The sequence below is a fragment of the Streptomyces sp. genome, assembly GCF_019510245.1.
Classification (GTDB): domain Bacteria; phylum Actinomycetota; class Actinomycetes; order Streptomycetales; family Streptomycetaceae; genus Streptomyces.
Genome location: NZ_JAEKKT010000162.1, coordinates 1 through 48,861 on the forward strand (window position 1 = coordinate 1; position 48,861 = coordinate 48,861).

The 48,861-nt window shown below is 71.4% G+C and carries 48 protein-coding genes and 1 pseudogene; 28 read left to right on the top strand and 21 right to left on the bottom strand.

The window, feature by feature from the left end; translation table 11 throughout:
• Together JF597_RS30930 and JF597_RS30935 are read left to right on the top strand one after the other, a co-directional pair.
• Positions 1-396 (top strand): ethanolamine ammonia-lyase light chain EutC (locus tag JF597_RS30930; RefSeq protein ID WP_294002904.1); only part of this gene is annotated, 396 nt, incomplete at its 5' end.
• Positions 397-431: 35 nt separating this feature from the next.
• Positions 432-1,043, top strand: coding sequence for a Uma2 family endonuclease (locus JF597_RS30935; RefSeq protein ID WP_294002906.1), 612 nt, complete (start codon positions 432-434; stop codon positions 1,041-1,043).
• Here JF597_RS30935 and JF597_RS30940 read toward each other — a convergent pair.
• Entirely contained in the window at positions 1,021-1,866 is an 846-nt protein-coding gene (locus JF597_RS30940) for a diacylglycerol kinase family protein (protein ID WP_294002908.1), read from the bottom strand. The two genes, JF597_RS30935 and JF597_RS30940, sit on opposite strands and share 23 nt — an antisense overlap.
• Before the next feature lie 197 nt (positions 1,867-2,063).
• Here JF597_RS30940 and JF597_RS30945 point away from each other — a divergent pair, with 197 nt between their 5' ends.
• Together JF597_RS30945 and JF597_RS30950 are read left to right on the top strand one after the other, a co-directional pair.
• Positions 2,064-3,347: an adenylosuccinate synthase gene (locus JF597_RS30945; RefSeq protein ID WP_294002910.1), complete on the top strand. Its 1,284-nt coding sequence runs from the start codon at positions 2,064-2,066 to the stop codon at positions 3,345-3,347.
• Between the two features lie 162 nt (positions 3,348-3,509).
• Entirely contained in the window at positions 3,510-5,342 is a 1,833-nt protein-coding gene (locus tag JF597_RS30950) for a 5'-nucleotidase C-terminal domain-containing protein (RefSeq protein ID WP_294002912.1), read from the top strand.
• 142 nt (positions 5,343-5,484) lie between these two features.
• Here JF597_RS30950 and JF597_RS30955 read toward each other — a convergent pair whose 3' ends face one another.
• Positions 5,485-6,333, bottom strand: coding sequence for a LysR family transcriptional regulator (locus tag JF597_RS30955; protein WP_294002914.1), 849 nt, complete (start codon positions 6,331-6,333; stop codon positions 5,485-5,487).
• A gap of 101 nt (positions 6,334-6,434) precedes the next feature.
• On the opposite strand from JF597_RS30955, the gene JF597_RS30960 reads away from it, so the two are divergent.
• Positions 6,435-7,163: an SDR family oxidoreductase gene (locus JF597_RS30960; protein WP_294002916.1), complete on the top strand. Its 729-nt coding sequence runs from the start codon at positions 6,435-6,437 to the stop codon at positions 7,161-7,163.
• An 80-nt stretch (positions 7,164-7,243) separates the two neighbouring features.
• Positions 7,244-7,594 carry a hypothetical protein gene (locus tag JF597_RS30965; protein ID WP_294002918.1) on the top strand — a complete coding sequence of 117 codons (351 nt, stop codon included), beginning with the start codon at positions 7,244-7,246 and terminating at the stop codon, positions 7,592-7,594.
• Between the two features lie 167 nt (positions 7,595-7,761).
• Here the strand turns inward: JF597_RS30965 and JF597_RS30970 are convergent, their stop codons facing one another.
• Positions 7,762-8,004 (bottom strand): DUF397 domain-containing protein, encoded by a 243-nt coding sequence (locus JF597_RS30970; protein WP_294002920.1) that lies wholly within the window; start codon positions 8,002-8,004, stop codon positions 7,762-7,764.
• Positions 8,001-8,837, bottom strand: a complete 837-nt coding sequence (locus JF597_RS30975; RefSeq protein ID WP_294002922.1) for a helix-turn-helix transcriptional regulator — start codon at positions 8,835-8,837, stop codon at positions 8,001-8,003. The genes JF597_RS30970 and JF597_RS30975 overlap by 4 nt, the downstream gene beginning before the upstream one ends.
• Positions 8,838-9,208: 371 nt before the next feature.
• On the opposite strand from JF597_RS30975, the gene JF597_RS30980 reads away from it, so the two are divergent.
• Positions 9,209-9,472, top strand: coding sequence for a hypothetical protein (locus JF597_RS30980; protein ID WP_294002924.1), 264 nt, complete (start codon positions 9,209-9,211; stop codon positions 9,470-9,472).
• Between the two features lie 5 nt (positions 9,473-9,477).
• A complete protein-coding gene (locus JF597_RS30985; RefSeq protein WP_294002926.1) occupies positions 9,478-9,882 on the top strand; it encodes a hypothetical protein in 405 nt (134 codons plus the stop codon).
• Positions 9,883-9,990: 108 nt separating this feature from the next.
• Here the strand turns inward: JF597_RS30985 and JF597_RS30990 are convergent, their stop codons facing one another.
• The 5 genes from JF597_RS30990 to JF597_RS31010 all read right to left on the bottom strand — a co-directional run bounded on the left by JF597_RS30990 (position 9,991) and on the right by JF597_RS31010 (position 15,879).
• A complete protein-coding gene (locus JF597_RS30990; RefSeq protein WP_294002928.1) occupies positions 9,991-10,257 on the bottom strand; it encodes a hypothetical protein in 267 nt (88 codons plus the stop codon).
• A 180-nt stretch (positions 10,258-10,437) separates the two neighbouring features.
• A complete protein-coding gene (locus tag JF597_RS30995; RefSeq protein ID WP_294002930.1) occupies positions 10,438-11,088 on the bottom strand; it encodes a hypothetical protein in 651 nt (216 codons plus the stop codon).
• Positions 11,089-11,166: 78 nt separating this feature from the next.
• Positions 11,167-13,587 (bottom strand): dolichyl-phosphate beta-glucosyltransferase, encoded by a 2,421-nt coding sequence (locus JF597_RS31000; protein WP_294002932.1) that lies wholly within the window; start codon positions 13,585-13,587, stop codon positions 11,167-11,169.
• Positions 13,584-14,285 (bottom strand): GntR family transcriptional regulator, encoded by a 702-nt coding sequence (locus JF597_RS31005; RefSeq protein WP_294002934.1) that lies wholly within the window; start codon positions 14,283-14,285, stop codon positions 13,584-13,586. The genes JF597_RS31000 and JF597_RS31005 overlap by 4 nt, the downstream gene beginning before the upstream one ends.
• Positions 14,286-14,523: 238 nt before the next feature.
• Entirely contained in the window at positions 14,524-15,879 is a 1,356-nt protein-coding gene (locus JF597_RS31010) for an aspartate aminotransferase family protein (protein WP_294002936.1), read from the bottom strand.
• A gap of 209 nt (positions 15,880-16,088) precedes the next feature.
• On the opposite strand from JF597_RS31010, the gene JF597_RS31015 reads away from it, so the two are divergent.
• Entirely contained in the window at positions 16,089-17,897 is a 1,809-nt protein-coding gene (locus JF597_RS31015) for a serine/threonine-protein kinase (protein ID WP_294002938.1), read from the top strand.
• Between the two features lie 150 nt (positions 17,898-18,047).
• Here the strand turns inward: JF597_RS31015 and JF597_RS31020 are convergent, their stop codons facing one another.
• Both JF597_RS31020 and JF597_RS31025 read right to left on the bottom strand, forming a co-directional pair.
• Positions 18,048-19,202 carry a Gfo/Idh/MocA family oxidoreductase gene (locus JF597_RS31020; RefSeq protein ID WP_294002940.1) on the bottom strand — a complete coding sequence of 385 codons (1,155 nt, stop codon included), beginning with the start codon at positions 19,200-19,202 and terminating at the stop codon, positions 18,048-18,050.
• A 340-nt stretch (positions 19,203-19,542) separates the two neighbouring features.
• Positions 19,543-20,298, bottom strand: a complete 756-nt coding sequence (locus JF597_RS31025; RefSeq protein ID WP_294002942.1) for an SLATT domain-containing protein — start codon at positions 20,296-20,298, stop codon at positions 19,543-19,545.
• Between the two features lie 307 nt (positions 20,299-20,605).
• On the opposite strand from JF597_RS31025, the gene JF597_RS31030 reads away from it, so the two are divergent.
• From JF597_RS31030 to JF597_RS31040, 3 genes are all read left to right on the top strand, one after another.
• The gene (locus tag JF597_RS31030; RefSeq protein WP_294002990.1) at positions 20,606-20,950 is read left to right on the top strand and encodes a YbaB/EbfC family nucleoid-associated protein; all 345 of its coding nucleotides are present in this window, start codon (positions 20,606-20,608) and stop codon (positions 20,948-20,950) included.
• A 93-nt stretch (positions 20,951-21,043) separates the two neighbouring features.
• Positions 21,044-21,643 carry a recombination mediator RecR gene (recR, locus tag JF597_RS31035; protein WP_294002944.1) on the top strand — a complete coding sequence of 200 codons (600 nt, stop codon included), beginning with the start codon at positions 21,044-21,046 and terminating at the stop codon, positions 21,641-21,643.
• Complete coding sequence (locus JF597_RS31040; protein ID WP_294002946.1) at positions 21,636-22,298, top strand: DUF5063 domain-containing protein; 663 nt, start codon at positions 21,636-21,638, stop codon at positions 22,296-22,298. The genes recR and JF597_RS31040 overlap by 8 nt, the downstream gene beginning before the upstream one ends.
• Here JF597_RS31040 and JF597_RS31045 read toward each other — a convergent pair.
• From JF597_RS31045 to JF597_RS31055, 3 genes are read right to left on the bottom strand one after another with little or no spacing between them, the layout of a single operon-like run.
• Entirely contained in the window at positions 22,291-22,947 is a 657-nt protein-coding gene (locus JF597_RS31045; RefSeq protein WP_294002948.1) for a response regulator, read from the bottom strand. The genes JF597_RS31040 and JF597_RS31045 overlap by 8 nt on opposite strands.
• Positions 22,947-23,927 (bottom strand): hypothetical protein, encoded by a 981-nt coding sequence (locus JF597_RS31050; RefSeq protein WP_294002950.1) that lies wholly within the window; start codon positions 23,925-23,927, stop codon positions 22,947-22,949. The genes JF597_RS31045 and JF597_RS31050 overlap by 1 nt, the downstream gene beginning before the upstream one ends.
• A 1-nt stretch (position 23,928) precedes the next feature.
• Positions 23,929-24,528: a hypothetical protein gene (locus JF597_RS31055; protein WP_294002952.1), complete on the bottom strand. Its 600-nt coding sequence runs from the start codon at positions 24,526-24,528 to the stop codon at positions 23,929-23,931.
• A 279-nt stretch (positions 24,529-24,807) separates the two neighbouring features.
• On the opposite strand from JF597_RS31055, the pseudogene JF597_RS31060 reads away from it, so the two are divergent.
• Positions 24,808-25,077: pseudogene (locus tag JF597_RS31060) on the top strand (Uma2 family endonuclease); the annotation flags it as partial.
• 59 nt (positions 25,078-25,136) lie between these two features.
• On the opposite strand, the gene JF597_RS31065 reads toward JF597_RS31060, so the two are convergent.
• Positions 25,137-25,856 (bottom strand): sulfite exporter TauE/SafE family protein, encoded by a 720-nt coding sequence (locus tag JF597_RS31065; protein WP_294002954.1) that lies wholly within the window; start codon positions 25,854-25,856, stop codon positions 25,137-25,139.
• A gap of 112 nt (positions 25,857-25,968) precedes the next feature.
• On the opposite strand from JF597_RS31065, the gene JF597_RS31070 reads away from it, so the two are divergent.
• From JF597_RS31070 to JF597_RS31095, 6 genes are all read left to right on the top strand, one after another.
• Positions 25,969-26,136 (top strand): hypothetical protein, encoded by a 168-nt coding sequence (locus JF597_RS31070; protein ID WP_294002956.1) that lies wholly within the window; start codon positions 25,969-25,971, stop codon positions 26,134-26,136.
• A gap of 73 nt (positions 26,137-26,209) precedes the next feature.
• Positions 26,210-26,611 (top strand): SgcJ/EcaC family oxidoreductase, encoded by a 402-nt coding sequence (locus tag JF597_RS31075; protein ID WP_294002958.1) that lies wholly within the window; start codon positions 26,210-26,212, stop codon positions 26,609-26,611.
• Between the two features lie 392 nt (positions 26,612-27,003).
• Positions 27,004-28,275, top strand: a complete 1,272-nt coding sequence (locus JF597_RS31080; RefSeq protein WP_294002992.1) for an aspartate kinase — start codon at positions 27,004-27,006, stop codon at positions 28,273-28,275.
• A complete protein-coding gene (locus JF597_RS31085; protein ID WP_294002961.1) occupies positions 28,272-29,351 on the top strand; it encodes an aspartate-semialdehyde dehydrogenase in 1,080 nt (359 codons plus the stop codon). The genes JF597_RS31080 and JF597_RS31085 overlap by 4 nt, the downstream gene beginning before the upstream one ends.
• Before the next feature lie 659 nt (positions 29,352-30,010).
• Entirely contained in the window at positions 30,011-30,610 is a 600-nt protein-coding gene (locus JF597_RS31090) for a SigE family RNA polymerase sigma factor (protein WP_294002995.1), read from the top strand.
• A 119-nt stretch (positions 30,611-30,729) separates the two neighbouring features.
• Positions 30,730-31,869, top strand: a complete 1,140-nt coding sequence (locus JF597_RS31095) for a hypothetical protein (RefSeq protein ID WP_366916468.1) — start codon at positions 30,730-30,732, stop codon at positions 31,867-31,869.
• A gap of 48 nt (positions 31,870-31,917) precedes the next feature.
• On the opposite strand, the gene JF597_RS31100 is transcribed toward JF597_RS31095, so the two are convergent.
• Positions 31,918-32,712, bottom strand: coding sequence for an SURF1 family protein (locus JF597_RS31100; RefSeq protein ID WP_294002965.1), 795 nt, complete (start codon positions 32,710-32,712; stop codon positions 31,918-31,920).
• Between the two features lie 160 nt (positions 32,713-32,872).
• Here JF597_RS31100 and JF597_RS31105 point away from each other — a divergent pair, with 160 nt between their 5' ends.
• Positions 32,873-34,681 carry a prolyl oligopeptidase family serine peptidase gene (locus JF597_RS31105; RefSeq protein WP_294002967.1) on the top strand — a complete coding sequence of 603 codons (1,809 nt, stop codon included), beginning with the start codon at positions 32,873-32,875 and terminating at the stop codon, positions 34,679-34,681.
• 317 nt (positions 34,682-34,998) lie between these two features.
• Here JF597_RS31105 and JF597_RS31110 read toward each other — a convergent pair whose 3' ends face one another.
• Positions 34,999-36,894: an NAD-binding protein gene (locus JF597_RS31110; protein WP_294002997.1), complete on the bottom strand. Its 1,896-nt coding sequence runs from the start codon at positions 36,892-36,894 to the stop codon at positions 34,999-35,001.
• Positions 36,895-37,065: 171 nt separating this feature from the next.
• Here JF597_RS31110 and JF597_RS31115 point away from each other — a divergent pair, with 171 nt between their 5' ends.
• From JF597_RS31115 to JF597_RS31150, 8 genes are all read left to right on the top strand, one after another.
• On the top strand, positions 37,066-38,109 hold the full coding sequence (locus JF597_RS31115; protein ID WP_294002969.1) for a permease: 1,044 nt from the start codon (positions 37,066-37,068) through the stop codon (positions 38,107-38,109).
• On the top strand, positions 38,106-38,879 hold the full coding sequence (locus JF597_RS31120) for a TIGR03943 family protein (RefSeq protein WP_294002971.1): 774 nt from the start codon (positions 38,106-38,108) through the stop codon (positions 38,877-38,879). The genes JF597_RS31115 and JF597_RS31120 overlap by 4 nt, the downstream gene beginning before the upstream one ends.
• Positions 38,880-39,059: 180 nt before the next feature.
• A complete protein-coding gene (locus JF597_RS31125; protein WP_294002999.1) occupies positions 39,060-39,764 on the top strand; it encodes a Crp/Fnr family transcriptional regulator in 705 nt (234 codons plus the stop codon).
• 96 nt (positions 39,765-39,860) lie between these two features.
• Positions 39,861-40,667: a hypothetical protein gene (locus JF597_RS31130; RefSeq protein ID WP_294002973.1), complete on the top strand. Its 807-nt coding sequence runs from the start codon at positions 39,861-39,863 to the stop codon at positions 40,665-40,667.
• Positions 40,660-42,948 carry a hypothetical protein gene (locus JF597_RS31135; RefSeq protein ID WP_294002975.1) on the top strand — a complete coding sequence of 763 codons (2,289 nt, stop codon included), beginning with the start codon at positions 40,660-40,662 and terminating at the stop codon, positions 42,946-42,948. The genes JF597_RS31130 and JF597_RS31135 overlap by 8 nt, the downstream gene beginning before the upstream one ends.
• Positions 42,945-44,012, top strand: a complete 1,068-nt coding sequence (locus JF597_RS31140) for a hypothetical protein (protein WP_294002977.1) — start codon at positions 42,945-42,947, stop codon at positions 44,010-44,012. Before JF597_RS31135 ends, JF597_RS31140 begins: the two co-directional genes overlap by 4 nt.
• Entirely contained in the window at positions 44,005-45,300 is a 1,296-nt protein-coding gene (locus JF597_RS31145; protein WP_294002979.1) for a DUF4407 domain-containing protein, read from the top strand. The genes JF597_RS31140 and JF597_RS31145 overlap by 8 nt, the downstream gene beginning before the upstream one ends.
• Positions 45,301-45,449: 149 nt before the next feature.
• On the top strand, positions 45,450-45,992 hold the full coding sequence (locus tag JF597_RS31150; protein WP_294002981.1) for a Pycsar system effector family protein: 543 nt from the start codon (positions 45,450-45,452) through the stop codon (positions 45,990-45,992).
• A 36-nt stretch (positions 45,993-46,028) separates the two neighbouring features.
• On the opposite strand, the gene JF597_RS31155 is transcribed toward JF597_RS31150, so the two are convergent.
• The 4 genes from JF597_RS31155 to JF597_RS31170 form a co-directional block, all read right to left on the bottom strand.
• On the bottom strand, positions 46,029-47,261 hold the full coding sequence (locus JF597_RS31155) for a cation:proton antiporter (protein ID WP_294002983.1): 1,233 nt from the start codon (positions 47,259-47,261) through the stop codon (positions 46,029-46,031).
• A gap of 7 nt (positions 47,262-47,268) precedes the next feature.
• Positions 47,269-47,754: a TrkA C-terminal domain-containing protein gene (locus JF597_RS31160; RefSeq protein WP_294002985.1), complete on the bottom strand. Its 486-nt coding sequence runs from the start codon at positions 47,752-47,754 to the stop codon at positions 47,269-47,271.
• A gap of 115 nt (positions 47,755-47,869) precedes the next feature.
• Positions 47,870-48,238: a peptidoglycan-binding domain-containing protein gene (locus tag JF597_RS31165; RefSeq protein WP_294002986.1), complete on the bottom strand. Its 369-nt coding sequence runs from the start codon at positions 48,236-48,238 to the stop codon at positions 47,870-47,872.
• A gap of 96 nt (positions 48,239-48,334) precedes the next feature.
• On the bottom strand, positions 48,335-48,861 hold a 527-nt coding region (locus tag JF597_RS31170; RefSeq protein ID WP_294002988.1), incomplete at its 5' end, for a sulfite exporter TauE/SafE family protein.

The following is a 48,861-nucleotide window of genomic DNA, read 5'->3' on the forward strand; positions in this document are numbered from 1 at the left end:
GAGCACGCGGCGGCGATGGCGCGGGCGACGGCGGCCCGGCTCGCGGGGTGGCGGACCGCCCCGGTCGTCCTGGCGGAACAGGCCCGCGTGGCCCTCGGCGACGACATCGCCCACGCGATGGGCGCGGCCCTGGTGGTCGTCCTGATCGGCGAACGCCCCGGCATGTCGGCGGCGGACTCCCTGGGCGCGTACCTGACGTACCGGCCGGTGCCGGGCACCACGACAGACGCCGACCGCAACTGCCTGAGCAACATCCGGCCGCCGCGGGGCCTCGCCTACGAGACGGCGGCAGGGAAGCTGGCGGCGCTGCTGGGGAGGGCGCGGGAGCTGGGGCGGACGGGGGTGGAGCTGAAGGACGAAAGCGATCACGGACAGGTGATCGATCGGATACTCTGAGTTGCGTCTGGCTCGCATCGAGGGGAGGGCGCATCATGACATTGATGACTGAGCGACCGGTGATAAGCGGCGGCGAGCCCGGCAGTTTCGAGGAACTGCTGGACATCCTTGATGAGCTGGACCTGCGTGACGGCTTCAAGGCCGAGATCTACCGGGGGAAAATCGTCGTGTCGCCGTGGTCCAAGGGGTACTACGCCCGAGTGGTGACACTGGTGTGCAGGCAGTTGGAACCACATCTTCCGGAGGGGCACGTCATCGATCGGGGGCCGTTCCTCTACGTCTTCCCCGGCGACGAGAGTGCGTACGGGCCGGACATCCACGCAGCTCCCACGCGGGTCTTTGAGACGGAGAGTAATCGTTTGGACGGCGAGTCCCTGGTCTTCGTCGCCGAGCTGACATCTACTTCCACCCGGGATGACGACCTGACCGACAAGGTCGAGATTTATGGCAGGGCCGGTGTCCCCGTATACCTGCTCCTCGACATGCAGAAGGCGCAGTCAACGGTGTTCTGGACACCTTCGGTCAACGGGTACGAGTCACACTGCACCCGGCCGTTCGGCGAGGACCTCCACGTCCCGAAGCCTTTCGACTGCACCCTCGACACCACCGGCTTCCACGCCCCCACTACGAAGAAGTCGGCACCGTAAGCCCCCACCCCCCCTCCACCACCCGCCACGTCCGTCGCCGTACCGGTCCGGACAGCCCGCCGTCGGCCCGGTAGCGGAAATCCGCCCCCGTCACCGTCACCGTGCGGCCCGAGGCCCGTACCGGGGTCGCCGCCGCGCCCACCGACAGCGGGCGTACCTCCACCTCGGCGAGGCCGTCGTGGCCGCCGGGGGTCACCGAGATGCCCTCGACCGGCTGGTCCAGGTCGACGACCGTCTCGCCGTCGACCTCCACCCGCAGGCGGGCGGGCGGACCGGGCACGGCCAGGGCCGGGGCCGGGCGCACGGACAGGGACCGCACGAGGTTCTGGTACGGCCGCAGCCACCCCCGGGCCGGCACCGGCTCCGGGGCCCTGGCCGCCGTGGCCGCCAGCGGCGGGATCCGCAGCGCGCCCAGCACCACCCCGTCGCTGTCGTCGACGAGGAGGTCCATGCGGCGCTCCACCCCGTCCAGGACCGCCCGTGCCGCCGCGACCGCACCGGTGGGCACCCCGAGCGCGTGCGCGACGTCCAGCGCGCCCCCGACCGGGACCATGGACAGCACGCAGCCGGCCAGCTCCCGTCTCCGGTGCAGAAAGGTCACCGCACGGACCAGGGCACCGTCGTCCCCGACGACCACCGGCCGCCGCGAGCCCCTGCGGGCCAGCACGCGGCCGAATTCCTCGGGCCCCTCCGGCATGCACACCTTCGCCACCGCACCCGCGCTGAGCACGTCTTTCGCGATCCGGACGGATTCACCGTCCGTTTCCCTCGCGGCCGGATCGATGATCACCAGCAGCTGATCGGACCTCGCGAAAGTCGCCACCTCGGTCCTGCCTCGCTTCCTCGGGTAGCATCACTGTGCAAGAGCCCCTTGCGCTATTGCGCCAGGGGCTTCGTCTATTCCGGGGCATCCGGTCCGACGGTTGTGCGGCCAACGACGGCCGCGGTGGTACGCGGCGACGAACCTTACGCGTACGCCCCTGACCTTGGACATGCCCCGCCCGGAAGGGGTGTACGCGCGTGCCCGCACTTGTGCTGCTCGGTGCTCAGTGGGGTGACGAAGGCAAGGGAAAGGCGACGGACCTGCTAGGCGGCTCCGTCGACTATGTGGTGCGCTACCAGGGCGGCAACAACGCCGGCCACACGGTCGTCGTCGGCGACCAGAAGTATGCGCTCCACCTCCTCCCTTCCGGAATCCTCTCGCCCACGTGTGTCCCGGTCATCGGCAACGGTGTCGTCGTCGACCCGTCGGTCCTGCTCTCCGAGCTGAGCGGTCTGAACGAGCGTGGCGTCGACACGTCCAAGCTCCTCATCAGCGGTAACGCGCACATCATCACGCCGTACAACGTGACCGTCGACAAGGTGACGGAGCGCTTCCTCGGGAAGCGGAAGATCGGTACGACGGGGCGCGGCATCGGCCCGACCTACGCAGACAAGATCAACCGTGTCGGCATCCGGGTCCAGGACCTCTACGACGAGTCGATCCTGACCCAGAAGGTCGAGGCGGCCCTCGACGTCAAGAACCAGATGCTCACCAAGCTCTACAACCGGCGCGCGATCGCCGTCGAGCAGGTCGTCGAGGAGTTGCTGGGCTACGCGGAGAAGCTCGCTCCGTACGTCGCCGACACGGTCCTGGTCCTCAACCAGGCCCTGGAGGACGACAAGGTCGTCCTCTTCGAGGGCGGGCAGGGCACGCTCCTCGACATCGACCACGGCACCTATCCGTTCGTGACGTCCTCGAACCCGACCGCGGGCGGTGCCTGCACCGGCTCCGGCGTCGGCCCGACGAAGATCAGCCGGGTCATCGGCATCCTCAAGGCGTACACGACCCGCGTCGGCGCCGGCCCGTTCCCGACCGAGCTCTTCGACGCGGACGGCGAGGCGCTGCGCCGGATCGGCGGCGAGCGCGGTGTGACGACCGGCCGGGACCGCCGCTGCGGCTGGTTCGACGCGGTCATCGCCCGCTACGCGACCCGCGTGAACGGCCTGACCGACTTCTTCCTCACCAAGCTCGACGTGCTGACGGGCTGGGAGCAGATCCCGGTCTGCGTCGCGTACGAGATCGACGGCAAGCGCGTCGAGGAACTCCCCTACTCCCAGAGCGACTTCCACCACGCGAAGCCGGTCTACGAGACGCTGCCGGGCTGGTCCGAGGACATCACCAAGGCCAAGTCCTTCGCGGACCTGCCGAAGAACGCGCAGAACTACGTCAAGGCGCTGGAGGAGATGTCCGGCGCCCCGATCTCCGCGATCGGCGTGGGCCCGGGCCGGGACGAGACGATCGAGATCAACTCGTTCCTGTAGGGCTGTCGTTGCACGACGTTCTTGGGCCGGTCTTGGCAATCCTTGACCGGCCCTTGGGCTTTCCGTGGTTACGCCGGTAACGGGCGACGGCCAGCATCTACGCGGGTAGCCCGCCGCCTCCCGCATGCCACACCCGCCCTCTCCGCCTCTCAGGAGCCCTGAATGCCCGTCAATCCCATGAACCGCCGTGAGTTCGTGCAGAAGTCGGCCGTCACCGGCGCTGCCGTGGCCGTCGCGGGAACGGTCGGTACCGGCAGCGCCGAGGCCGCCGAGGCCGGCCACGGCCACGCCAAGCCCCCGAAGGCGCCCAAGACCTGGAGCTTCTCCATCCTGGGCACCACCGACCTGCACAGCCACGTCTTCAACTGGGACTACTACACCAACGCGGCGCCCGTGGACTCCAAGGGCAACACCTACGGCATCGCCCGTATCGCGACCCTGGTGAAGAACATCCGCAAGGAGGAGGGCCCGGACCGGGTCCTCCTCGTCGACGCCGGCGACATCATCCAGGGCACGTCCCTCGCCTCCTACTACGCGAGCGTCGACCCCATCACCGGCAAGAACGGCAAGCGCGGCCCCAAGCACCCCATGGCCATCGCCATGAACGAGATGCGCTACGACGCGGCGGCCCTCGGCAACCACGAGTTCAACTACGGCATCGAGATGGTCCGCACCTTCGAGAAGCAGTGCGACTTCCCGCTGCTCGGTGCCAACGCCCTGGACGCCAAGACGCTCAAGCCCGCCTTCCGGCCCTACACCGTCAAGCACATCAAGGTCCCGCACGGCCCGGACATCAAGGTCGGCATCCTCGGCCTCACCAACCCGGGCATCGCCCTGTGGGACAAGGACAACGTCTCCGGGAAGATGGCCTTCACGGGCCTGGTCGAGCAGGCGAAGAAGTACGTGCCGCGGCTGCGCGCCCTCGGCTGCGACGTCGTCTTCCTCACCGACCACTCGGGCCTGGACGGCTCGACGTCGTGGGGCGACGAGCTCCCCTACGTGGAGAACGCCTCGAACCTGGTCGCCGAGCAGGTCCCCGGCATCGACGCGATCCTCGTCGGCCACACCCACGTCGACGTCCCGTCGTACACGGTGAAGAACGCGGAGACCGGCGAGGACGTCCTCCTCTCCGAGCCGTACTGCTACGGCTACCGCCTCTCCCGCTTCGACTTCGAGCTGGAGCACGTGCGCGGCTCCTGGAAGGTCACCAGGAAGACCGCCACCACCCTGAACAGCAACACGGTGGCCGAGGACCCGCGGATCACCGAACTCCTCACCGCGGACCACCAGTTGGTCGTCAAGTACGTCAACACCGCGATCGGCACCTGCACCGCGGCGATGACGACGGCGGAGGCCTGCTGGAAGGACGTCCCCGCCATCGACTTCATCCAGCAGGTCCAGATGGACGCGGTGAAGGCGGGCCTGTCGGCGGCGGACGCCGCGCTCCCGCTGATCTCGGTGGCCGCGTGCTTCAGCCGTACGGCCACCATCCCGGCCGGTGACGTGACGATCCGCGACGTCGCGGGCCTCTACGTCTACGAGAACACCCTGTACGGCAAGAAGCTCACCGGCGCCCAGCTCAAGGACTACCTGGAGTACGCGGCGAAGTACTACCACCAGGTCCCGGCCGGCACGGCGGTGGACACCGCCACCCTCACCAACGCCAACAGCTTCTGGGACTACATGTACGACATGGCGGCCGGCGTCGACTACGAGATCGACATCGCGGCGGCCGAGGGCGCGCGCATCAAGAACCTCACCTACAACGGCACCGCGGTCGCCGACGACCAGGTCTTTGTCGTCGCCGTCAACAACTACCGCGCCAACGGCGGCTCCGGCTACCCGCACATCGCCGCCGCGGAGATCGCCTACAGCTCCACCAACCAGGTCCGCGACCTGATGGTCGCCTACGCCACGGCCAAGGGCACCATCGACCCGTCGGCCTTCGCGGCCACCAACTGGAAGCTGACGCAGGGCGGTACGCCGGTCTTCTAGTCCCGCACAGCCGCACGTGTGGTGGCCCCACCCCTCTGGTGGGGTCACCACTCTTTCTTTTCTCCGGGCAAGAGGAACCTGCTGTTGCCGCTCATGAAGCGGCGGAAGCCGTTCCCGGCCGTCGGCCTGACGGACCCCGAACTCAGAGCTGCGTGGCGGCGCGGACCAGTCCGGCGACGGCCCGGGAGCGGCTGTGCGGCGGCCACGCGATCACGGTGGTGACCGGCGGCGCGTCCACCACCGGTACGGCGGCGAGGTCCTCGCGCAGCAGGGCCCGGACGGACTCCGGCACGACACAGCAGGCACGGCCCAGCGCGATCAGCTGGTACAGCTGGGCCTGGTCCCGGACCTCCGGACCGGGACCCTCCGGGTACCTGCCGTCGCGGCCCCGCCAGCGCGCCAGGGGCAGCCCGGCCGGCTCGCCGATCTCGGTCGTCCGCACCTGTTCGCGGACGGCCAGGGGATGCCCGGCCGGCACCACCAGCACCTGGCCCTCCGTCAGCAGTTCCTCGCTGTCGAAGCCCGCCGCGGAGTCGAACGGCAGGTGCAGCAGCGCCACGTCGGCCCGTCCGTCACGCAGCATCCGCTCCTGCTCGCCGACCCCGCACAGCAGCAGATCGACGGCGGCCGCGTCCGGTTCGGCGGCGTAGGCGTCGAGCACCTTCGCCAGCAGTTCGCCGGACGCGCCCGCCTTCGTGGCCAGCACCACGCCCGGCCGGCCGGACGCGGCGAGCGCCGCGCGCCGGGTGCGCTGCTCGGCGGCCGCCACCGCGTCCAGTGCCGCCCGGGCCTCCCGCAGCAGCACCGACCCGGCCTCGGTCAGGGCGACCGCACGGCTGGTGCGTTCCAGCAGCGTCGCCCCGAGCCGCCGTTCCAGACGGCTGATCGCCCGCGACAGCGGGGGCTGCGCCATCCCGAGCCGCTGGGCCGCCCGCCCGAAGTGCAGTTCCTCGGCGACGGCCACGAAGTACCGCAACTCCCGCGTCTCCACGCTTTCATTCTACCGATCCGGCCGGGATCGATACCCCTGCGGTATCGCCGCCCACCCGATCGGTCCTGGCCCACCGTCCCGGCCCCGGACAGGATCGAAGCATGACCGAACAGCAGAAGACCGCGCTGGTCACCGGCGCGAACAAGGGCATCGGACACGAGATCGCGGCCGGCCTCGGCGCCCTCGGCTGGCGCGTCGGCGTCGGCGCCCGGGACGAGGAGCGCCGCGAGACCGCCGTGGCGAAGCTGCGGGCGGCCGGCGTCGACGCGTTCGGCGTGCCGCTCGACGTCACCGACGACGCGAGCGTGACGGCGGCCGCCGCGCTGATCGAGGACCTCGCCGGACACCTCGACGCCCTCGTCAACAACGCCGGTGTCACCGGTGGCATGGCCCAGACACCGACCACCGCCGACCTCGCGACGGTACGGGAGGCCGTCGAGACGAACGTCATCGGCGTCATCCGCGTCACCAACGCGATGCTGCCGCTGCTGCGCCGCTCGCCGTCCCCGCGGATCGTCAACGTGTCCAGCAGCGTCGGCTCCCTCACCCGGCAGACCGCGCCCGGCGCCGAAATGGGCCCGATCGCCGTCGCCTACTCACCGTCCAAGACGTTCCTCAACGGCGTCACCGTCCAGTACGCCAGGGAACTCCAGGGCACGAACATCCTGATCAACCTCGCCTGCCCCGGCTACTGCGCCACCGACCTCAACGGCTTCCAGGGCCACCGCACCCCGCAACAGGGCGCGGCGACCGCGATCCGCCTCGCCACACTCCCCGACGACGGCCCGACCGGCCGCTTCTTCGACGACGACGGGGAGGTGCCCTGGTGACTCACCCCGGCCACGAGCTCAGCCCCGGTTGAGTAGCTCAACTCAGGCGGAGACACACGGTCGGGGAAGAGATTGGAAGCATGAGCCTTCCACCGCCGCGCCCCTCGCAGGGCGGGCTCCTCAGGACGGCCTTCGCCGTCGTGGCCGGACTGCTGCTCGCGGTCGCGGTCGCCGTCAACGGGCTGTTGTTCTTCGGCATGGCCTTCGCCGGTGACAGCTGTGGCACCTCGGCCGGAACAGCGCGGTTCTGCGACGACTCCGGCGGGTGGATTCTCGTGGCGATGCTCGGGCCGTGGGTCGCGCTGGCCGCCGCGGTGGTCACGGTCGTGCTCGGGGCGGTGCAGGCCCGGCGGCCCTGGACCGCCCTGGCGCTGGGCGTCCTCGTCTACGCGGCCGGTCCCGCGCTCGCCCTGTTCACCGTCTTCGGCTAGGCGCTTCGCCGGAAGGGCCGGGACGCGCGCCGTCGATCGTCCGCGGCGCCGTTGTGGCTGGTCGCGCAGTTCCTCCCCCAGCCTTCGGCCAGGGGACCCCCAGCGCCCCTTACGGGGCGCTGCAGCGGCCCGGGATCGGGCGTCGGCGTCCACGGAAGCGCGGGCCCTCACCCGGCCGACTGCAGGAACGCGGCCCAGGTGGCGGGGGAGAGGGTGAGGTGGGGGCCGGCGGGGGCCGTCTTGGAGTCGCGGACGTGGATGGCGTGGGGGCAGGGAGATATTTCGAGGCAGTTCCCGCCGCCGTCGCTGTAGGAGGACCTGCGCCAGGTGTAGGCGGTCTCGACGCAGTCACCGCCCCCGCCGTCGCTGTAGCTGGACTTGAACCATCGCAGGGTTCCGGTGCGGGTCATCGCTTCTCTCCTGCCAACCGTTCGATGAGGCCGACCGAGTCGTCGGTACTCAGAGCCTGCGCGCGGATCTCCGCATAGCGGTTGGCGAGTTGGGAGACTTCCTCCGGTTCGCTGACCAGGATGCCCTGGTCCTCGATCTCCATGTAGACGACGTACTCGTGCTCCGCGGTCACCACCATCTTCATCGCGCCACGGTCGCCGGCATGCGTGCCCCGCAATCCCCGCTCCATCGGGAGTACTTGCAGACACACATTGTCCCGCTGCGCGTCCTCGACGAGCGAGCGCAATTGTCCGCGAAGTACCTCCCAAGGCCCGAACGGCCGGCGCAGCACGCTCTCTTCCAGGATGATCTCGATCATCGGGGCAGGCTCCCGTTTGAACAGCGCCCGGCGGGCCAGCCGTGCCTCTACCAGCTCTTCCCGCTTCTGCTCGGAGACCGGCGGAAAGCTGCCCCCGATCAGTGCGCGCGCGTAGTCCTCGGTCTGGAAAAGCCCGTCGATCACGAGCGTTGCGTACGACGAGATCGTGACCGCCCCGGCCTCCAGCTCCGAGAAGCCCCGGAACCGGGCGGGGTACTTCTCCAGCAGCATCCACTTGCGGGCCTTCTCGAAGACCCCCATCCCATTGCCGATGGCCTCCTCCAGTGCCACGAGCATCTTGTCGCTGGCGAGTTGCGCACACGTCTCCATGGCGCTGATCGCGGACGCCGTGTAGCCGGTCCGCCGCCCCAACTCCTCCTGCGTGAGCTCCTGCTGCTCACGCAGTGCCTTCGCCAGGGCGGCCACCATCTGTGCCGCACCGCCCGCTTCCTCTTTGTTCTCGGCCCGCGCCATTGGCGGTCACCCCCGAACTCAACCGAACTCAACCGGTCACAACCGACGCACCCCGATTTCCGACCGTATTCAGTGGTGGACTCAGAGTTGTGGCGACGGTAGCCGCAGGTGCCGACACTGGTCCCATGAATACGCAAAGTGGCCAGTCAAGCTTTGGCTGGCTCCCGGCCGTCGGCGTTCAACTCCGCAAAGCCGATGCGCAGTTCGACGCCGTGCGGGTGGACGCCGGGAGCGGGGGCGGCGGCTCGCCGACCGGCTCGCGGAGATGACCGGGAGTTCGCCTTGTGGCGGCCTAGCTCCGAGGAGAAAGGAGCGAAATGACTACGTTGCTTGAACGGCCCGAGTCGGTATACCGGAGGTATACTTGCGTCATGGCTGACACCACCGTCAAGGTCGACCCCGCTGTCCGTGACCGCCTTATGGTGCTCGCCCGGGAGCGGGGGATGACCATGCGTGACCTGATCGCGGAACTCGCCGGGGCCACGCCCACGCAGGAGGAGCTGCGCAAGCGGTACGAGGAGACCAAGGCGTACTGCGAGACGCACTTCGGCGTGACCTTCACCGAGGAGGACCACGACCGGGTGGAGAAGATCTGGCAGGACCTGGAGGCCGGTCGGCCGGTTGACAGCCTGTGAGTGCGATGAGGACCGGCTCGACCGGTGTTGTCTTCGACGAGTCCGCCCTGCTGGCGCTGGGCTCGGGGAACTCGCTGGCGTCCCAGTTCGTGTCGAACACGGAGCACGGGCCGACCCGGCACGTCTATGTCCCGGCGCTCTGCCTGGCCGCCGCCGACGGCATGCGCAAGGGGCTCGCGGAGCACGTCGGCGCGCTTCCGGCCATCGAGATCGTCGAGCTGGACTTCGCCGGTGCCTCCACGGTCGGCGCACTGCTGCGTGACGGCGTGGAGTGGCGGCTCGGGCACGCCGTCCATCTCTCGCGGCCCACGCTCGACTGGCCCGACGGCCGTCACGTCGTGACCGTCGAACCCGACCGCTACGCCGACATGCCGCTGGTGCGCACCATCAGGCTTCCGAAGCAGAGGTGACCCCGGTCGACTGAGGGCACACCCCAAGGCTCCGGACCGGGAAACGGTCCGGAGCCCTTTTCACTCACACAGAGATGAACACGCGGCTCACGGCCGCTTCAGCGGTGCCTACCAGCCGCCGCGACCGCAGTCGGAACCGAGGTCGGTGATCTGGGCGCCCGGGCTGCCCTCGCCGTTGATGAGGTTGCCGCCGAGGCCGTTGATGAGGCCCACCTCGCCGAGGATGTCGAGGTTCAGGTCGTGGGACCGGCAGCCACCGCCGTGACCGCCGTACGCGTGCTGCTGCGCCGGCAGGGCGGTGGCCGGGACGGTGCCCATGAAGCCGACGCCACCGACGATGGCGATCGCGACAGCCGCCTTGTGGAGCTTGCGCATGTTCCTCCTCGAGCTGTGGGAGCGCGCGGACATATGAACTGATAAGCGCTCATTTCTGAGGCTAGATCGACATCTCGCGCCGCGCTCTTCGGAGGAGCCATATGGGGACACCGGCATCCGGGTGACCGGTCATCAGCGTGACCGGCCGTCAGCGTGACCGGTCGTCAGCGTGACCGGCCGTCAGCTGAAGACGATCATCGAACCCTGGGCCAGGCTGCGGGTCGCCGCCGCGTGCAGGCCGAGCCACACGTGCCGTTCCCGCGCGAACGGGCTCGGGTCGTAGGGGGCGGGGACCGCCGGTTCCTCCAAGTCGGTCGGGGCGGCCGGGGGTTGGGGCGGGGCCGGGGGGTTCGCCGGGTCGATGCCGATCGACGGGGCGACGTACTCCAGCTCGCGCAGCAGGGCGTGGGAGGAGCCCAGCGGGCCGCCGCTGGCGAGGAGTTCGTCACTGGAGAGCGGGCGCGGGAAGTCGACCGGGACGTAGGCGCCCGCGTGGTCGTAGTGCCAGACCAGGTGCGACTGCTGGGCCGTCGACTCGAACATCTCCAGGAGCTGCTCGTAGTCGCCGCCGAGGTCGTCCACGGGGGAGACGGGCAGACCGCAGACCTGGAGGAGGTAGGCGCGGCGGAGGAAGTGGAGCGCGTCGTAGTCGAAGCCGGCCACCGGGGCGACCTCGCCGGACAGGCCCGGCATGTACTGGTACACCGGCACCGGGGGCAGCCCGGCCTCGGCGAGCACCTTGTTGTACTGCGCGAGTTCCTCGGCGAACGGATTGTCGGGGGTGTGGCACAACACGTCGACGAGCGGTACCAGCCAGAGGTCACAGGCCAAAGAGGGCTCCTCATGTCAGCGCGTTCACAGCGAGTGCTCAGCTAGGTGGTCAGGGAAGAGTAGTCCGTGCGGCGCCGGTCAGCTCCCCTCGTGCAGATCCCATACCCAGACCCCACCGGTCCACTTACCGGGTTTTCCGGTCAGGGCCTCCACCGCCTGTCGTAGTTTCTCGTCATTGGGTTGCGGGGCGACCACCAGGACCCCCGCCTTCCAGTACGCGAAGTCCTTCTTCGCCTGCGCCCGCCAGTTCTTGCCGATCACCGGCACCTTGCCGGAGTAGCGGACGTCCCGGAGCATGCTGGAGGTGTAGCGCGGGACGGCGCCGTAGATACCGATGCGGTCCGCGCCGTAGGGGCCGTTGAAATACCCGCCGGGCAGCTTGAAGCCGAGACCGGCGCTGGTCTGCCAGTGCAGGGCCTCGGCGTAGCCGGGGTCCGGGAGCGGGACGGGGACGAGGGACTCGCCCTTGCCCACGTACGACTTCCACATCCCGCTGCTGATGAACTCCGGGACCGCCTCGCGCTGTTCGGACTTGAGCGGGGCGGGGACGATCGGGAGCAGGGCGAGGGCGACGGCCAGCAGGCCGAAGTACTGGGCGGCGGGGCGGCGGCTGGTCAGCGCCCTTTCGGCCGCGAGCGCGAGCAGGATGCCCAGGGCCGGGGCGCAGATCATCGCCACCCGGCCCTCGATGACGGACTCGAAGAGCGGGAACTTCCGCACCAGCGCCCAGGGCCCCGGGTACACCGTCTCCGTCAGCGGGATGCGGATCTCCGGGCCCAGGGACAGCACGGCCGCGGCCGCCGACGTGAAGGCCAGCGCCTTGACCAGCGGCCGTTCCCAGAACCGCACGACGATCCCGAAGGCGACCAGGAGCAGCGGCCAGCCGTAGAAGGCGTTCTGCTCGGTCGGGTTGAGGGAGAGCTCGTTGGCGCGGCCGGCGTCGCCGTAGAGCATCGAGCGTTCGGCGAAGGCGAGGAGGGAGAGGGGGCTGTTTCCGGCGTTGTCGCCGTGCAGGACGCTGTGGTAGCTCTGCGGCCCCGTGAACTGCCAGTAGAGGGGGTACGCGACGAGGGGCAGGCAGACCGCCCCGGCGATCAGCAGGCCCTTGCCCAGCGGGCGCCACGCCTCCCGCGCCACCTGTGGACGTACGGCCGCGTAGGCGAGGGCGAACAACGTCATCCCGAGCGCCGCCAGCAGGAACGGCTCCTCGCCGAGGAAGACCTGGTACGCCGCCATCAGGCCGAGCACGATCCCGTCCCGCCGGACCCGGGCGCCGGTGGCGAGGCGCAGGGCCCGGTCGATGACCAGCGGGATCATGAACAGGATCACGAAGTTGGGGTGCGCGTTGGCGTGGCTGACCATCGGCGGCGCGAAAGCAGCGAGGGCCGCGCCGACGAAGGCGGCACCCCGCTGCCGTACCACCCGTCTGACGATCAGCCAGTACCAGGCGACGGCGGTCGCGGCGAGGCCCAGTGCCATGCAGACGGAGAGCGAGACGGCCGGACCGGCTATGAGGGTCAGCGGGGCGAAGGGGACCGACAGGCCCAGCATGACCGTGTTGGCCATGAGGTTGACGCCGTCGGGGAAGTTCTGGAAGTCGGAGAAGAACGGGTTGCGGAAGTGCGCGAGGTTGTCCGCGGTCACCGCGAAGAACCACTCCCACTGGTTCTGGTCCTGGATGGAGTCGGTGAGGTAGCGGTGGTCCGGGTCGAAGAAACGGCCCGAGTAGAGGGTGATGGAGAGGACGAGGAAGAGGACGGTGACCAGCAGGTCCGCCGGGCGCAGCCGGCGCAGCCGCAGCCGGGCCAGGTCGGCGAGGACCTTCGGGTAGTCCAGCGGGCCCACCTTCGAGCCGGGCTGGTGGCTCCAGCGGACCGGGACCTCGGTGATGGGGTGGCCGGCGCGGTGCAGGTGCTGGAGGACCTCCACGTCGATGCCCCAGCCGTCCAGCCGGGAGCCGGCGAAGGCCTCGCGGGCCAGGTCGCCGTCGAAGAGCTTGAACCCGCACTGGGTGTCCTTGAGACCCGGCACGGCGGTGGCGCGTATCAGCAGGTTCCCGGCGCGGCCGAGCAGCTCGCGCAGCCGGTGCTGGTGGGCGGCTATCTCCGCGCCCGGCACCGCGCGCGAGCCGATCGCCGCGGCGCCGCCCTCGCTGAGCGCCTTGTCCAGCCGCTCCAGCTCCTCGATCGGCGCGGCGAGGTCGGCGTCGCTGACCAGCACCCGGGCGCCGGTGGTGGCGGCGACGCCGAGCCGCAGGGCGTTTCCCTTGCCCCGGTTGCGGTCGGCGGCGACCAGCCGGACCTGCGGGTGCCTTGAGGCCGCGACCTCGCGGGTCCCGTCCGTCGAGCCGTCGTCGGAGACGATCACTTCCCAGGAACCGAAGCGGCTCTCGTTGTCGGCGAGGTAGCGGGTGACGGCGTCGAGGGTCGGGCCGAGCCGCTCCTCCTCGTTGTACGCCGGGATGACGACGGAAAGCTCGACGGTCGTGGGCGCGGTCATCCGTCCTTCTCCGCCAGTCGCTCGATCAGGGCGAGGGAGTGCGTGTTGGACGCGGCGACGATCCCACGGGCGCCCTCCGAGTCCCGGCGCGCGAGCGCGTCGACCAACTCGGTGTGCCGGGACCACAGATACCCGCGTAGATCCGGCAGCCTGCGCAGGTGCCGTACCGCGCACACCCAGGACTGCACGCGCAGCCGGTGCAGGAAGTCGGCGAGGTAGGGGTTGCCGAAGAGGGCGGACAGCTCCCGCCAGAACCGGAGGTCGTAGCCGACGAGGACGGTCAGATCACCGGCGGCCGCGGCGCGCTGCGCCTCCTCGCCACGCCGCCGGACCGTCGCGAGTGCGGCCGAGACCCTCGGCTCCTCGGGGTCCTTGAAAGCGGGGTGCAGGCCGTCGGCGAGGGCCTGGAACATGCCGTCGGTGACCAGGCTGCGGGCCTCGATCATGCCCCGGTAGTCGGCGAGCGTGTACTCCGGCACCCGGAAGCCGCGGTGCTGGTCGGCGTCGAGGATGCCCTGCGCGGACAGGTCGACCAGCGCCTCGCGGACCGGCGTGGCGGAGACCCCGTACTGTTCGGCGATCTCCTTGACCGTGAACTCCCGGCCCGGCTGCAGCCGCCCGGCGAGCACCTCGTCACGGAGCGCGTCCGCGATCTGCTGGCGCAGGGTACTGCGCGTCACAGCGCCGTTGCCGGGCATCGTGGGGTGCCTCTCCTCACGCGTTCGGGTGACGTGCTCGCTTACACGTACATGTACGAGCACGCCACCTTACGCGTTCGGGTTCCGCGCGTACTCCTTCCGTGTCCACGAAGCTACCCGTGGGTCTTTTCTACGAATCCTGTGGATCACCTGTGAGGGGCGGTGCTTTAGCGCCCCTTTAGGGGCGCGGGGAACTGCGCGACCGGCCCCACCGGCCGGCACCCGACAACGGCGGCCCTTACACCGTGTACTCGTCGGCCACGCTCAGCGCAGCGTCCAGCGCCGCGAACCCTTCCTTCAGCTCCGCCTCACTCACGTTGCACGGCGGCACGACATGCGTCCGGTTCATGTTCACGAACGGCCACAGCCCCTGCTTCTTCGCCGCCGCGCCGAAGGCGGCCATCGCCGCGTTGGCCTCCCCGGCCGCGTTGTACGGCACCAGCGGCTCCCGGGTCTCCCGGTTCCGCACCAGGTCGAGCGCCCAGAACATGCCGACCCCGCGGACCTCGCCGACGCTCGGGTGCCGCTCGGCGAGCGAGGCGAGCGCCGGCCCGACCACCTCGGCCCCCAGCCGCTTCGCGTTCTCGACGACCCCTTCCTCCGCCATCACGTTGATGGTGGCGACGGCGGCGGCACACGCCAGCGGATGCCCGGAGTACGTCAGCCCACCCGGGTAGGGCCGCCTGCCGAAGGTCTCGGCGATCTTCCCGCTGATGGCCACACCGCCGAGCGGCACGTACCCGCTGTTCACGCCCTTGGCGAAGGTCATCAGGTCGGGTACGACCCCGAACAGGTCGGCGGCGAACCACTCACCGGTCCGACCGAACCCGGCCATCACCTCGTCCAGGACGAAGACGATCCCGTACGTGTCGCAGATCTCCCGGACACCGGCCAGATACCCGGCGGGCGGCACCATGATCCCGGCGGTGCCGGGGATGGTCTCCAGCACGATGGCCGCGACCGTCCCCGGGCCCTCGAAGGCGATGGTCGTCTCGAGGTGCTCCAGCGCCCGCGCGGTCTCCTGCTCCTCGGTCTCCGCGTAGAAGCGGGAGCGGTAGAGGAAGGGCGCCCAGAAGTGCACGACCCCGGCGGCGGCGCCGTCGGAGGCCCAGCGGCGCGGGTCGCCGGTGATGTTGATCGCCTGCTGGGTGCCGCCGTGGTACGAGCGGTAGGCGGACAGCACCTTCGGGCGCCCGGTGTGCAGCCGGGCCATCCGCACGGCGTGCTCGACGGCGTCCGCGCCCCCGTTGGTGAAGAAGATCTTGTCCAGGTCCCCGGGCGTCCGCTCGGCGATCAGCCGCGCCGCCTCCGACCGCGCCTCGACGGCGAAGGCGGGCGCGAAGGTCGTCATCTTCGCGGCCTGCTCCTGGATGGCCTCGACGACCTTGGGGTGCTGGTACCCGATGTTGGTGAAGACGAGCCCGCTGGTGAAGTCCAGGTAGCGCCGGCCGTCGTAGTCCCAGAAGTACGACCCCTCGGCGCCGGCCACGGCAAGCGGGTCGATGAGGTCCTGCGCGGACCAGGAGTGGAAGACATGCGCGCGATCGGCCGCCTGCACGGCGGCACCGGCCTGGGGATTGGGCTGAGGGGTCATGCGGGGGAGCGTAGGAGCAACCGGTACGGGAGCGGTATCGGCGACCTGTTCCGTGGCCAGGGGGATTCCGCGACAGATTGTCCACAGCCTGGGGACATGCTCCCGGGTCGGTCCCTGTTACGTAACCGTAGACATGGCGCTGCGCGATCCCCGGAAGGGCCGCATTATTCTCGGCTCGATCACAAGTGTGAGCGAGGGGCGGATCTGCCATGGAGAAGCTGGGGCCGGGGGATCCGCAGCACATCGGGAGCTATCGGCTGCTGGCGCGGCTGGGCGCGGGCGGCATGGGGCATGTGTACCTCGCCCGGTCGGAGCGGGGCCGTACCGTCGCCGTGAAGCTGGTGCGGGCGGAGCTGGCCGCGCAGGAGGAGTTCCGGGCGCGCTTCCGGCAGGAGGTCCGCAACGCCCAGCGGGTCGGCGGGTTCTGGACCGCGCCCGTGCTCGACGCCGACACCGAGGCCGCGGTGCCCTGGGTGGCCACCGGCTATGTGGCCGGGCCGAGCCTCCATCGGGTCGTCGAGCACGACCACGGGCCGCTGCCCGAGCGGTCGGTGCGCATCCTCGCCGCCGGGCTGGCGCACGCCCTGGGCAACATCCACGCGGCCGGGATCGTCCACCGGGACCTCAAGCCGTCCAACGTGATGCTCACGATAGAGGGGCCCCGGGTCATCGACTTCGGCATCGCGCGGGCGCTGGAGACGCTGCCGGGCGAGGGGCTCACCCAGACCGGTTCGCTCCTCGGCTCGCCCGGGTTCATGGCCCCCGAGCAGGTGCGCGGCGACCGGATCACCCCGGCCTGCGACATCTTCTGCCTCGGCTCGGTGCTCGCCTACGCGGCCACCGGCCGGCTTCCCTTCGGCTCCACGGAGGGCGGCGCACACGCCCTGATGTTCCGGATCGCCCAGGACGAACCCGACCTCTCCGGCCTCCCCGAGGACATCGCCGACGTGGTCCGCGACTGCCTGCGGAAGGACCCGGCCGCCCGTCCGTCGCTGGACGCGATCCTGTCCCGGACGGGAGCGGGCGACACGGTCTGGGAGGGCCGGTCCAGGGACCCGTGGCTGCCGGGGGCGCTGGTGGCGCAACTGGGCCGGCACGCGGTGGAGCTGCTGGAGGTGGAGGACCCGACGCTCCACGGGGCGTTGCAAGGGGTGACACCTCACGAGACGCAACGGTCAGCAGACCCAGGGGCGCGGGGCGGCGTTGAATCTGCGGCTGCCGCCGCGGGGGCGCGGCCTGCCCCCACCTACCCGCAGCCGACACCCGGCCCGTCGTCCCCGGAACACGCCCCCGCCCACCCGGCCTACGGCTACCCGAACCAGCCCCACCAGCACCCGCAGTCGGCGCCGTACAACCCGTACACCGCGACCGCCCCCGAACCCGCCCCCGACCCCACCCAGATCTACCCACCCGTCCCGCCGCCCCCGCTGTACGACCCCCTCCCCGCCGACGAGCCCCGCCGCACCACCCGCTCCACCGCCCTCCTCGTCACCATCGCCCTGATCGTGCTGCTGGCCGCGGGCGGCTCGGTCTACGGGCTCATGAACAGCGGCGGTGACGACGGCGCGGACGACAAGGCGGCCGGCCGGGGCACCCCCACCTCGTCGGCCACCGCCCCGACCGCCTCCGCGGAGTCGACGCCCAGCCGGTCGCCCTCCTCCTCGGCCGCTCCGAAGGGCACCGTGCCGAGCGGCTTCCTCGGCACCTGGGCCACCTCGATAGACAACGACACCGGCCACAACACCCGCGAACTCGCCATCCGCCAGGGCGCCGTGGGCGACACGGTCCTCACCCTGGTCGCGGACGGCCCCGGCTACCACTGCGAGTTCGCGGCGAAGCTCGCCGAGAAGCCGGGCGCGGACGGCCCGTTGGAGATCGGCCCGTCGACGGTCACGGCGGGCAAGCCCCGTTCGTCGTGCACCGCCGGAGAGGCCACCGAGGTGACCCTGCTCCCGGGCGGCAGGCTGAAGCGCGTGACGAAGGGCGGCGACGAGAGCCTGACCTACAGCAAGCAGTGAACTGCCGCCGCGCTTGGGGAAGTTGAACGTTCGGCGAACAACACCGTCGAGAAGGGGACGGCGAGGACGTGATCCGCTCGTACGGCCATGCGGCCTGCTGCACGCCGGTGGGCATGAAGCTCTGCGCGTGACGCCCGCCGACCGCCCGGGTCAGCCGAGGCTCACCCAGCTCCCCTGCGCGGCCGAGCGGCTCATCGCGTCGAGGGCGGTCGCGCTGTGCACGGCGTCCTCCAGGGTCGGGCCGTGGGCGGTGCCCTCGGCGACGGACCGCAGGAAGTTGCGGGCCTCGATCACCTTGAGGTCGTCGTAGCCCATGGCGTTGGCGGCACCGGGCTGGAAGGCGCCGTACTCGCCGTGGCCGGGGCCGACGAAGACGGTGGAGACGGGCTGGTCCTGGTAGGAGGTGCCGAGGCTGACGCCCAGCTCGCCCATCCGCCGGTAGTCCCAGAAGACGGCGCCCTTGGTGCCGTGCACCTCGAAGCCGTAGTTGTTCTGCTCGCCGACCGCGATCCGGGAGGCCTCCAGCACACCGCGGGCGCCGGAGGCGAAGCGCAGCAGGCAGTTGACGTAGTCCTCGTTCTCGACGGGGCCGAGTTCGCCGCCGGTCGCGAGGGTGTGGCCGGCGGTGGCGCCGGTGGGCCGGGCGCGCTCCGGGATGAACACGGCGGTGTCGGCGGCGAGCGACTCGATGTCGCCGAGCAGGAAGCGGGCCAGGTCGACGCCGTGCGAGGCGAGGTCGCCCAGCACCCCGCCGCCGCCCCGGGCCCGCTCGTACCGCCAGGTCAGGGCGCCGTCCGGGTGGGCCGCGTAGTCGCTGAACAGCCGGATACGGACGTGCGTCACGGTGCCCAGGTCGCCGGAGGCGATCAGCTCGCGGGCGTACGCGACGGCGGGCGCGTTGCGGTAGTTGAAGCCGACCGTGCCGCGCACCCCGGCCTTGGCCACCGCCTCCGCCACCGCGCGGGCGTCCTCGGCGGTCAGCCCGACCGGCTTCTCGATCCATATGTGCTTGCCGGCCTCCGCCATCGCGACGCCGATCTCGCGGTGCAGGAAGTTCGGTGCGGTGATGCTGACGGCGTGCACCCGGGGGTCGGCGGCGACCTCGCGCCAGTCGCGGGTGGTCGACGCGAACCCGAACTGCTCGGCGGCCTCCTCCGCCCGCCCCGGCACCTCCTCGGCGACGGCCACGAGGTCGGGCCGCACGCGCAGCTGCGGGAAGTGGTGGCCCACGCGCTGGTAGGCCTGGGAGTGCACCCGCCCCATCCACCCGAATCCGACGACGGCGACGCCGAGCGTACGCACCATGGGGCTGCCCCTCCTTGGACCGTCCAGTGCCTGCGTGCTCACGATGCGGCGCCGCTTCCAAAAATGTCAAGACATTCGGGCGTCCGTACAACCCCGCCTGTCGGCGTGCGATGTCGGCCGTGGGTCCGCCGTGGCTGGTCGCGCAGTTCCCCCGCGCCCCTACGGGGCGCGTCTACGGCGCCGCCCACTCCGGCGCCCCGTCAGGGGCGCGGGGAACTGCGCGAGCAACCACGATGGCGCGGCAGTGAACCACGGTGCGAAGTCCCGCCCTCCTGGGGGCGCGGGGTACTGCGCGAACAGCCCCGCGGTGCCGCAGTGGACCGTCGGCGCGCACCCCCGCTCAGCGAGGCTCCGGTGGCCGCTGCCTCGGCATGTTCGGCCGAGCCCCGTTCGTCCCCGGCGGCAGCGGAAACCGCCCGTTCAGATGCCCCGCATCCGCCCGCGGCCCCGCCGTCACCGTCGCCTGCATGCCCAGCGGCGCCGGCCCCGTCCGGAACTCCACCATCCAGTCGGCCGTCTCCGTGCGGACCAGCTCGGTCACGTCCTCCGAGAACCTCCGCAGCACCCCCAGGCACCGCTCGGCCGCCTCGCTCGCCGTCCCCTCCGCAGGCCCCAGCACCTCCCGCACACTCTCCGACGCCCAGTCGAACTGCAGCACCTGCAGCCGCCGCTGCACGGCCTGCGCGGTCGCCATGTCCCTTATCCACCCGGACGTCACCCCGAAGAACCGGTCGATGCCGACACACGACACCGCCAGCAGCAGCGCGAGATACCCCCAGGGCGCGACCCCGCCCACCACCCCGGTCAGGTCGAGGAGCGGCAGCGCGGCCCCCAGCACCGCCCCCACGGCCGCCCCGCACCGCAGCGCCCGCGCCCCGCGCCGCTTCCAGACCCGGTCCGCCAGATACCATGCGGCCGTCGCCAGCGCCCCGCGCTCCACCCACCGGTACAGCTCGTCGAGCCGCTCGGCCGGCTCACCCCAGTCCCCGAGCGGGAACGCCCGCCCGGTCAGATCACCCGGCCGCAGTCCGGCCGCGCCCTCGCCGCCCCGCCCGTCCTGAGGCGGTCCCTCGGGCTGCATCTCCGGCTGACCCACCCGGCACTCCCTTACTGATCCCGACCGGTCACGTTCCGTGACATCGAACCCGACATCGGACCTGACGTCGGGCCTGGCACCGGCCCCGGCACTGGACCTGACAATGGATGCTGACGACGGGAACCCTTCCTACCGCCCAATGGGTGGCGAAGACTGTACTTTCGTCTCTTTTCCGCCCGGAAGTGGGTCTTGATCAGGTATAGGGCAGCAGTGAATCTCACTCGAAAGAGTGGCGGGGCGATGGCTGCGTCAACCACGTAGGCTCATGCACAACAGAGAAATTCCGGACCCGACCCAGGAGCTGATCGTGATCCCCGGTGGTGGCCAGCCCAACATGCAGCAGCTGCTCCAGCAGGCCCAGAAGATGCAGCAGGACCTGGCACAGGCCCAGGAGGAACTGGCGAGCACGGAGGTCGACGGACAGGCGGGCGGCGGCCTGGTGCGGGCTACCGTGACCGGTTCCGGCGAGCTGCGCGCGCTGAAGATCGACCCGAAGGCGGTGGACCCGGAGGACACCGAGACCCTCGCCGACCTGATCGTCGCGGCGGTCCAGGCGGCCAACGAGAACGCCCAGGCGCTCCAGCAGCAGAAGCTCGGCCCGCTGGCGCAGGGTCTGGGCGGCGGCAGCGGCATCCCCGGCCTGCCGTTCTGATGTTCGTCGCCCGCACGACACCCGCACCGCCTTCCTAGGACAGGCGGTAGCCAACTAGCGTACGTACCGAAAGACTCCAGGAAGGGCAGTCCGTTGTACGAAGGCGTGGTCCAGGACCTCATCGACGAGCTGGGGCGGTTGCCCGGCGTCGGTCCGAAGAGCGCGCAGCGGATCGCCTTCCACATCCTGCAGGCGGAGCCGACGGACGTACGGCGTCTCGCGCAGGCTCTCCTGGAGGTGAAGGCGAAGGTCCGCTTCTGCGCGACCTGCGGCAACATCGCACAGGAGGAACTGTGCAACATCTGCCGCGACACCCGCCGCGACCCGACGGTGATCTGTGTCGTGGAGGAGCCGAAGGACGTCGTCGCGATCGAACGCACACGTGAGTTCCGCGGCCGTTACCACGTCCTCGGCGGCGCGATCAGCCCGATCGAGGGCGTCGGCCCCGACGACCTCCGGATAAGGGAGCTGCTGGCCCGCCTGGCCGACGGCACGGTCACCGAGCTGATCCTCGCCACGGACCCGAACCTGGAGGGCGAGGCGACCGCCACCTACCTCGCCCGCATGATCAAACCCATGGGCCTGAAGGTCACCCGCCTGGCCAGCGGCCTCCCGGTGGGTGGCGACCTGGAATACGCGGACGAGGTCACGCTCGGCCGCGCCTTCGAGGGGAGACGACTCCTAGATGTCTGACGCCACGCTGCACGCGACCGCGCAGAACCCCGACGACTTCGCGGTCCAGATCGCCGACCAGGTGGAGAGTTTCCTGGTGGCCGTCATGGAGGTGTCGAAGGGCGACGAGCCGGACTCGGCGGTCCCCTTCCTCCTCCTGGAGGTCTCCCAGCTGCTGCTGGCCGGCGGCCGTCTCGGCGCGCACGAGGACATCGTCCCCGACGAGCGCTACGAGCCGGACCTGGGCCCGGAGCCGGACGTCGACCAGCTCCGCGAGAACTTCGGGCGCCTGCTCGACCCCATCGACGTCTACTCCGAGGTCTTCGACCCGTACGAGCCCCGCAAGGCGCCCGTCCCGGCCCGGATCTCGGACGACCTGGCCGACATCGTCGCCGACCTCCGCCACGGCATGGCCCACTACCGCGCGGGCCGCATCACGGAGGCCCTGTGGTGGTGGCAGTTCTCCTACTTCTCCAACTGGGGCCCCACCGCCTCCGCCGTCCTGCGCGCCCTCCAGTCCGTCCTCATCCACGTCCGCCTCAACCAGCCCCTGGAGGAACTGGACGGCCTGGACACCGACCAGGACACGATGGGCGACGAGACCTTGGAATTCGAAGCGGGCCGGGTGATGGAGCAGGAGATCGGCGGGTCGCTGGGAGCGCGGTCGGTCAAGTAGCCGTCTTCGGGAACTGTCCTACCTGGCCCAGCAGGACGAACAGCTCGGCCGGGGACTGGGTGACACCGTTGCCCCCGGCGTCGGCCACCTGGTCCCGGCGGGCGGCCGCACCGGCGCCTCCGTAGACGAACACCGGGGTCATGGCGTCGGTCTCGCGGATCTTCCGGATCAGCTTGAGGCCGGCGTCGGGGTCGAACCCGTCGGCCTCGGCGCGGCCCATGTCGGAGATCACGGCGTCGAAGGGCCGCGATGCCCTCCGCAGGGCCCGCAGGCCCTCGTCCGTGGACTCGGTTTGTACGACCTCCACGCCCATCGCCTGTAACTGGGCCGTCTGGTAGGCGTTGTTCGAGGGGTTGTCATCGACCCACAGAACCCTGTGCAGGACGCGTCGCGACGGTGGCGACGGCTCCTGTCCGGGCCGGCTCCGATCCGTCCGGACCGTGAGTTGCTGCTGGAGCTCCGCGGTGGTCTCGACGACCTGGTTCGTGAACTCCTGCACCGTCAGCTCGTTGTTGCCGACCTTGAGGCTGAAGGCCCGGTTCCTGACGACGTTCCGGATCTCCGGAAGCAACTTCCACACCACCCAGGCAGCGAACAGCGGCCAGGCCAGCCCGGTCAGCGCCCGGATCAGCTCCGTCGCGTCCTTCACTATAACCTCCCTCCGCCTGGTCCGTTCAGGTCGGGGCCGTCGTCGGGTCCGTTCAGGTCTGTCCATCCCGGTTCTGTCCCATCTGGGCCCAGTTCGTCCAGGATCGGTCCGTCGTCCGTTCCAGGTGGCGCCACCTCCATGCCAAGGTCCAGCGGCACCCGGGCGACGTCGGGAAGTTCGGTGGTGTCCAGCAGGTCCTGCATCCGGTCTCGGCCGAAGTGCTGGATGCCCATCGCCATCGTGCCGATCACGTCCAGGTCCGCCACGTCGATCGGAGCCGCGCCGTTGAACCAGGTCAGGGTGTTGGCCATGGCGAGGTCGACCGTCCTGGCGTAGGCGCGGGACAGTTCGGTGAGTGTGCCGGCGTACCTGCGGGCGGCCGGTTCTGCGTCGGGGGAGAGCATGTCCAGCGCCAGGCCCCAGAGAGTCCGCACCGGCACCCCCATCGACCCCATGGGGACGACGCCGTCCCGGTGCGGTGACCGGCTCGCGAAGGACCTGAGCTCCTCCGCCTGTCCGCTCCCGGGTGTGGTGAGCGCGGCGCAGGCCAGCAGCAGATAGGTCTGCTGCTGGACGTGACCGAGGAACTTGTCCGCCCGGTGTTCCTCGAACGCGGGCCCGGTCGCGTGCTGTGGCTGCCCGTCGGTGCGTAGGAGCAGGGCCCTCCAGGCATCGCGGCGGTCGCGAACCCTGTCCGGTACCAGTGAGGCTTCGAGGTAGGCGCCGTACGTGAGTCCCGCCCGGGAGAACAGCGAGGCGGCGCGGAGCAGTAGAGCGACTCCGCCGTCGCTGTCGACCAGCAGTCGCCACTGGCCCGCGAGGCGGTAAGCCGATGCGGCCTCGATGAGGGCGGCCTCGAGGTCGCCGGACTCCGCCTCCACGTTGCGCATCACGAACTGCGCGTATGCCTCGTGGAAGTCGGCTGCGCTCTGTACCTGGCCGGCATCGAGTTGCAGCGGGTCGAGCGGTGGAGAGGTCATCTCAGAGCATCTCCCTGACGTTGCTCAGCGCTTCGGGCCGCACGAAATGGGGGTTGGAGTGAGTCCACGTCTTCCGGATCGTCCTGCTCTCGCGGTTCCACTCCCATCGCTCGCACCGGCTGATCTGGTTCGCGGGCACGAGGATCTTCGCGGCCACCTCGCCCTCGACCTGGTACGCGGAGTATCTGCGGTAGGTGTTCAGGTCCCGGACCTCTTCGGCGACGCCCTGTACGGCCACCGCGGAGCGGGGGGCCAGGATGACCCAGCAGAAGTAGAGATAGGCGACCGGCTCCCGGCCGAAGCCGGTTCCGAACCAGAGGGCCGTGTGCCGGGCGGTGTGCACGAAGTTGGTCTTCGCCGCCGTGTCCCGCTCGACCGTCCCGCACGACAGGGAGATGAAAGGGGTCTCCTCGCAGAACGGTAGCCCCGTTGCCGGGTCGGTGCTCTCGAAATGGTTCACGTGGAGATTGAGGTTCTGAGCCGTCAGTTTCGAGGCGACGTCGCCGTGCGGCAGGGGATCGATCCGCTGCCACCAGCGGCAGGCGATCCCGAACCTGTTGTCGATCAGTCCTCTGGCGACGTCGTCGTCGGGGAGCGCCATCCCCTTCACACACCACTGCACGATCAAAGCTCGTCCCCCGAGTTCATGCGCGTGCGGGACCCATCAGCGTAGAGCAACCTCCTTGATCCTTTGGTGAGTTGAAGCGCAACGTCCGGGACGGCCACGTCAGTCATGCAGGACGGGGCCAGTCCTGAGCGGTGCCTACGGTCGTCCATGGCACCGACACCGACGGGGTCATCGACGTCACCGAGCGCGTCGAGGCGCTGCGCCGCGCGGCCGGGCTGCGGTGAGCGTGCAGGAGGTGCCGGTCGGGGCCGTATGGAGCCGAGGAGGCGACGCCATGACCCCCAGGACCGAGCACCAGCCGCAGATGTCCGGCGAGAGATCACCTCGTTCGACACCGACACCAATCAGCGCGACCGCGTCGAGAAGCCCGACGGTTACGCCGCCGCAGGCATCCCCGTCCACCTCCTCATCGACCCCGACGACTGCTCGGTCGTCGTGTTCAACCAGCCCGAGAACGGCCGCTACCGGCACGAGGAGAAGCTGCCGTTCGGAGCGGCGGTGAAGCTTCCGGAACCGGTGAACATCACCCTCGACACGGAGCCCCTCAAGGAGTTCGTGGCTGAGCGGTCGTACCGCGAATGTCACAGCGTCCACACCCCCTTCGCCACCGCGGTGACCCCGCCCGTCAGGGCGAGGAGGAGGACCAGGCGGCGGGCTTGGTGTTCGGGGGTGCGGTCGGCGACCGCGCGGCCCATCAGCCCGCCCGTCAGCATGGCGCCGGCCACCGCCGTCCACTGGGCCGCGCTCAGCCCCGGCACCCCGTTCGCCGTCACGGAGAAGGCGTTGACGACGACGCCGTAGAACTGGGCGTTGGGGACGAACTCGCGTACCGTCCAGCCCGCGTTGAGGGCGTAGAGGGAGATCGGGGGGCCGCCCACGCCCGCCGCCGAGTTCATGAAGCCGCCCACCGCGCCGGCCGTCAACGCGCCGCCCCGGCCGCCGAGGGCGGGGAGACGGGCGCCCCGCATCACCAGGAGCACGGCCGCGGTCACCAGGGCTCCCATGGTCAGGAGGAGGAAGGGCGGCGGGAGTTGGCGGGTCAGCCAGGTGCCCGCCGGGACCGTGCAGGCCGCCGCCGCGCACAGCGGGACCATCGCGGCCGGGCGGACCCGGCGCCAGCCGCCCGCCAGGCCCACCACGCTGATCGCGCCCGCCGCGCAGTTGGCGAGCGCGACGCCCTCGGCGGGGCCGAGGAGGAGGATCAGAGCGGGGACGGCGACGAGCGCGAAGCCCATGCCGGTCAGCCACTGCACGCCCGCGCCCAGCAGCACGATGCCGGAGAGAAGGATCAGCGCCGTCATGGTGTACCTGCCTACACCAACCGTTCGGGAGTGCGCTTCCTCGTCGCGGCCGCCGGGAGACGGGAGTGTTGATCTCGCCAGCTCAGCCCAGCCGAGAAACAAGGATCCCGCCGTGAAGCCGCTGCTCTCCTCCCGTCCCGTCCTGTGGTTCCTCTTCCTCTTCAACCTCGTCGTCGCCGCCGTCGCGCCGTTCGTCGTCGACGGCACGCAGGGCGTGCTGACGGCCGTCGGGATGGGGGTCGTGTCGCTCGGCGCCGGCGTCAGCCTCCTGCGCACCTGAGGACATTGGCCGAGCCCTGCACCTGCGCTGTACATCGGCTGCACGGGCGTTGACCACGACCAGAACGAACCGCATGCGCTTCGCCGTCGTCGCCGCAACGGTGACCGTGGGGGTGAGCCAGACCGGTGGCTCGCGGACCCCGCACGAGCCCGGCAAGAAGCAGATCACCGGCCTCTTCGACAGGTGGAACGCGGCCCTGCGCACCGGTGACCTGGAGAAGGTCGCCGACCTGTACGCCAAGGACGCGGTGCTGCTGCCGACCGTCAGCAACGAGATCCGCACCGACCACGCCGGCATCGTCGACTACTTCGAGCACTTCCTGCACAACAAGCCGGTGGGTGAGAAGAAGCGCACCATCGTCAAAGGGGGCCGGTGGGACCTCCGCGCTGTCCAGGCGGACGCGGGCGGCCTTGCGGCCGACGGTGAGCCGGGAGCCGGAGCGGTCGGGGCTGCGTCCGGCGCAGTACCGCCCTGATCCGGGCGATCACCTCGCGGACCACCCGGTCCGTCTCGCCGCTGCCGGCGCTGATCACGATGATCGGCACGTCGCCGCCGGAGCCCCGCCCGCGCAGGGCCAGGGTGGGCGAGCGCGGCGGCGCCCGTGGTGACCCACTCGACCTCGAAGCCGTACCGCTTCAGGCCGCGCCGGAGTGATTCCGCGGCGCACGCCCCGTACCTTAATTCTTGAAACTTCACGCACGGGGTGCGATGTGAGGCAGGGCACTTTTCGCGTGGGGTGCCGCTTGCTGGGCAGGTTCCGGTCGCGAGCGGCGAGGTCCCGCCGGTCTCACCATGCGGGAGCAGGCTGGTGGAATTCGGACGCTCGTTAAACTGAGCCGACACAAACGAACCGAGCGAGGAGCGCACGTGGGCCTTGTCGTGCAGAAGTACGGAGGCTCCTCCGTTGCCGATGCCGAGGGCATCAAGCGCGTCGCCAAGCGGATCGTGGAAGCGAAGAAGAACGGCAACCAGGTGGTTGTCGTCGTTTCCGCGATGGGCGACACGACGGACGAGCTGATCGATCTCGCCGAGCAGGTATCCCCGATGCCTGCCGGGCGTGAGTTCGACATGCTGCTGACCGCCGGAGAGCGTATCTCCATGGCACTGCTGGCCATGGCGATCAAAAACCTGGGCCACGAGGCCCAGTCGTTCACCGGCAGCCAGGCAGGCGTCATCACCGACTCGGTCCACAACAAAGCCCGGATCATCGACGTCACGCCGGGGCGGATCAGGACGGCGCTGGACGAGGGCAACATCGCCATCGTCGCCGGCTTCCAGGGCGTGAGCCAGGACAAGAAGGACATCACCACGCTGGGGCGCGGTGGGTCCGACACGACGGCCGTGGCGCTGGCCGCCGCGCTCGACGCCGAGGTCTGCGAGATCTACACCGACGTCGACGGTGTGTTCACCGCCGACCCGCGCGTGGTGACGAAGGCGCGGAAGATCGACTGGATCTCCTTCGAGGACATGCTGGAGCTCGCCGCCTCCGGTTCCAAGGTGCTGCTCCACCGCTGTGTGGAGTACGCGCGCCGCTACAACATCCCGATCCACGTCCGGTCCAGCTTCAGCGGACTTCAGGGCACGTGGGTCAGCAGCAAGCCGATTGGGGACAAGAAGGTGGAGCAGGCCATCATCTCCGGTGTCGCGCACGACACCTCCGAGGCCAAGGTCACGGTCGTCGGTGTGCCCGACAAGCCGGGCGAGGCCGCCGCCATCTTCCGGACCATCGCCGATGCCGAGATCAACATCGACATGGTCGTGCAGAACGTGTCCGCCGCCGCCACCGGCCTGACGGACATCTCCTTCACGCTCCCGAAGACCGAGGGCCGCAAGGCCATCGACGCGCTGGAGCGCAACCGGTCGGGCATCGGCTTCGACTCGCTGCGCTACGACGACCAGATCGGCAAGATCTCGCTGGTCGGCGCGGGCATGAAGACCAACCCGGGGGTCACGGCCTCGTTCTTCGAGGCGCTCAGCGACGCCGGGGTCAACATCGAGCTGATCTCGACCTCGGAGATCCGCATCTCGGTCGTCACCCGGGCCGACGACGTGCCCGAGGCCGTGCGCGCCGTGCACACCGCCTTCGGTCTGGACTCCGACACCGACGAGGCCGTCGTCTACGGGGGCACCGGCCGATGACCGGCAAGCCGGCGCTCGCGGTCGTGGGTGCGACCGGGGCGGTCGGCACGGTGATGCTCCAGATCCTGTCCCAGCGGGCGGACGTCTGGGGCGAGATCCGCCTGATCGCCACCCCGCGCTCGGCCGGCCGCAAGCTGACCGTGCGCGGGGCGGAGGTGGAGGTCGTCGCGCTGTCGGAGGAGGCCTTCGACGGCATCGACGTCGCGATGTTCGACGTGCCGGACGAGGTGTCCGCACGCTGGGCGCCGGTCGCCGCCGCCAAGGGCGTCGTCGTGGTGGACAACTCCGGCGCCTTCCGGATGGCCCCGGAGGTGCCGCTGGTCGTCCCCGAGGTCAACCCGCACTGCGCCCGCAACCGGCCGCGCGGGATCATCGCCAACCCCAACTGCACCACCCTGTCGATGATCGTCGCCCTGGGCGCGCTGCACGCCGAGTTCGGGCTGCGCGAGCTGGTGGTGTCGTCGTACCAGGCGGTCAGCGGGGCCGGGCGGGCCGGCGTGGAGACGCTGCGGGCCCAGCTGTCGATGGTCGCCGGTACGGAGCTGGGCACCAAGCCCGGTGACGTACGGCGGGCGGTCGGGGACCTGACCGGGCCGTTCCCGGAGCCGGTCGCGCTCAACGTCGTACCGTGGGCCGGGTCGCTGCGGGAGGACGGCTGGTCGTCGGAGGAGATGAAGGTGCGGGACGAGTCCCGCAAGATCCTCGGGCTGCCGAAGCTGCCGGTCGCGGTGACGTGCGTGCGGGTGCCGGTGGTCACCACGCACTCCCTGACGGTGCACGCCCGCTTCCAGGGCGAGGTCACGGTCGACAAGGCCCGGGAGATCCTCGACACGGCCCCGGGTGTGGTCCTCTTCGACAACCCGGCCGCCGGGGAGTTCCCGACCCCCGCGGACGTGGTGGGCACCGACCCGACCTGGGTCGGGCGGGTGCGGCGGGCGCTCGACGACCCGACCGCGCTGGAGCTCTTCGTGTGCGGGGACAACCTTCGCAAAGGGGCCGCTCTGAACACCGCGCAGATCGCCGAGCTTGTGGCGGTGGAACTGACCGGCCGTTCAGGTATGGCGGATTTCGTGTGAACACCCGGTGACCACGGCAAATGCACCGGATGCGCCCCAGATGGGAGCGGGCCCACAGGTAGGCTCCACGTAAAAATGTGTCCCGGAGCATGGTCCAAACCTCTTGTACCGGGACCGGTCCGCGTTCGAAGATTTTCCTCCCCGTCCTCCGCAACCATGCGGACGGCGGGGAGCGTCTTTGCGGTCGCCCACTTACCGGGCGCTTACGCAACCGGGCCTTGGGGGCGCGGGGACGCATGATCCTGGCGTGGGGACGCCGTGATCGGGGCGTGGGGACGCCCGTTCATAATGGGATATAAGGGAAGAGCGGGACGCATGGCGGCAATTGACGCACCGTCGGGTGTGCTGCCGGACGCGCACAGAACGGTGCCGACCGCGCCGGCCGGCCCACCCGGCTGCCCCGGCGTGCGCGCGGTCGGCGCTCCCGGCCCGCGCGTGACCGGCGGACCCGGCCTGCGCGCGACCTGCGGAGCCGACGTGCGCCCGTCCAGCGGGCTCGCCACGCGCCCGTCCGGCAGGCCCGATGCAAAAGTGATACCCGGCACGTACAACCCCGCCGGGGGTAGACGTGTCCAACTTGCGTGGCAGAGGTACTCGAACTCAGTGCGCCCGGCGGCGCGACGGCCCTGCGGCCGCCCCGCGCCGGCCTGCGCCCCCGCATGCCCGGTACGCCCGGCGGCATGCCGGTGATCGCGCCCATGCCCGCAGCGCGGCCCACCCGCATACCCAGCCAGCGCGACGGCGCGGAGGAGACGGCGACGGCGGCCGGTACCACCGTCGACCACCTCACCGAGACCTACCGGGCGCACTACCGCTCGCTCCTCGGCCTCGCCGCGCTCCTCCTCGACGACACCGCCTCCTGCGAGGACGTCGTCCAGGAGGCGTTCATCCGCGTCCACTCCGCCCGCAAACGCGTCCGCGACCCGGAGAAGACCCTGGCCTACCTGCGCCAGACGGTCGTCAACCTCTCCCGCTCCGCGCTGCGCCGCCGCATCCTCGGCCTCAAGCTGCTCTCCAAGCCGATGCCGGACGCGGCCAGCGCCGAGGAAGGCGCCTACGACCAGTTGGAGCGGCGCGACCTGATCAAGGCGATGAAGGGCCTGCAGCGCCGCCAGCGCGAGGTCCTCGTCCTGCGCTACTTCGCCGACATGACCGAGGCCCAGGTCGCCGAGACGCTCGGCATCTCGCTCGGCTCGGTGAAGGCCTACGGCTCGCGCGGCATCGCGGCACTACGGGTGGCGATGGAGTCGGCGGCATGACGGACAGCCCCGAGGGAGGCGACTCGCATGATCGCCACGAGCCCTACGCCTGGCACGAGCCGACACCAGAACGACGCCACGAGCAAGAGCACACGCAATCGCACGCTGGGAACGGAACTGTGAACCACGGCCCCGACGACAAGGGCCCCGAGGGCCTGGAACAGGGCCCTGAAGGGCTTCGGAACGGGCTCGGCTTCGGGGCCGGTGCCGCCGACCCCGAAACCCTGGACGGGCTCGGCACGGACGAGCTGGCCCTGCGCCGGCTGCTGCACTCCGCGGTCGACGACCTCGCGCCGCGCGACGGCAGCCTCGACCACCTGCGCCGCGCGGTGCCCGCCCGCCGCGCCCGCAAGCGGCAGGCCGCCGTCGGCATGGCGGCCGCGGCCTTGTTCATCGGCACCGCGATCCCCGCCCTGCTGCACGTCTCCAACTCCGGCGGCACCGACCCCAACACCTCCATGGCCGGCCAGGCCTCCCAGGCGCAGGGCGGTGCCACGGGCGGCAAGAACCCCGACGGCGGCGTCGGCACCGCGGGCGGCAGCGGCGGCCAGGCCGCCGACCAGAGCCCCGGCGGCGGGAAGGGTGGCGGCAAGAGCGAGAGCACCGGAGCCGCCTCCGGCACCAAGGTCGTCCCCACCGCCAGTGCCGCCAGCAGCGCCCCCGTCTGCACCTCCGCCCAGCTCGGCACCCCGACCTCCACCGTCGGCGCCCCCGACTCGACGGGCGTCGTCTACGGCACCTTCCGCGTCGTCAACGTCTCGACGACGAGCTGTACCGTCGGCGGCCCCGGCAGCGTGGGCGTCCTCGCGCAGGGCGCGGCCGACGCCACCAAGGTCCTCACCGCCCGGCACGCCTCCGGCGACGCGGCGGCCGGACTGCCCGACCCGACCGCCGAGCTCACCGGCCTGGTCCTGGCGCCCGGCGCGGCCTACGAGGAGAAGTTCGGCTTCGTCCCCTCGGAGACCTGCCCGACCAGCGGCTCCGACACCGGCGGCTCCACCGGCACCGGCTCCACCGGCTCCACCGGCGGTTCCACGGCCTCCCCGAGCCCCTCCGAGGGGGCCAGCAGCAGCGCCGGAACGACCACCTCCGGGTCGGACGGCACCACCACCCAGCTGCTCACCGAGGACGGCGGCACGGCCGACGGCAGCGTCGCGGTCTCGTACACCCCGCAGGCCGGGTCCCCGACCGGGTCGGCGACGGTGACGAACGCGTGCGCCGGGACGGTCTACTGGACCGGGGTCCTGGCGGCACAGTGACCGGCAGGACCGGGATGACCGACGGTACGGCAGGACCGGCCGGGGCCGTCACACGGCGGTCGGCTGCTGGGCTTCCTCTTCCGGGTCCGGGACCAGGCCGAGCGCCGCGTCCCGGGCGAACTCCACCTCGCGGCGCACCAGCCGGAACCACATGAACACCACGAACCCCGCGAACACGAACCACTCACCGGTGTAACCGAGGTTCTGGAACGCCTTCAGGTCGAGCCCCGAGTTGTCCGGCGCGGTCGCCGGTACGGCCGTCATCCCCGAGTCGGCCTTGTCCAGGGTGATCCAGGCGTCGTACACCGGGTACGGCACCAGGTTCACCAGCGAGGCCGCGCTGATCGCCGCCGTCTGCCCGGACGGCAGCCCGCCCTGGTTGCTGACGCCGTTGTCCCCCGGCGTCTCGGAGGCCTGGAGCGCGCCGGTCACGGTGACCTCGCCGGTGGGCGCGGCGGGCGCCTCGGCGGCGTCCGCCCTGCCGGGCAGCCAGCCGCGTACGACGGGCAGGGCCTTGCCGGAGTCGGTGCGCAGCAGGGTCAGGACGTAGAAGCCGTTCTTGCCGTCGACCTGGCGGTCGGGCACGAGCAGCTGCTTGGCGTACCGGCCGGTGACGGTGGCCCGCTTGCCGGAGGTCGACTGGTCGACGGGCAGCAGGTCGGCCAGCGGGCGGGCCGCCTCCGTCTTCGCCGTCTGCACCTGCTCGTCGGCGCTGCGATGCGCGTCGACACGCGCCTCGAAGCGGCTCAGCTGCCACGACCCCATGAAGATGCAGAACGGGATGGCGAGCAGCACGAAGACATTGATGCCCCACCAACGGGGTGTCAGCAGAAAGCGGTACACGCCGTCCACGGTACGGGGCGGTTCATGACGGTTTACGGGCGGGGTGGGCGCGTCCCGGTCCGGACGGCCACCTGGAGGTTCGCAAAGTTATCCACAGGCGGTGGACTCTCCTCGGCGCATTGTGGGCGGGGACGGGCAGTATGGGGCCATGACTGCGGCCATGAGTGAGAGCGACATGCCGGACTGGGAGAAGCGCTTCCGCGCCCCTCGGGTCTCCCTGCCGGACTGGGCGGAGGACGCCCCCCACCGTTCCCTGTTCGTGTCGAACGCGACGGGGACGTACGAGCTGTACGCCTGGGACCGCGCGAGCGGTGAGCAGCGCCAGGCGACGAACCGGCCGAACGGCACGACGGACGGGCTGCTCTCCCCGGACGGCGCGTGGATCTGGTGGTTCGACGACAAGGACGGCGACGAGTTCGGCGTCTGGCGCCGGCAGCCCTTCGGCGGCGGCGCGGACGAGGAGGCGACGCCGGGCCTGGAGCCGTCGTACCCCTCGGGGCTGGCGCTCGGCCGGGACGGCCGCACGGCGGTCGTGGGCCGCTCGACGGACGACGAGGGTACGACGATCTACCTGGTCAGAGAGGGGGAGGAGCCCCTGGAGATCTACCGGCACGCCGAGTCGGCCGGGGTCGGCGACCTCTCCCACGACGGCTCGCTGATCGCGATCGAGCACACCGAGCACGGCGACGCGATGCACTCGGCGCTGCGCGTGGTCCGCCCGGACGGCACGACGGTCGCCGAGCTCGACGACACCGACGGCGGCAGCGAGGAGCTGGGCCTGGAGGTGCTGGGCTTCGCCCCGGTCGACGGCGACCCGCGCCTGCTCATCGGCCACCAGAGGCGGGGCCGCTGGGAGCCCCTGGTCTGGGACGTGGTCTCCGGCGCGCAGACGGACCTGGCCCTCGACCTGCCGGGCGACGTGAGCGCGGAGTGGTACCCGGACGGCAGCGCGCTGCTCATCGCGCACAGCCACAAGGCCCGCAGCGACCTGTTCCGCTACGACCTGGCCACGCGCGAACTGGCGCGCATCCCGACTCTGCCCGGGTCCGTCTCCGGGGCCACCGCCCGCCCCGACGGCACCGTCGAGTACCTGTGGTCCTCGGCCGCCGAGCCGCCGGTGGTCCGCTCGACGACCGGCGAGGTGGTCCTGGACCCGCCCGGCATGAAGTGCCCACCGTCGGTCCCGGTCTCGGACGCGTGGGTGGAGGGCCCCGGGGGTGTCATCCACGCTCTGATCCAGAAACCGGCCGGAGCGACGGGCCCCCTCCCCACCGTCTTCGACCTGCACGGCGGTCCGACCTGGCACGACAGCGACAGCTTCGCGGCCGGCCCGGCGGCCTGGGTGGACCACGGGTACGCGGTGGTCCGCATCAACTACCGCGGCTCCACGGGCTACGGCCGGGCCTGGACGGACGCGCTGAAGCACCGGGTGGGCCTGATCGAGCTGGAGGACGTGGCGGCGGTACGGGACTGGGCGGTCGAGTCCGGCCTCGCCGACCCCGACCGGCTCGTCCTGACCGGCGGCTCCTGGGGCGGCTACCTCACGCTCCTCGGCCTGGGCACCCAGCCGGCCTCCTGGGCGGTGGGCATCGCGGTCGTCCCGGTCGCCGACTACGTCACGGCGTACCACGACGAGATGGAGTCCCTGAAGGCGATGGACCGCACGCTGCTGGGCGGCACGCCGGAAGAGGTCCCCGAACGCTTCGCCGCGTCCTCCCCCCTCACCTACGTGGACGACGTGAAGGCCCCGGTCTACATCTCGGCCGGGCTCAACGACCCCCGCTGTCCCATCCGTCAGATCGACAACTACGTCAACCGCCTGGCGGCCCGCTCGGCCGTCCACGAGGTCTACCGCTACGACGCGGGCCACGGCTCCCTCGTGGTCGACGAACGCATCAAGCAACTCCGCCTGGAAATGGAGTTCGCCGAACGCCACCTCACGCCTACGGCGACAGCACCGACAGACTGACCCCGCTTTCCCACCCGCCCCACTGACCAGCGAGGCCCTCACTCACGCCGAGCCATGACTGAGGGCCCGGCTACTCCCAAAGATGCGGTTCTGAAGCGCCCCGTCAGGGGCGCGGGGAACTGCGCGAGCAACCACGGTGGTGCGGCAGGGAATCACGGTGCGGGGTGGGCCCCGTCAGGGGCGCGGGGAACTGCGCGAGCAACCACGGTGGCGCGGCAGGGAATCACGGTGCGGGGTGCGCCCCGTCAGGGGCGCGGGGAACTGCGCGAGCAACCACGACGGCGCGGTACTGAACCACGGCGCGGGGAACTGCGCGCTCAGGCGTCGTGCGGGTGGGTGGGCGAGGCCACGTGGCCGGACAGCTCCGCCAGCCCCCTCCGGGTGGCGACCACCACCGCCCGGTCCCCGCCCCGCAACACGTACTCCCCCGCCGCAACCCCCTGCCGGCCCTCGAGCGCCAGCACCCGCCACGCCCCCGCCCGAAACGCCCCCGCCACCGTCCGCCCCTCCAGCTGCGGATGCCCGCGCACCTCCACCACCGCCACCAGCAGCACCTTCCGCTCCACCGGGATCGCCCCGAGGATCTGCCGCCCCAGCATCGCCCCCGCGAAGGACGGCGCCGCCAGGTACGAGACACTCCGGCTCCGGGTGATCGCATCCGGATGCGCCGCCCGCAGCGTCCGGTACACGGCGGTCGCGAAGTCGTCGTCGTACAGCCGCAGCACCGCCGTCAGCTCGGGCCGCACGGACCGCGCGTACAGCACGGCCTCCAGATTCGTCGTGTCCGCGCTGGTCACCGCGAGCAGCGCCTGCGCCCGATGGATCTTGGCGGCCTCCAGGACCCCTTCCTGGGTCACGTCCCCGAGCACCACCGGCACCCGCAGCCGCCGCGCCACCGCCAGCCCGCGCGCCTCGGGATCGGCCTCGACGCACACCACGGGCACGTGCAGTTCGCGCAACCGCGTCAGCACCCGCGTGCCGATCTTCCCCAGCCCGAGGAGCACCACATGCCCGCCCAGCCCCCGGGGCGGCTTGCGCAGCGCGGACGCGGTCCGGAAGGTCCCGAGCGCCTCCAGCACCGCCGCCAGCAGCACCGGCAGCAGCAGCAACCCGACCAGCCCCGACAGCAGTTGCAGGATCTGCCGCCCGAGCGGCGCCCCGATCGCGGGGTTGTCGATGGCGAACAGGTCGAGGAGCGTGTAGTAGAAGGCCCGTACCGGATGCATGTGCGTCACCACCGACAACGCGACCGCGAGCGCGACCACGCACCCCACACTCCCCAGCAGCGACCACCTGAGCCGCCGCGAGAACAGCGAGGCGAGCGGGGGTACCACCCCGACCCCGCGCCCGGCGGGCTCCGCCGCCCCCGCCGACGACGACACGTGCTCCAGCACCATCACGCCACGCTCGCCCGCGGCCCGTACCTGCTCGTCGTCCGGCAGCAGCCGCGGCCCCCGCTCCCGGCCGCCCCCGGCAGGCTCGTCGGGCACGGTGCCGTTCGGCGAGAGCAGCGCCAGCGGGAAGAGCCCGCGCTCGACGGCGTCCTGTCCCGCACCGGCATCCGGCGGCAGATCCACCGCCCGCAGCACCAGGCCGTCTGTGTGGATGACCTTGCCGCGCCCGGCGAGCGCGGTGGCGGCGAGAGCCGGGGCGGCGGTGTCGGCGTCGGAGAGCACGATCGTGGAGGCGTCCCCCACCGCGCCGCCTCCGCCGCCGTCCGCGTCCCCGATCGCCAACGCGGCAGCTTGGTCGAGGAGTTCCTCGATGTGCTGCCCCAACCGCCGGTTGTACAGCCGCAGCACCAGCCGCAGCCGCGGATTCAGCCGGCGGGCGGTGAGGGCGGCCCGGATGTTGGTCTCGTCGTCGTCGTACACGAGCGCGAGCGCGGCGGCCCGCTCCACCCCCGCCTCGGCGAGCACCGCCTCACTGGTCTCGTCGGCCTCCAGGACCCGCTCACCGCGCGGCCCTTCACCGCCACCGGAGACCGCACCGGCACCGGTACCACCCCCACCGCCGTTGCCGCCCGTCCGGCCCACGGCCGCACTGACCACCCGGTCGAACAGCGCGGCCGAGGCGGCCCGCGCGCGTCCGACGACCGGCGGCCGGGCGATGCGCACGTTCGGCGGTACGACGAGGGTGACCTGTTCGCCGTAGACCGTGCGCAACTCGGCGGCCAGCCGGTGCGCGAGCCCGTCGTCCCCGCACACCACCATGGACGCCGGGGTCCCACCACCCTGATACGGAACGCTCGCCACGAGGGAAAAGACTGCCTCAACGCAACGCATGGTTCCAGCAACGAGATGAACAGCCGCCCCCGGCCTCCCGTACGGAGGGAGAGGGAGCATAATCCCGGATCTGACCGAAGTGCCGGAGGTATCCGACCCGTGGCCATCACCGAGAAAGCCGCCCCGCCCGGCGCCGCGCCCGAAAACGGGACCCCCGGCGCCGACGGCACCGGCGCCCCGCCCGACCGGGAGGGCTGGCACCTCAGCTCCCCCCTGGCCCTCACCCTTCTCCTCCTCCTGGTCGTGGTGTTCCAGGGCCCGGTGCGCGGCGCGCTGTCGAAGCCGGTGATGCAGAGCTGGATGACGGTGTTCGTGGCGGTGGTCGTCCAGGCGCTCCCGTTCCTCGTCCTCGGCGTGCTGCTCTCCGCGGCGATCGCGGTCTTCGTCCCGCCCTCCTTCTTCGCCCGCGCCCTGCCCGGCCATCCCGCCCTCGCGGTACCGGTCGCGGGGCTGGCCGGTGTCGTACTCCCGGGCTGCGAGTGCGCGTCGGTCCCGGTGGCCGGCGCCCTGGTCCGCCGGGGTGTCACCCCGGCCGCGGCGATCGCCTTCCTGCTCTCCGCGCCCGCGATCAACCCGATCGTGCTGACGGCGACGGCCGTCGCGTTCCCGCGCAACCCCGAGATGGTGGTGGGCCGGTTCGCCGGCAGCCTGCTGGTGGCGTGCGCGATGGGCTGGCTGTGGCAGCGGCTCGGCCGCACCGACTGGCTGCGGCTGCCGGCGCACGCGCACCACGAGGGCGAGACCAAGGGGGAGGCGTTCTGGTCCTCGGTCCGGCACGACACCATGCAGGCGGGCGGCTTCCTGGTGCTCGGCGCGATGGCGGCCGCGACGCTGAAGGCGGTGGCCCCGGCGGAGTGGCTGCGCACGGCGGCCGCCAACCCGGTGGTCGCGATCCTCGCCCTGTCGGTCCTGGCCGTACTCCTGTCCATCTGCTCCGAGGCGGACGCGTTCGTGGCGGCTTCCCTCACCCAGTTCTCGCTCACCGCGAAGCTGGCCTTCCTGATCGTGGGCCCGATGATCGACCTCAAGCTCTTCGCGATGCAGGCCGGCACCTTCGGCCGCGGCTTCGCCCTGCGCTTCGCCCCGGCCACCTTCGCGGCGGCGATCGTGGGCGCGGTACTGACCGGGGCGGTGCTGCTGTGAACCGGCAGGCGCAGGCGGCGGTGATGTTCCTGGTGGGCGCGGCCCTGCTGCACGCGGGCATGACCGACCTCTATCTCCGTTACGTCAAGGCGGGCCTGCAGCCGCTGCTGCTGGCGGCGGGCGCGGTCCTGATCGTCTCGGCGCTGGCGACGGCGTGGTACGAGTGGAAGCGCGCCCGCAGCCGGAAGCGGGCCGCGCGGGAGGCCGTGCCGGAAGCCGTGCCGGAGGCCGTGCCCGAGACCGCGTCCGAGGGGCACGTCCACCGCGAACCCCGCATCTCCTGGCTGCTGGTGCTCCCGCTCCTCGCCCTGATCCTCATCGCGCCGCCCGCACTCGGCTCCTACAGCGCGATGCGCACCGGTACCGCCCTGCAACAGCCGTACGGCTACAACAAGTTGCCCACGTCCGACCCGATACCGCTCAACCTGGTCGATTACGCTGGGCGCGCCGTCTACGACCACGGGCGTTCGCTGGCCGGCCACCAGGTCCGGATCGCCGGCTTCGTGGCCGTCGACTCGGCCGGCACCCCGTATCTCGTCCGGATGGCGCTGAACTGCTGCGCGGCGGACGCCCAGCCGGTGAAGGTGGCCCTGACCGGGAAGATCCCCCCGGTCCTCCAGCCGGACGCCTGGCTCCAGGTGACGGGCACCTACACCGCCCGCGAGACCCGCGACCCGGTGAACAACGGCCCGATCCCGTACCTCCAGGTCACCGAGGCCAAGCCGATCCCGACCCCGGCCGACCCGTACGACGAGACCTGGAACAACTGACGCCCACGGGCGACCATATCTCGCCTTTAAGTAATGCCCATTCGGTCAATTCCGGTTGTGACACGCGAAAAACAGGCCACATGCTGTCATGCCCGTCGGCCGCGACACCCCTCGGCGGCAGCATGGTCGGGCGCTTGAACAGGGCGCCGCGTCACGGAGCGGGATCGTCGGGGGTTGCTGGTGAATCACGGGTGGGCGCCGTCCACTTTTCTCGGCCGGTTACGGAACACGACACGTGCGGATCTGCTCGCGCAGTCCACTCCCATCAGCTACCCGGCACACCGCACCCTGCTGCAGCAGGGCGACGAGAGCCGGCACGTCCTGCTGATCACGAGCGGTGTCGTGAAGGTCGTCGCCAGCGCGGAGAGCGGCTACGACATGCTGCTCGCCGTCCGGATAGCGGGCGACCTGGTCGGCGAGATGGCGGCCTTCGAGGAGCGCCCCCGCTCCGGCTCCGTGATCGCCTGCAGCGACGTGACCGCGCACATCGTCCAGGTGCGGACGCTGGAGACCTTCCTCACCCGGCACCCGGACGCCATGCGGGCCATCCTGCACATGCTCTGCGCCCGGCTGCGCTGGGCCAACGGGCGCCGGATCGACTTCCAGGCCTACGACTCCCTGACCCGGCTGGCCCGGGTGCTGGCCGAGCTGAGCCGGGCCTACGCGCAGCCCACGCCGGACGGTGACGGAAAGCGGTGCGACCTCGGGGTGACGCTCACCCAGACGGAACTCGCGTCCCTGGCCGGCCTCCGGCTCACCACGGCCGAAAAGAATCTGGCAACTCTGACGGCCATGGGACTGGTGGAGCGCAGTTACCGCAACATAACCATCTGTGACGTTCCGAAACTGCTTGAATTCGCCAAAGTCGTTGCCGACAACCCGTAGTGGTACGGGATCACCTCGCGCGCTCTCTCCTAGCCTCTCGGACAGCACTTCGTGGGCAGTGTCCGCCCATGTCCTGCCGAGAGAGGAAATGATCGGGTGGCTGAGTGGCCCGGATTCCGTCCCTGTACCTGCATAGCCGTCGACGCACAGGCCTACGGCAGCAAGAACGATCGCAACCAGTCCGAACTCCAGCATGAGCTGCCAAGGCTCCTGGACCGCGCCGCCAGGGGCGCGGGCCTGGACCGCTCCGAGTGGCAGATCCAGCGCACGGGCGACGAGCAGCTCGCGGTGCGCCGGCAGGACGGCAGCGAGCCGCGGCTGGTCGACGACTACGTCCGCCATCTCGTCGCCGAGCTGCGCCACCACAACGCCCAGCGGGTGCCCGAGGCCCGGATGCGGCTGCGCGCCGTGATCCACCAGGGGCTGGTGGAGCTGGCCGAAAACGGCTTCGCGGGTTCGGCCGTGGTGGCCACGGCCCGTCTGCTGACCGCGCGCCCGCTCTACGACGCCCTGGCCGCGCACCCGGAAGCGGACCTGGCGCTGCTGCTCTCCGACGACGTCTACCGGTCCGTGGTGGCGGGTGGTCACACCACCCTGACCACGGCGGACTTCACCCACGTCACCGTCCAGGTGAAGGAGTACGAGGCCTCGGCCTGGCTGCGCGTGCCCACGCTCGGCACCACGGCCGCCGCCTCACAGGAACCCGGAACCGCGGGAACGGGGAACCCCGCGGTTCCGGTGCCGGGGGAGCCCGCGGCGGACCGGCCCCGTACGGCCGCCGCGGGCACAGCAGGCGCCGGCGTCACCCACGAGTACCGGGCGCACCAGGTCAACGTCACCCACATGACCGGCTCCGTGGACGCCCGGGGCGCCGTCTTCGGCTTCGGGAGCGCCGGTGGCTGACCTGCCCGGTCCCGACGGCGGGCCCGCCGTACCGCCCGTCGGCGAAAACGGTGTACCGCCCCTCCCGGACGGCGCGGGCGGCGGTGCGCGAGAGGCGTTCGAGGCGCCTGAGGCGCCGAAGGAGCCGCTCCGCGCGGAGCCCGGCGGCGACGAGGCGGCCGCCGGGCGCAGGGAGCAGGACGAGCGGGAGGAGGACGACCGCGGCTATGACGATCTGCGCCGCGTCCAGCAGCTCGTCAACAACAACTTCTACGGCGTGGTCGACGCCTCGGGGGCCGCGTTCGGCTTCGGCGCCGCCTCGGCGCCCGGCCTCTCGCCCGGCACCATCGAGCCCGGGGAGGCGGACCGGGTCCTGCGGTACTACGTCCCGCCGCGGCCCTGCTTCGACGACGCACTCGACACGTTGCGCGAGAACGCCCTCGTCGTGCTGACCGGCCAGGACAACTGCGGCCGCGGCGCGGGCGCCCTCGCCCTGCTCCGGACGGTCCTCGGCGAGGAGGCCGGACTGCGCAGCCTGTCACCCGCCAACGCCCTCGCCGAACTGGCCACTTCGCGTGAGCTCAGGCCGGGGCAGGGGTACGTCATCCTCGACTACGTGGGCGAGCTGCGCCCCGAAGCCGTGCAGACGTACGAGATCGGGCGGCTGAGCGAGGAACTCGGCCGCAAGGGGTCGTACCTCGTGATCACGGCCGGCGACGCGGCGAGCCGGCGGCTGGCGCTGCGCGAGCACTGCGTGCCCTGGCAGGCCCCCGACCCCGGGGAGCTGTTCGAGCAATGCAGGGCGCGGCTGCCGCACGCCGGCCTCGCGCCGGACACCGAGAGGGAGCTGCTGGAGCGGGTCGGCGAACAGCGCCGCCCGGCGGACGTCGTCGCGGCGGCCGTGGCCCTGTCCCGGTCGGGCGCCGAGGCGGCGCTGGACATCCTGCGGGACCGGCGCCGGGAGCAGGTCCGGGAATGGTTCGGCCGGCGGCCGGACGCCGACGACCTGCTCGCGCTCGCGGCCCTGGCGTTCCTGGAGGGCATCCCGGAGCGGACGCTGGAGAAGGAGTGCGCCGCGCTCGCCGCCCAGGTGCGCAACTGGGAGCAGAGCGGCGAGACACCGGCCGCGGAACAGGCCGGCCCGGCGGCCGCGCCGCTGACCGGCGCCGTGGCCCGGCAGTCCCGGGCCCGGTGGCGGGAACGCGCGGTGGGGCTCGTGACGACCGAGTTCCGGCTCAGACCGAGCCGCGGCGCGGGCCGCAGCGAGCGGTGCGTGGTCTTCACCTCGCCGCGGATCCGCGAGCTCGTCATCGCGGAGCTGTACGACCTCTACGGCTACGAACTCTGGTACCCGCTGCGCCAGTGGCTGGGCGACCTGGCCCTGCACGGCGACCTGGACACCCGGACCGAGGTGGCCCGGGGCGTGGCGCTCCTCGCCCGGTACGCGCTGGTCGAAGTCGACGAGAACCTGCTGACGGTGTGGTCCGACGGCATCACCAGCCAGCGGGTGACCGCCGCGCTGACCCTCCAGTTCATGTGCGACGTCGAGCATCTCGCCCCGCAGGCCCTGAGCACCGTCATCAGCTGGGTGGACAACCGGGGCCCCGGCCGTGCGGTGACGGCCGCCATGGCGCTGACCGGCAGGCTGGGCTCGCTCTACCGCCTGGAGGCGCTCAAGACGCTGTGGTTCCTGGCCAACCGCGGCGAACGGGTCGCGTTCTCGGCCCGCCGCTCCCTGGTCCTGCTGCTGCAGACCGCCGAGGCCGATCCCGGGCGGGCGCTGCTGATCCTCCGGTTCGTCCGCACCGTCCTCGTGAAGTCCGCTCCGGGGTCCCGGGAGCGGTCGATCGCCCTCAGGGCCGCCGTCCAGCTCCTGGAGGCGAGCCGGCTGGAGGCCGCCGACGAGCCCGTCACCGCGGCACTGCTGCGCACCGTCCCGGACAGCGTCCGGCATCTGGGATCCCTGTGGGCCGACGTCCTGCACAGCAGCAACCGGAGCCGGGCGGTCACCGCGCTGTGCCGGACCCTGGTGCAGCTGCGGGACGACCCGTCCGTCACCGGCACCGTCCGCGAACTCGGCGACGTCATGCGGAACGCCATGACCGCACGGCAGTGGGCGGCGCTCGGCCGCCACCTGTCCATCGCGCTGCGCCACCCCGACCACGCGATCCCCGGTGCCCAGCAGCTGGCGCAGGTGCTCATCGGCGCCCTGCGCGTCCGGCCACCGGGCGACCGGCGCGCCACCGCGCCCCTCACGTCCACCCATCCCCTCACTTCCGCCCAAGGAGGCCGAAGCAAGTGAACTACCCGGTCATAGCCGAGCACATCCTGGCCACGGTCCAGGGCACCTGGTGGTCTCGGCGCCGCCGCCGCGACGACGTACCGCCGCTGCCCCCGGGCGCGGTCCACGTCTTCAGGGTCGGCGGGAACTACCGCACCTTCCACGAGGGCATGGTCTTCGACCCCTCCCACCCGGACGTGCTCGACGCCTCCTCCGTCAGCATCGTCGACACCCGGGCCCGCCTGGTCGACGTGGAGCGCCCGCTGCCCTCGGTCAGCGAGGCGGACAACTTCACGATGCGGGCGTCCTTCACCTGCCAGGTGACCGACCCGACCGTCATCGCCCGGCAGGGCATCATCGACGTCACGGTTCCGCTGCGCGCCTACCTGCTGGGCGACAGCGACCTGCCGAGAGTGAGCGCCGGGCACCGCGTGGAGGAGATCAACGCGGTGCGCACCGAGGCCGGCCACCGGATGACCGCCTACAGCGCGATCGTGCCGCCGCGGGTCGCCGGCATGAGCGTCGAGTTCGTCAACGCCGAGGTGTACGCCTCGGACGACCTGCGCGACTGGGAGCAGAGGCTCCGCGACGAGCGGCGCTCCTGGGAACTGCGCAAGGGGCAGCGCGACTTCGAGACGCAGGACGCACGCCGGATCGCGGAGCTGCTCTCCCAGGGATCCGACCACGTGGACGCCTTCGGCATCGCCCGCCAGGAGATCGACGTCACGGAGGTGGCGGCCCGCATCCACCGGGCCACCGGCGAGGAGTCGGCCCGCCGTCACCAGGCCGAATCGGAGGAGCGGGCGCACGCCAGGCTGCTGGAGACGACGGACGCGCAGCTCCGCCGCGAGATGCTGCTGACCCTGCTGCGGCAGGCGGCCGGCAGCGAGTACGTCGACTACCACCAGATGCTGGACCAGGTCCTGCGGGAGATGGGCGGCCAGGCCGCACCCGGCGTCGGGGCCGCCGCGGACACCGCCCGCATGGTCGAGTCGGGCCAGGCCCGTCCCCATCGCGCGGCGGCGGGCCGGGAGCACGACCCGCAGGGAAGTTTCGTCAAGGACGAGGACGATCTCGTTGACTGACTTCCCGGGACACCGCATCGGCCTCGACGCCGCACGCGGGCTGCGGACCCTGACCGGCGTCGACGAGGAGCTGCTGTCCAGGGTCCGGTACGAGCGGAGCAAGTACACGGCGCTGGGCGGGGTGGTGCTCGGCACCTCCGTCATCGCGGCGTTCTCCATGTGGAACTTCGCGACCGAGGCACTCGGCAGGATCTCTGTGGTGGCCCTGCTGCCGACGGTCATCTGGATGCTGTTCGTGCTCAACCTGGACCGCTGGCTGGTCACACCGCAGCCGAACGCACGGCGCCGGCTCGGCCCCCTCCTCATGCGGCTGCTGGTCGCCCTGATGCTCGGCGCGGTGATCGCCGAGCCGCTGGTGCTGCGCATCTTCCAGACGGCCATCGAGGAACGCGTCCAGGACGAACGCACCGGCACCGTCGACGCGTTGCGCACCGACCTGGTGCGCTGCAACCCCGTGCCGGCCACGACGCGGGCGGTCGCCCCCGCGGGCTGCGACACGAGGTACGTCCTCTCCTTCGGCGCGACGCCCGGCGGCCGGGTCGACGAACTGACCGCCCTGCGCTCGGACGCCGCCACCCTGCAGAAGCGGGTGGACCAGGACACCACCAGGCTGGAGGCCATCGACTCCGAGGTGCGGGACGAGTGCCGGCGGCTGGTCCGGATCGCCGCGACCGGCCTCTACCAGCGGACGTCCGAATGCCTGCGGCTGCGCGACCAGGCACGGGACTACTGGACCACCCACCGCACCGCCCAGAACGAGCAGCGGCTCGCCGGCATGAACACCCGCATCTCGAAGATCGAGGGCGAACTGACCTCGTCCCGGAGCGCGTTCCTCAAGGCACGGGCCGACGGGATCGCGCAGCGGCTGGCCGAGGAACGCGCCAAGCAGAAGGAGATCGGGGTCCTCGAACGCATCCGGGCCCTCGACGAACTCGCGGGCGGCAACCCGGTGCTGTTCGTGGGCATCTGGCTGGTCCGCCTGCTGTTCGTCCTCATCGACGTGCTTCCCGTGCTGGTGAAGTACCTGACCGGCGAGACCGCGTACGACCGGATGCTCACCGGCGAGAGCAACAGCGCGGTCAAAATTCACGGCGAACAGGTGCGGCTCGCCGAGCGCCGGGCACTCGCGGACCTGGAGATCGCCCAGGACGCCATCGAGCAGGAGGTCCGGCGCCACCGCGCCGAGTCGGAGGCGGCCTTCCGGGAACACACGGCGGCCATGAACATCCGGGTCCGCCAGGCGGTGAACGCGCTGGAGGACGAGATCCGCCGCTCGTCGACGGTCTGACGCACCCGCGTCGCGCACCCGGCACCACGGCCGCCCCGGACCCCGGGGCGGCCGTCCGGCACCGAAGTGCACCGACCCAGCAGGGCCGACTCAGCAGGACCGATTCAGCAGAACCGACTCAGCAGGACCGACGGAACAGAAGGGGGACCATGACCACATCCGGAGGCGGCGCCGTCCCGGACCCGGGCACCGGCACCGCGACCACCGACCGCGGCGCGGCACTCGCCAGAGTCCTGCTGTCCGAGGCACGTGAGGAGCTCGTACGGGCCGACAACAAGGCAGGCCTGCTCCTGGCGTCCCTGGGCGCGGCCCTGACCGCCCTGCTGGGCGCCGTCGGCAGCGGCATCATCGTCCCCCGTCTCTACCCGGTCGTCCCCCAGCTGCTCATCTGGACGGGCTCCGCCGCCTGCGTGCCGGCCCTCGTGCTGCTGGGCCTGGCCGTGGCCCCACGGCTGGGAAGTCCCCGCCACACCCGCACGCACTACTTCGGCGACGTGCGGCTGGCGAGGTCGGCGGCACAGCTGGAACGCACCGTCCGCCGCACCGACCCCCTCTCCCGGGACCTGTCCCAGCTGGCCGCCCTGTCCCGGATCACCTGGACCAAGTACCGCTGCATACGCCTGGCCCTGGCCTGGGGCACGACCTTCTTCGCGCTCACCCTGCTGGGGATAGTGACCGGGGCGTCGACCTAGCCGGCCGGCTCGGGCACCGGCCCCACAGGTCCCCGGTCACGTCCGGCGAACCGTGTCCTGGTCGTCGACCGGGGCGGCCGGGGCCGGCAGGGCGAGGGGCTGCTCGGTGCCCGTCCGGCGGGTGAGGCGGCGGGCCAGTGGTTCGGTGTAGCGGGCGGTGAGGGGGCCGAGGACGACGAGGATGAGGACGTAGGCCGTGGCCAGGGGGCCCAGGGAGGGTTCGATGCCGGCGGTGACGGCGAGGCCCGCGATGACGATGGAGAACTCGCCGCGAGCGACCAGGGTGCCGCCCGCCCGCCAGCGGCCCCTGGCCGAGATCCCGGCGCGTTTCGCGGCCCAGTAGCCGGTGGCGATCTTCGTCAGCGTGGTGACGGCCGCCAGGGCGAGCGCGGGCAGCAGCACCGGCGGGATGCTCGACGGGTCGGTGTGCAGGCCGAAGAAGACGAAGAAGACCGCGGCGAACAGGTCGCGGAGGGGCGCGAGGAGGTGGTGGGCGCCCTCGGCCACCTCGCCGGAGAGGGCGATGCCGACCAGGAAGGCGCCCACCGCGGCGGAGACCTGCAGTTTCTGCGCGATGCCCGCGACCAGCAGGGTCAGGCCGAGCACCACCAGGAGCAGCTTCTCCGAGTCGTCGCTGGAGACGAACCGGGAGATGTGCCTGCCGTAGCGGACGGCGATCAGCAGGACCAGTCCGGCGACCCCGAGGGCGACCGCCAGTGTGAGGCTGCCCGCCGCCAGGCCGGCGCCGGCCAGCAGCGTGGTGATGATCGGCAGGTAGACGGCCATGGAGAGGTCCTCCAGGACCAGGATGCTCAGGATCACCGGGGTCTCCCGGTTGCCGAGCCGTCCCAGGTCCCCGAGCACCTTCGCGATCACCCCGGACGAGGAGATCCAGGTGACACCGGCCAGCACCACGGCCGCCACCGGACCCCAGCCCAGCAGCAGGGCCATCGCGGCGCCGGGCAGCGCGTTCAGCGCGGCGTCGACCAGGCCCGCCGGGTACTGCGTCCTGAGGTTGGAGACGAGATCGCTGGCGGTGTACTCCAGGCCCAGCATGAGGAGCAGGAGTACGACGCCGATCTCGGCGCCGATCGCGACGAACTCCTCGCTGGTGCCGAGCGGGTAGAGCCCGCCCTTGCCGAAGGCGAGCCCGGCCAGCAGGTAGAGGGGGATGGGTGAGAAACGGAGGCGTCCGGCGAGCCGGCCGAGCAGGCCGAGGCCGAGGATGATCGCACCGAACTCGATCAGGAAGACCGCGGAGTCGTGCACGCCGGCCTCACTCCCGCCCGAGTATCGCGGCGGCCGCGTCGACGCCCTCGCGGGTGCCGATGACGATGAGCGTGTCACCGCCCGCCAGGCGGAAACCGGGCGTGGGGGAGGGGACCGCCTCGGCGCGGCGCAGTACGGCGACGATCGACACCCCCGTCTCGGTCCGCATCCGTGTCTCGCCGAGCAGCCGGCCGTTCCAGTACGAGGTGGCGGAGAGTTCGATCCGCTCGGCCACCAGCCCCAGGTCGGTGGTGGAGAGCAGGTTCGGGCTGTGGTGCGTCGGCATCAGCGCGTCGATGAGCGCCGCCGCCTCCCCCGAGGACAGCCGCACCGACAGGGCGCAGGCGTCGGGGTCGTCCCGGTGGTAGGCGCTCAGAATCCGTGAACCGTCCCGGTGCGCGACCACGGACACCCGGCCCTGCTCGCGCGTGGCGAGGTCGTAACGCACCCCGATTCCCGGCAACGGCGTCCTACTCAGGCGTGGAGCCCCCAAGGCTGTCTCCCCTGTCTCGTCGTCTCGTCCCGCTGGTTCTTTGCTCTTTCTTTAACAACACCCTAACGGGGAGCCGGGGCGGACGGGGGAGTCGGGCCGGGCGGGGGCGAAGCGGTCAGGACGGGTAGGGGACGTAGCAGTCCAGGGCGGGGTGGTACAGCACGTGCCAGGTGCGGCCCTCCACGACCCCGCTCGCCGGCAGGCCGTGGCAGGTCTGGATCCACTCGATCTTCTTCTGCATGACCGTGCCGTAGACCCCGTCGGTGGTGAGTCTGGGCGGCTGGCCGCCCCACGCGTTGCTGAGGCACTGCGCCTGCCTGACCGCGGCTCCGGTGGCGCCGTACGCGAGCGTCGGCCGGTAGCCCGTCGCCACGTAGGAACAGGCCAGGCCGGAGGCGGCCGCCGCGGTGCTGGGCAGCGCCGGGCCCAGGGCGACGGCCGCGCCCAGCAGCGCGGCCGCGGTGAGCAGTCGGTTCCGTCTCATGCCCGCTCCTTATAAGGGCGCGACTCGACTTGTGACCATGGTCGCGCGCGAGCGGTGACGCCCGCGAGTCGAGCGGAGGCCGGGAGAGTCCCCCGGTCACCTGGAGGCCGGGACGCCCGTTCCCTCCGGCGCCGGTTCCGCCGTCGCGGGGCGGGCGGAGCGCCGGCCGCGTCCGGCGGTGAGCGTGCCGATCAGTGCCACGCCCAGGCAGCCGAGCAGGACGACGGTGGACGACGCCTTCAGCATCGACAGTCCGGAGCCGGTGAGCAGCACCACCAGCGCCCAGCGCACCGCTGAGCCCGAGACCCGGCTGGAGACCAGGGAGCCGAGCACGACCCCCGGCACGGCACCGATCAGGAGCGTCGCCGCGAGCGCCAGGTCGGCGTCGCCGACGAGCAGGTGGCCGAGGGCGGCCGCGGCCACCATGGGGACGGCCTGCACCAGGTCCGTGCCGACGAGGTGGTTGGCCCTGAGCCGGGGGTGGGCGAGCATCAGCATCACGATGATCAGAGAGCCCGAGCCGACCGAGGTCATCCCGACGATCACCCCGCCCACCAGCCCGATGAGCAGCGTGGCCACGGGCCGTACGGGGACGTGCGCGTCCTCCCCGGCCGAACCGGCCG

Excerpts from the sequence above, each read along its gene's own strand:
- JF597_RS30985 (WP_294002926.1), top strand. The coding sequence starts at position 9,478 with ATGAGGACCGGCTCGACCGGTGTTGTCTTCGACGAGTCCGCCCTGCTG.
- JF597_RS30950 (WP_294002912.1), top strand. The coding sequence starts at position 3,510 with ATGCCCGTCAATCCCATGAACCGCCGTGAGTTCGTGCAGAAGTCGGCC.
- JF597_RS30970 (WP_294002920.1), bottom strand. The coding sequence starts at position 8,004 with ATGACCCGCACCGGAACCCTGCGATGGTTCAAGTCCAGCTACAGCGAC.
- JF597_RS31020 (WP_294002940.1), bottom strand. The coding sequence starts at position 19,202 with ATGGTGCGTACGCTCGGCGTCGCCGTCGTCGGATTCGGGTGGATGGGG.
- JF597_RS31110 (WP_294002997.1), bottom strand. The coding sequence starts at position 36,894 with ATGGTGGTGTGCGGGGACGACGGGCTCGCGCACCGGCTGGCCGCCGAG.
- JF597_RS31150 (WP_294002981.1), top strand. The coding sequence starts at position 45,450 with ATGACCACATCCGGAGGCGGCGCCGTCCCGGACCCGGGCACCGGCACC.
- JF597_RS31015 (WP_294002938.1), top strand. The coding sequence starts at position 16,089 with ATGGAGAAGCTGGGGCCGGGGGATCCGCAGCACATCGGGAGCTATCGG.
- JF597_RS31005 (WP_294002934.1), bottom strand. The coding sequence starts at position 14,285 with ATGCCCGGCAACGGCGCTGTGACGCGCAGTACCCTGCGCCAGCAGATC.
- JF597_RS31050 (WP_294002950.1), bottom strand. The coding sequence starts at position 23,927 with ATGACCTCTCCACCGCTCGACCCGCTGCAACTCGATGCCGGCCAGGTA.
- JF597_RS30965 (WP_294002918.1), top strand. The coding sequence starts at position 7,244 with ATGAGCCTTCCACCGCCGCGCCCCTCGCAGGGCGGGCTCCTCAGGACG.
- JF597_RS30960 (WP_294002916.1), top strand. The coding sequence starts at position 6,435 with ATGACCGAACAGCAGAAGACCGCGCTGGTCACCGGCGCGAACAAGGGC.
- JF597_RS30975 (WP_294002922.1), bottom strand. The coding sequence starts at position 8,837 with ATGGCGCGGGCCGAGAACAAAGAGGAAGCGGGCGGTGCGGCACAGATG.
- JF597_RS31165 (WP_294002986.1), bottom strand. The coding sequence starts at position 48,238 with ATGAGACGGAACCGACTGCTCACCGCGGCCGCGCTGCTGGGCGCGGCC.
- JF597_RS31010 (WP_294002936.1), bottom strand. The coding sequence starts at position 15,879 with ATGACCCCTCAGCCCAATCCCCAGGCCGGTGCCGCCGTGCAGGCGGCC.
- JF597_RS31040 (WP_294002946.1), top strand. The coding sequence starts at position 21,636 with ATGTCTGACGCCACGCTGCACGCGACCGCGCAGAACCCCGACGACTTC.
- JF597_RS31000 (WP_294002932.1), bottom strand. The coding sequence starts at position 13,587 with ATGACCGCGCCCACGACCGTCGAGCTTTCCGTCGTCATCCCGGCGTAC.
- JF597_RS31065 (WP_294002954.1), bottom strand. The coding sequence starts at position 25,856 with ATGACGGCGCTGATCCTTCTCTCCGGCATCGTGCTGCTGGGCGCGGGC.
- JF597_RS30980 (WP_294002924.1), top strand. The coding sequence starts at position 9,209 with ATGGCTGACACCACCGTCAAGGTCGACCCCGCTGTCCGTGACCGCCTT.
- JF597_RS30935 (WP_294002906.1), top strand. The coding sequence starts at position 432 with ATGACATTGATGACTGAGCGACCGGTGATAAGCGGCGGCGAGCCCGGC.
- JF597_RS31105 (WP_294002967.1), top strand. The coding sequence starts at position 32,873 with ATGAGTGAGAGCGACATGCCGGACTGGGAGAAGCGCTTCCGCGCCCCT.
- JF597_RS30990 (WP_294002928.1), bottom strand. The coding sequence starts at position 10,257 with ATGCGCAAGCTCCACAAGGCGGCTGTCGCGATCGCCATCGTCGGTGGC.
- JF597_RS31085 (WP_294002961.1), top strand. The coding sequence starts at position 28,272 with ATGACCGGCAAGCCGGCGCTCGCGGTCGTGGGTGCGACCGGGGCGGTC.
- JF597_RS31075 (WP_294002958.1), top strand. The coding sequence starts at position 26,210 with ATGCGCTTCGCCGTCGTCGCCGCAACGGTGACCGTGGGGGTGAGCCAG.
- JF597_RS31055 (WP_294002952.1), bottom strand. The coding sequence starts at position 24,528 with ATGGCGCTCCCCGACGACGACGTCGCCAGAGGACTGATCGACAACAGG.
- JF597_RS31090 (WP_294002995.1), top strand. The coding sequence starts at position 30,011 with ATGCCCGGTACGCCCGGCGGCATGCCGGTGATCGCGCCCATGCCCGCA.